The organism is Levilactobacillus sp., from assembly GCF_022646225.1.
Taxonomy (GTDB): domain Bacteria; phylum Bacillota; class Bacilli; order Lactobacillales; family Lactobacillaceae; genus Levilactobacillus; species Levilactobacillus suantsaiihabitans.
Map to the genome: position 1 here is coordinate 287,053 of NZ_JALCJA010000004.1, position 57,671 is coordinate 344,723.

Genomic DNA, 57,671 nt, shown 5'->3' on the forward strand with positions numbered 1-57,671 from the left:
TTAGAAAACGGTCATGAGATTCTCGCTCACGTTTCCGGTAAGATTCGGATGCACTACATTCGGATTCTGCCTGGTGACCGAGTAACTGTTGAAATGTCACCGTATGACTTGTCTAAAGGCCGGATTACTTATCGGTTTAAGTAGCCGCCTGGACAGATGTAGGAGGGATATTCATGAAAGTAAGACCATCAGTTAAGCCAATGTGCGAACACTGCAAGGTTATCAAGCGTAAGGGTCGAGTAATGGTTATTTGCTCAGCCAACCCTAAGCACAAACAACGCCAGGGTAAGTAATTCAATTTATAGGAGGTGCACTTAAATGCCACGTATTGCTGGAGTGGATTTACCACGTGATAAGCGAATCGCTTACGGTTTGACTTACATTTTTGGAATTGGGATCAACACTGCACACAAGATTGTTGCGGATGCTGGTGTCTCAGAAGACGTTCGGGTTCGTGATTTAACCCCTGAACAAGAAGACAAGGTTCGTGTCGAAGTTGACAAGTACAAGGTCGAAGGTGACTTACGTCGTGAAGTTAGCCTGAACATCAAGAACTTGCAAGAAATCGGCTCATACCGCGGTATGCGTCACCGTCGTGGACTGCCTGTTCGCGGCCAACACACCAAAAACAACGCCCGCACTCGGAAGGGTAAAGCCGTTTCGATCGCCGGGAAGAAGAAGTAAGGGAGGTTTATCACTTTATGGCTACTAGAAAAACTAGTCGCAAACGTCGGGTCAAAAAGAACATTGAATCCGGTGTTGCACACATCCATGCTACGTTTAACAACACTTTGGTTATGATCACTGACGTTCAAGGGAACGCTATTGCTTGGTCATCAGCCGGTGCTTTAGGTTTCAAGGGTAGTCGGAAGTCAACGCCATTTGCTGCACAAATGGCCGCTGAAGCCGCTGCCAAGGCATCACAAGAACACGGTGTTAAGTCCGTTGAAGTTGCTGTTAAGGGTCCTGGTTCAGGACGTGAAGCTGCTATTCGGGCAATCCAAGCTGCTGGGATCGAAGTCACGGCTATCCGCGATGTTACCCCAGTTCCTCATAATGGTACTCGTCCTCCAAAGCGCCGTCGGGTCTAACGTGAGCGTTTCATTAATGAGGGCAACCTTCATGATGGGATTGACTTATAGGAGCTCAACGCGGTTTGAAAGGGGTAAACGATAAGAATGATTGAATTTGAAAAGCCTAACATTCATAAAATTGATGAGAGTAACAACTACGGTAAGTTTGTGGTTGAACCGTTGGAACGTGGTTACGGAACAACGCTCGGCAACTCCTTACGGCGGATCTTACTTTCATCATTACCTGGTGCAGCTGTTACCAGCATTCAAATCGACGGGGTTCTGCATGAGTTTTCGACTGTCGAAGGTGTCGTAGAAGACGTCACGCAAATCATCTTAAACGTTAAGAAGATTGCGCTGAAGTTGAACGGTGCTGACGATCAGGAAGAAACGATGGAGATCAACGTTAAGGGACCCGCTCAGATCACCGCTGGTGATATTGTGGCAGGCGCCGACGTTGACGTTTTGAACCCAGATCTGTACATTGCTACAGTTGCTGATGGGGCAACGTTCCACATGCGAATGACTGCAGATAAGGGCCGTGGCTACGTTTCTGCTGACGAGAACAAAGCTCGCAATGCAGAAATGCCAATTGGTGTTTTAGCTGTGGATTCCATTTACACCCCAATCGAACGGGTTAACTACCAAGTAGAGAATGCACGGGTTGGCCAACGGGCTGACTACGATAAATTGACCCTGGATGTTTGGACAAACGGTTCAATTAATCCAAGCGAAGCCATTGCATTGGCTGCAAAGATCTTGACCGAACATCTGGCTATGTTTGTCGACTTGACCGACGAAGCTAAGAATGCGGAAATCATGGTTGAAAAGGAAGAAACGCACAAGGAAAAGATGCTTGAGATGACCATCGAAGAGCTCGACTTGTCCGTTCGTTCTTACAACTGCTTGAAGCGTGCTGGTATCAACACGGTTCAAGAATTGAACAACAAGACCGAAGCAGACATGATGAAGGTTCGTAACTTGGGTCGCAAGTCCCTTGAAGAAGTTAAGGCTAAGTTAGCTGACTTAGGTTTGTCACTTCGGAAGGAAGACTAATTTTAGACACTCAAAGGAGGGTTTCTGGTTATGAGTTACCGTAAATTACAACGGACTAGTTCTCAACGTCGTGCCTTGTTACGCGATTTGACCACTAGTTTAATCTTGAACGGCCGCATCGAAACGACTGAAGCACGCGCTAAGGAAGTTCGCAAGACGGCTGACCAAATGATTACCTTGGGTAAGCAAGGCGACTTACACGCCCGGCGTCAAGCTGCTGCTTTCATCCGTAACGTGGTTGCAGATGTTAAGGAAGACGGCGATGATGTTGTCGTGACTAGCGCATTGCAAAAGGTATTTAGCGAATTAGCACCGAAGTACGCTGATCGTAACGGTGGTTACACGCGTATCTTGAAGACGATGCCTCGTCGCGGTGATGGTGCCGCTATGGCCATCTTGGAATTCGTTGACTAATTTTTAGTTTAGCGATTCGGGAGTGTCCGCGTCCTTAAACGGGGAACAATAGTTACAAATTAATCACTAGAACCATGTGGTATAGAGCGCTACGATGATGGAGGAAATTCTTTCCGAGTCTAGCTTGAATGGGGGCTAACGCCTCAGCGCCGCTGGTTTGTTAGTGATTTTTTTTGTACATTTTTTTCGAACTGCCGCAATTATCCCGGCATTGACCGATTCGGGTAAAGAATCTGGCGGAACGCTTCGGAAATTCACAAAACTTTGCTATAATTAGCGGTGACATTTTACTAGGAGAATCAAAAAACGCTGATGGCAAATAACGCAAATATCATTGAAGTCAAACATCTTTCATATGCCTATGGGGACGACCAGCGCCCGGCCCTAGACGACGTGAGCTTTGATGTCCACGCCGGCGAGTGGTTGGCCATCGTGGGCCATAACGGGAGCGGCAAGTCGACGCTGGCGAAGTCCTTGGACGGGTTACTGCCGTTTACTAAGGGCACGGTCACGGTGGCGGGCGTCACGCTGACCCCCGAGACCGTCTGGGACGTGCGTGAAAAAATCGGCATGATCTTTCAGAACCCGGACAATCAGTTCGTGGGGGCGACGGTTGAAGACGACGTGGCCTTTGGGCTAGAGAACCGCCAAATTCCACGCTCGGAGATGGTCCCGCGGGTCAAGGCCGCGCTGACAGAAGTGGGCATGGCCGCGTTTGCCCAACGCGAACCCAGCTCCCTGTCCGGGGGGCAGAAGCAGCGGGTGGCGCTGGCCGGAATCGTGGCTATTGCCCCAGATATTTTAATCTTGGATGAAGCCACCAGTATGTTGGATCCGCAGGGGCGCCAGGATATGTTAGCGCTGGTGCGGCGCTTGCGGGCCCAACAGGAGTTGACCGTTATCTCGATCACTCACGACATTGACGAGGCCGCCGGTGCCGACCGCATCCTGGTCATTGACGATGGTCGGCTCATCGAAGAGGCTCAACCAGCCGCCATTTTTGCGCGCGGTGAACGGCTGATCGATATGGGCTTAGACGTGCCGTTCCCGGTCAAATTACAGACGGCATTGAAGCAACGGGGAATCACCCCACCCACGACGTACCAAACAATGGCGGAAATGGAGGAATGGCTGTGGCAATCGCTTTCGAACACGTAACCTATACTTATCAAGCGGGCACACCCATGGCCCACACCGCGGTGGAGGACGTTTCCTTCCAGGTGCCGGATCACGGGTATCTGGCCATCATCGGCCACACCGGTAGCGGGAAATCGACACTGATCCAACAGCTCAATGCGTTGTATAAGCCCAGTGCGGGGACGATTCACGTCGGCGACTTTACCGTGACGCCGGAGACGACCAACGCGGCCCTAAAGCCGCTACGGCAACATGTCGGCATGGTCTTTCAGTTTCCCGAAAGTCAGCTGTTTGAGGAGACTATTCGCCAAGACATTGCCTTTGGACCTAAGAATTTTGGCATGAGTGAGGCTGACGCCAACGCGCTGGCCGATGAAATGTTGACGACGGTGGGACTCGACGCCAGCTATGCCGACCGCTCGCCGTTTGAGCTGTCCGGTGGGCAAATGCGGCGGGTCGCCATCGCCGGGGTCTTGGCCATGAAGCCGCAGGTGTTGGTCTTAGACGAACCGACGGCGGGCCTGGATCCCCAAGGACGCCAAGCCATGATGGAACTCTTTGAACGCCTGCACCGTGAGCAGGGGCTGACCATCGTGTTAGTGACCCACCAGATGGAAGACGTCGCTCAGTACGCCGAGCAGGTCGCGGTCATGCGCGAAGGTAAGTTGATCAAGTTCGGCACGCCGACCGACGTTTTTGCCGACCCGGATTGGCTACGAGCCAACCAACTGGACGTGCCCCGGGCCGCCCAATTTGCCCAACAGCTGCGTCAACGCGGGCTCACCTGGGACACCCTGCCGCTGACGGCCGACCAGCTGGCCGACCAAATTGCGGCGCGTTGGCCAGCAAAGGGGGCCGACCATGTCTAAATTCATCTTTGGGCGTTACCTGCCCCTCAACTCGGTAGTCCATCGGTTGGACCCCCGGGCAAAATTAATGTTGAGTTTTTGCTATATCATTTTGGTCTTCTTGGCCAACAATCCACTGAGCTACGCAATCTTGATTGCGCTGACGGTGGGGTCGATCCTGGCTTCCAAAATCAGCCTGGGCTTCTTCTTACGGGGCATTCGGCCGCTACTTTGGCTGATCGTATTCACCGTGGTCTTACAGCTCTTATTTAGCCCCGTGGGCGGTCATACGTACTTTCACTGGGCCTTCATCAACATCAGCCAGTTTGGGGTGATCAACGCCGGGTACATTTTCATTCGGTTCTTGTTGATCATCATGATGTCGACGCTCCTGACGTTGTCGACGCAGCCGTTGGATATTGCCACCGGGCTAGCGTCACTGATGAAGCCGCTGCGGTGGTTGCACGTGCCCGTGGACACGTTGGCGATGATGCTGTCGATTGCGCTACGATTTGTGCCCACGCTGATGGACGAGGCAACCAAGATCATGAACGCCCAGCGTGCTCGCGGCGTCGATTTCGGTGAGGGCGGGCTGTTCAAACAGGCCAAGGCCCTGATCCCGTTGTTGGTGCCACTGTTCATGAGCGCCTTCAACCGGGCCGAGGACCTTTCGACGGCGATGGAAGCCCGCGGTTACCAGGACAGTGAACACCGCAGCCAGTATCGAATCTTGACCTGGCAAAAGCGTGATACGGTGACCTGGATTTTATTTTTGATTGGATTTGCGGCGATTCTCGCTTGTCGTCGTTGGTAGGAGGAACGGAACTGAATGCAACGCTACAAAGTAACTTTTATGTATGATGGAACCGACTTTGCCGGTTTCCAGCGTCAGCCCAATAAACGGACCGTGGAAAGCGTCTTGACCAAGGTCGTCAATAAGATGGCCAAGAACCCGGATCCCGCCATCGTCATCTACGGGTCGGGGCGAACCGACGCAGGCGTCCATGCGCTGGCTCAGGTGGCCCATTTCGACTTTCCCTTCGTCATTCCCGCGGACAACATGCGCAAGGGCTTAAACAGCATGTTACCCATGGATATGGAGGTCTTAAAGGTCGAACTGGTCTCCGCCGATTTCCATGCACGTTATGACGTGTCCGGCAAACGGTACCTGTACCGCATGGACATGGGCGAGTTCCGCAACCCGTTCAAGCGTCACTATACCGGTCAGTGGAAATTCCCGGTTGATCTAGACAAAATCAACGTGGCCTTGAAAGACCTGGTCGGCGAACACGACTATACCAGTTTCGTGGCGTCGGGCGCACAGACCCGGACCTTTGTGCGGACCATTTACGAGGCCACCTGCCACATCGACCACGCTAACAACGAGCTAGTCTTTGAATTTTACGGCAACGGCTTCATGTATAACCAGGTGCGCATCATGGTCGGCGTGCTGGTCGAAATTGGGTCCGGCACGCGGCCAGTGCACGATATTTTACGGTTGTATCAGGTCAAGGATCGCAAACAGGCCCGGCGGACGGTTCCGGCGGCAGGGCTGTATTTAAAACACGTGTATTACCAGGGGGAAGACCCCCAACACCCGACGAAATTGCCGCAACATCAACGGTAATTTTCGGTGATGGGGCAAACAATCATTGACTTTATGGGAAAAACTTTGTATTATGGTTGTTGGTATTGTTTGCCCCACGATAAGCCCCGGAAAGTTTACTTGGTGTCAGACAAACACAGATTTATGGAGGAATTTAACGTGCGTACAACTTATATGGCAAAACCTAACGACATTGACCGCAAATGGTACATTGTCGACGCAACCGACGTGAGTTTAGGTCGGCTTGCTTCAGTCGTTGCTTCTGTATTACGTGGTAAGAACAAGCCAACGTTCACCCCTAACGTGGACACTGGTGACAACGTAATCGTCATCAACGCTGAAAAGATCGCTTTAACTGGTCGTAAGGCCACCGACAAAGTCTACTACCACCATTCTGGTTTCGCTGGTGGCTTGAAGTCACGGACTGCTGGTAACTTCCGGGAACAGAACCCAGAAAAATTGATCGAAACTTCTGTACAAGGTATGCTCCCTAAGAACTCCTTAGGTCACCAAATGGCATTGAAGCTTCACGTGTACGCTGGTGCAGACCACAAGCACGAAGCACAAAAGCCAGAAGTATTAGACATTACTAACCTTATCTAAGGAGGAAAACCAAATTGGCACAAGTTCAATATCGCGGCACTGGCCGTCGTAAAAACTCCTCTGCACGTGTACGTTTAGTACCCGGCTCAGGTAAAATCGTTATGAACAACAAGGCAATCGAAGACTACATCCCATTCGCAAGTATTCGGGAAGTTGTCTTACAACCATTCAACGTTACGGAAACGCTTGGTAACTACGATGCATTAGTTACTGTGCGCGGTGGCGGTTTCTCCGGCCAAGCCGGCGCAACTCGTCACGGGATCGCTCGGGCATTGCTCGAAGTTGACCCAGATTTCCGTGGTCCGCTGAAGCGTGCGGGTCTCTTGACTCGTGACGCCCGGATGAAGGAACGGAAGAAGCCAGGTCTGAAGAAGGCACGTAAGGCTTCACAATTCTCCAAGCGTTAATATTTCGATATTATCTATTGGGAAATCCTCACCAGTTATTTGGTGGGGATTTTTTTGTTTGGGAAAGATTTCTTTAGACTAAAGCAGTGCCAAATCTTTAAAGGCTACTTTGTCAGCAGCCTCCGGAAGGCCATCATGGCCCTGCTGGTGAGGTTGGGATCAATCAGTAGCTTACTTAATGAACAATTCATTAGTTCATTGACTAAGTAGACGCAGACCGTTTTAACCTTTAATGATCTGACGGCGTTGGCCACCAAGCATATTAAGACGACGCACCTGCAAGGAGTGAGTGAAACCATTAATAGTCGGGGTATGAAAGTTATGTTGAAATCCGAACTACAACGGGTCACGAATTACATCAAGAAAGGCCTGGGGTGGCGGTTATTAAGCAATAACAACGATTAAAGTGGGACTCTGTCCAGGTAGAATGCTGATGGGAGTGTTTTTTATAATCCGAACGAAGGCTAAAAAAGTTCGGGAGATGTGACAGAAAAAATGTAATGGGAATGTATTAATTGTGGGCAATGGATTAGACTATAATATGTTGCAGGTGGTTTAATTAGCACTAAGGATTCTTTGACTGAAATTTAAAATAAGTTTAAAATACATTATCATGATTAACTAATTCTGATGGATTTTATTTTGCTAGTTTCAATAGTCTGTAAAAATCTTCAGTAAGTTTAGCAAACAAACTGGCATCATTGGAGGAAGAAATGGATTCAGAACAAACAATTAGTTTGATGCAGATCATGGGGATTCTGCGGAAACATCTCAAAATGATTAGTATTACGACACTAGTGGTTTTTATGGTGGCTTTTTTTGCGACCTTTTTTGTGATGACGCCAAAGTATAGCGGTACGACGGAAATACTGGTTAATCGTAAGCTGTCTTCTACTGATCAAAGCGCCCAATTACAACAGGTCCAAGCGGATGTTCAAATGATTAGTACATATAAGGATATTATTACCAGTCCAACAGTCTTGACCGATGTTAATCGCGCATTAGAGGTTTATCCAGGATACCCGGGGTCGATGGCAGGGATTAAAGATGCTTTGAGCATCAACAATCAAACGAACTCTCAGGTCTTCTCAGTGACGGCTACGGCGACTGACCCTAAGACGGCGGCTGCAATCGCTAATGAAACGGCTAAGGTCTTCAAACAAAAGGTCGTTAAAATGATGAGTATTAATAACGTTTCTATTGTGTCGAAGGCGACGCCTAATTATAATGCCGTGAGTCCAAGAAAAGCCTTGAACTTGTTGATTGGGTTGGTGGCTGGAGTACTCTTGGGGATTGTCTTGGCATTTCTGCGAGAAGTTACCGATCGGACGGTCACTACGGAGTCATTCCTAACTAATGAGTTAGGTCTAAACAGTCTGGGCGTTATTAGTGAGATTGATGCGTCCGATGTGAAAAAACAGATTGGCCACCATCAGACTAAATTTGTTTCTGACGGTCATGGTGGTATTCGTGCGCAGAAGCGCGAACGTGTATAGGAGGTGAGCAAGATGTCATGGTTAAAGCGAAGAAAGCAACGCTTGGATAATACGAGTCTTAAATATGGTGTTGGACTGGTTACCTATACGGATCCAACTGGTCAAATTGCTGAACAGTTCAAAACAGTTCGGACGAACATTCAGTTTTCTTCAGTGGATAGAGATTTACATTCGGTCCTCTTCACTTCGTCGGAACCTTCCGAGGGGAAGTCGACCGTCAGCAATAACATGGCCGTCACCTGGGCCGATCAGGGTTCCAAGGTTGTGTTGGTAGACGCTGATATGAGGCGTCCCACGGTCCATAAATCATTTAACGTCAGTAATCGAGCAGGGTTGACTAACTACTTATCAGGTCGTTTGACCCTAGATGATATTATTCAGCCTACGATTGTTGAAAACTTATCGGTCATTACGAGTGGTCCGGTTCCACCAAATCCGGCGGAGCTCTTAGATAGTGAACACTTTAAGACATTGATGCGTCAACTACAAGCAAAATATGACTTGGTTGTATTGGACTCGCCACCAGTCAATACCGTCACGGATTCACAACTGCTAGCAGCTCAGGTTGATGGCACGATTTTGGTAGTCCCACAGGGGATTGCCGATAAGAATGGTGTGCGTCGAGCTAAACAATTGCTTGAAACTGTTCACGCGAACATTCTGGGGGCCATCATGAACCGAGTCACAGCTACCAAGTCTGAGGGCTACTATGGTGGTAGCTACTATGGTGGTTATTACGGCGGTTATTATGGGACTGATAAAAAGTAATGGGATTGATTGACTTACATTGTCATATTTTACCGGGTGTTGATGACGGGTCTAAGGATATGGAAATGTCTTTGGAGATGTCTCGAGTGGCCGTGAAACAAGGCATCTCGCACATCTTAGTGACGCCACACCATATGGACGGCATGTACCTTAACCACAAGCAAGATGTCATCGCTAAGACGGATGAATTTCAGACGGCGTTAGACGCCGTTGGAATCCCACTAACGGTGTTTCCAGGGCAAGAGGTCCATTTGACCGGTGACCTGTTGAAAGCTTTAGATGCAGACGATATCTTGTTTATGGATGAGGGTGGACGTTACTTACTTCTGGAATTACCGCACAGTGGGATTCCGGAGTATACGGAAGATATGATTTTCGAATTGCAAACCCGCGGGATTACGCCGGTGATTGCCCACCCGGAACGGAATCATGGGTTTCAGAAGGATCCCGATAGATTGTATGATTTTGTCGAAATGGGTTGTCTAACACAACTCACGGATAGCTCTTACCTCGGTGTCTTTGGGGAGAGCGTCAAGACTTTAACAGCTAAGATTATTAACGCTAACTTGGGGTTCGCGTTTGCTTCGGATGCCCATAACTTTAAGGGACGGCGGTTTGTGATGGATTCAGCCTTTAACAAGCTGACTGAACAGGCCGGTGAGCAGTACGCGAAGACATATAATGATAACGCTAAAGCGATTATTAATGGGGATGATATCGCGATGCCAGAGATTAAAAAGATCTCTGCTGTGAAGAAAAAAAGGAGGTTTTGGTTGTTCTGATGGAATATAGCGATAGAAAAATTAAATCCCGAATGATTGATGTTGAACATGAACAGCATCGATACATATATCGAACGGCGAAACGCGTTTTTGATTTTGTAGCTAGTCTGATTGGGCTAGTTATTCTCTCGCCCGTGTTCTTGATGGTGGCAATTGCCATTAAATTGGAGGATCCCAAGGGACCGGTATTTTATTCTCAAGTTCGGTTGGGTAAACAGCAACGGGCTTTTAGAATGTATAAATTCCGGTCTATGGTCGTTGATGCAGATAAGAAACTGAAAAAGCTACTAAAGCATAACGATGTTGAGGGACCCATGTTTAAGATGAAGGAAGACCCACGGGTCACTATAGTTGGCCGATTCATCCGGAAATACAGCATTGATGAATTACCACAATTAGTGAATGTATTGCTGGGCCAGATGAGCTTAGTTGGGCCACGTCCGCCGTTACCACGAGAGGTTGCGGAATATACGGAGTTTGACAAGCAACGTTTGACCGTTATGCCAGGTTGCACTGGACTTTGGCAGGTGACGTTGCGGAATGATGCCAGTTTTGAAGAGATGGTACGTTTAGACTTGAAGTACATTGATCGTCGTGGTTTCTGGTTTGATTTGTATGTGCTGATTCAGACTGTGGCGGTGTTCTTTAAGCCCAACGGGGCTTACTAAAGTTGAAGGAGTATTTTCTTATTATGAGAGAAGTTTTTATTATCGGATCAAAGGGAATCCCGGCTAGGTATGGAGGATTTGAATCTTTTGTAGAACAACTGACTGCTAGAAAGAGTAGTTCTCAGATACATTATAATGTTGCTTGTAGACGAGACTTGTCGGAGAATAAGTCGGACTTTTACGAACATAATGGAGCTTGTTGTTTTAATGTGGATGTTCCAAAAGTTGGTGCGGCAAAGGCAATTATGTATGATGTTCGTGCTTTTAAACAGGCGATGAAAATGATTGAAGAACGTAGTATTAGGCGACCGATAGTGTATGTGTTGGCATGTCGAATTGGCCCTTTTATTCACCAACTTAAGAAAAAGCTGAAAGAAGTTGATGGTTCACTTTTCGTGAATCCTGATGGTCATGAGTGGTTAAGAGCAAAGTGGAGTTGGCCGGTTAGAAGATACTGGAAAATTTCTGAGAAACTAATGGTGAGGTATGCGGATCTATTGATATGTGATAGCCGAAATATTGAGAAATATATTAAAAATGACTATGTTCGGTATTCACCTAAGACTACATTCATTGCCTATGGCTCCGACCCGGTAAATTCTTCTTTAACGACATCTGATAATCAGGTCAAAAGTTGGTTTAAAAAAAATGCTGTTGAATTAAACAATTATTTTTTGATAGTTGGGAGATTTGTTCCTGAAAATAATTACAAAGTTATGATTAGAGAGTTTTTGAATTCAAAGACGCACAAAGATTTAGTCATTATTTCCAATGTTGAGAAGAATAAGTTCTATCAGCAATTAAGTAAAGAAACAGGATTTGAATATGATGATCGAATTAAATTTGTAGGTACTGTGTATGACGTGAACTTACTTAAATTTATTCGAGAAAATGCATTTGCTTATCTTCATGGTCACGAAGTGGGGGGGACAAATCCCTCTTTGCTTGAAGCTTTGTCGTCTACAAAGTTAAATTTACTTTTAGATGTTGGATTCAATCGAGAGGTTGGAAAAACTAGTGCTTTCTATTGGAATAAACAGATTGGCAATCTCGCTTCGCTGATTAGTAAGTGTGAGAACCTGTCAAGTGATGAGATTGAAGACATGGGCATCTTGTCAAGCAGGCAAGTTGAAAAGTATTACGGATGGAAAAAAATCGTGTCTGAGTATGAATTAACTTTTTTGAGGTGATTTAATGAAAATTTTGCACTATACACTAGGGTTTCCGCCGGAACGTAGTGGTGGGCTTGTTCAATATGCTGAGGACATTATGAGTAAGCAGGTATCGCAAGGCGAGCAGGTGTATGCACTATACCCTGGAAAACAAAGAATTTTAAAAAAGGAAATGGAGATTAAGCGGCGTGGAGATTGTGGGGGATTAAAAACATTTGAGTTAATCAATAGCTTTCCGTTGCCAATATTTGGAGGAATCAAGACGCCTTCAGATTTCATGTATGCAGTATCTTCAACTGTTTTTGAGCATTTCTTCAACTTGATTGAGCCGGATGTTATTCATGTACATACATTGATGGGATTACCTAGGGAATTTTTCCAAGTTGCGAAGTCCATGCAAATAAGAATTATTTTTACAACACATGATTATTTTGGATTAGCTCCCGAACCTAACTTCTTTTTCAATTCTAAAAGTTATGATGAAAATAATACAGTGGATAATTGGATTGAAGCATCTAGTCGTGCCTTATCCACAAGAAAACTTAAGTTGTTTCAGAGCAGATACTATCCTTTAATTAGAAGAATTGGTAAAAAGGTATTAAGTAATCGAACTGTTCTCGGCACAATTGACAGAGTTGAGGAAGATAAAATTCACAGGGTTGTAGAATATAGTAAACTAAAAGAATATTATAAAAGAATTTTTAGATTAATAGACTTATTTCACTTTAACAGTGAGTTGTCTCGATCAGTTTATACCAGTCAACTTGGATCAGATATCAATGGGAAAGTAATCAGCATAACTGATAGTGCCTGTCCACAGAATCTTGTTTCCAGACATAATCAGCATAAACCGAGGCGAATTGCATATATAGGACCTGATAAAGCCTACAAAGGCTTCTCCGAGTTTTTAGATGTATCTAGGAGATTGAGAAGAGATAACTTTAGTTTTCATACTTTTGGATATACGCCTCGAGAAAATTTTGTGACGCTAGTCCAGCACGGGAAATATAATATAAGGCGAATAGAACATGTTTATGACTTTATAGACGTTTTAGTCGTGCCAAGTCTTTGGAAAGAAACTTTTGGTTTAATTGTTTTGGAAGGCTTAGCATTTGGTGTGCCGGTGTTAGTAAGTGATAATGTCGGTGCGAAAGACTTGTTGCCAAAGGAAAACGTATTCTCGACAGAAGAAGAACTTTGTTCAATATTAGAAAACAACAGTTATAGAGTTAACTACAATTATAAAATAAAAACATTAGATGAACATGTAAAAGAAATAAAAGGATTATATAATTTAAAGTGGTGATGAATTTGTTTCTTGAAAGAATAATAAGACAGGTAACCGGGAAAAAAGGTTTCGAACTTTCGCAAGATATTCCCCTAACCTATATAATGCGAAAAGGAACGGATTACATTTTTGGATTGGTGAGAGGAAAATTGAGGGGGAGTATGCTTAGACATGGTAGAAAATTGTTCGTGGGAAGAGGAGTTAAGCTGAGAGTTAGGTCAAAAATGCACTTTGGAGACAATGTGCGTTTAGAAAATCATGTTGAGATTGATGCGCTATCGGTCAACGGAGTTTATTTAGATGATCGGGTGAAGTTAGGTTCTAATTCAGTTATTCAATGTACTGGAAGCCTACGTGAAGTTGGACAAGGAATTAAAATTGGTCGGGATACTAGCTTTGCTGAAAATACATTTTTTGGAGCCGCGGGTGGAATTAATATCGGTGATGATGTAATTTCTGGACAAAATGTTAGATTTCATGCCGAAAATCATAATTTTAGTGATTCAAAGTTATTAATTAGAGAACAAGGAGTAACCCAAAAGGGGATTACTATTGGAAATAATGTCTGGATCGGCGCGGGAGCTGTATTTTTAGATGGTTGTTGCGTTGGTAATGGTAGTGTTGTTGCGGCAAATAGCGTTGTTACAGGTATTTTTCATGATGGGGTGGTAGTTGGAGGAGTGCCAGCGAAAGTAATAAAGACGATAGGAGATAACCGCCAAGATGAATCAAATCGATGAAAATAAGAGTAATAAAATATTGTGGATGAGCGTTATCTCCGGAATGAGTATAATTGTATTCTATATCGTTAATTACATGTTTCTTAAGATAGCTTTTAATCCATACGAATTTTCGATGTTTGTATTGATTGCCACAGTGAGTTCATACTCGTATTTTAAAAATATGGATTTTTTAAATCCGTTATTTTATTTTCCAATCTTGTATTTTCTATTATACTGGATTGGAAATTTCAACTTTAATGGTCTTTATCCAAGTATTCCACAGAAAATGTGGGAGCTGTTTTTGTTGGGGATTATAGGGTTCTACGGTGGCTCCATGCTGACCTCAAAAATTGTATTTAAGCGAATGAGATCGTACATGACAATTGAAACAATGTCACAGGGGTCAAAATTAATTTTGAGTTTAATTTTTGTTGTGTGCGTGTTCAGTAAGATGATAATTTTTATTCGAAATGGAATTCCCATGTTGTCCGGAAACATTGATGCATCACGACAATCAGCTGCGGAGGATTTTGGGATACTCAAAGTTATTTCATCAGCATATCCAATACTTTCTGTGTACTTCTTTTATGATTTTATAATGCAGAAGAAAAAGTTTAACAATATAAGATGGTTGAATATTATACTGATGTTAATAGCTGTATTAATGGCGGTTTTAGAAGGTTCACGAATCCTAATTATACAAATGATATTACCAATGTTTTTTATTTGGAATATTAAAGTTAGGAGACTCCATTTACGCCGTGTAGTTTTGTATATATTTTTAATACTTCTTTTTATTGGGGTAAACAAATTTGTACGAAATGTTATTGATGATCCTAACTACTTTAGTTACGTCATGGGAACAAGGCAAAGTGGTCTGTTTGGAAATATTATGTTGAGTAGTTTCACCAGTTTTAGAGTAGGAATTGATTGTTTTAGACAATTGGTCAATCTTGTTCCGCAGGCGGTAGATTATACGCATGGACAAATGTTTTTCAATTCAATTTTAAGTGTATTACCCGGAAAGCAAATTATAATTGGATATTATGTGGCTCAGCTATTAGGTTTGAATTTTGACGGCATTGGAGCAGCAACAACGATTTTAGGCCTTTTTTACTTAGACGGAGGGCCAGTATTAATTCTGTTTGGAATGATGATATTTGGTGCTCTAATAAATGTAAACTATTTGAGGAATATACATACCGGGCAAATTTCTTTAGTAAACTTAGCTAGTATATATATAATTTATTACTCTATATATTGCTTACGAACAAATGTAATGCCAAACATTGATCCTATATTGACAATATTTTATTATATTGTTTTCAGTTACATTATTAAGAAGGTGAAGTAATGCCACATTTTGTTATATCGAATGTTTATTGTTATGAAAATAGAGGGGATGCTGCAATTGTTTTATCAATGATTGAAAATATTAAGCGTAAGTATCCTAGCAGCCATATTGATGTGTTAAGTTTGTGGCCAGAGATAGATGAAGGAAAGTATGGTCAAAATATTGGTGTTTATGCAGCCCCTCTAAAAATCTCAAAAATTAAGAATAAGTATATTAGAGCACTTCGCAACCTCTGTATGTTTGTTCTTAAACTGTTTGGATATGCTCTCGGCATTTTTAATAAATCAGAAAAAATAATACAGAGTGCAGACTTAGTTATAAGCTGTGGTGGTGGATATATGCAATGCAGAGGAGCAAAGCAATTTATCGATGGATTCGTCTATCATGCTGTTCAATTGGAATGTGCACGAAGGTTGAAGAAAAAGTATATTATTTTTGCGCAGACCGTTGGACCATTCTCAGCGTCAATTGCTAAAAGAATGGAACCCATATTTGACAATGCTTTGGCTGTATTGCCCCGTGAAAACATAAGTTATGAGTATACACAGAAGGTATTTCCGAAAGCTAACATTCATTTGACGGCAGATGTCGCTTTTCTATTAACGCCTCAAATGTACGATATTAGAATAGATAAAAGTAGACGAGCTGTTGGTATAACTGTGCGTAGTTGGATATTTCCTGAGTGTGCAGATCGGGAGCAAGCCCAGGAGAATTATATAAGTTCTATTATTGATTTTGTAGATTGTTTAGTGAAATCAAATTTTCAAGTTTTCTTTATGCCACAATGTGTGGGTCCAAGTATAGATAATGATTTGATAATCACAAATATTATATTTAATCGCTTAGTAGAAAAGAAGCATGTGGTGATTTTAGATGAAGACATCAAGCCTGAAGAATTAAAATATGTTTATTCTAAGATGGATTTTTTTGTTGGTACAAGAATGCACTCAAATATCTTTGCTTTAAGTGAGGGGGTTCCGTGTTTGGCAATCTCTTACGATTATAAGACAGATGGGATTATGCAATTGGTAGGAATGAAAGAATATGTTATAAATATTAATGAAATCACAGGATCTGGACTGACTGGACTCTTCAGAAAACTAGTTGATGACAATAATGTTCGAACCATTTTAAAAAACAGGGTACGAATTGTAAAGAGAATCGCTTTATCAAACTTTGAGTATATTTAAATATTTATAGGAAGGAGTATTATTTTGACAAATAAAGTTCATATATTAATCGTGGATGCATTTAGAGAAGCAGGTGGAGAAGAAGAAGTAGCATTCTATATCTATAATTCCCTGCCTAGAAGTGAGTATGATGTCACACTTGCAGGACCGAAGGATTCACCGTATTTTCAAAAAAAGCTACCTAAGCAAAGTGAATTTTTAAATGTCAGCTTATCTGGCAAATTCGACTTTTTATCTATGCTTAAAATTAGAAAGTATGTTAAAGAAAGCAATGTTGACATTGTTAATGTCCATGGCTACATTGCAGGGTATATTGTGAGAATTGCCTGTTGCGGATTGAAGACTAAAGTAGTTTGGACGATGCATGTTAATGTTTTAGATGTTCCTTCAATTGGTAAAGTGAAAAGGATAATTAGAAGTAAGATTGAAGGGGAATTGAATCGATTTTTAACAAATGAAGTTGTCTGTGTTGCTGAAGAATTGAAGCATGTTGTTGAAAAGCAGAGAATACGAACCCCAATATCCGTTGTTTATAACGGAATAGACGTGAGCGCATTTTCTGATACGCATAAAAAAACATCTTTTTATGTTCGACGAGACAATGAGCTGGTTCTGGGGTTTGTCTCAAGACTTTCTACGCAGAAGGGAATAAATTATTTGTTAAAGTTAGCTGTAGTTCTGAGGGAAGAGAAGGTTAACTACAAGATGCTGATAGTCGGTGATGGTGATCAGAAATCCTTCATTGAAAGCTATATTAAAAAAAATCAATTAGAGAAGAATGTAACCTTGTATGGATTTCAAAAAGATGTGAATAATGTCCTTGATTCAATAGACGTGTTGTTGTTACCTTCACTCTTTGAAGGATTTCCTATGATCATTTTGGAAGCACTGTGTTCAAAAACTCCTGTCATTGCAAGCAACGTTAACGGAATTCCTGAAGTTGTTAAAGACAATGAAAATGGTTTTTTAGTCACTCCAAGAGATGTATCTGCTCTTTATAGAGCGGTTTTAAAGTATGTCCAAAGACCAGAATTAATTAAGATTCATGGTGAAAAAGGGCACCAGACTGTAATTGAAAATTACTCGAAAGACATGATGCTTAGTCAATATGAGAAAATTTTTTCAAGTTTAGTTGATGTTAAATAATTTACGATTGTTAAGGGGTTTGTAACTTTTTGGGTAAAAGTAAGTATAAAAAATTAATAGGAAACTCCTTTATTTTTGCAGTTGGCAATTTAGGGAGTAAGTTAATTACAATCATTATGGTGCCGGTCTATACTTTTACGCTGAGTACGCAGGAGTACGGCGCCGTTGATTTAGTACAAACAACAGCTAACTTATTGTTACCAATTATAACTTTGAGTATATTTGATGCGGCTTTTAGGTTTGCTTTAGATGACGGTGTCGATAGTAAGAAAGTATTTACGAATTCCTTTTTTGTCACGATTGTTTGCAGTGCGCTCGGGTTACTCGTCGTTCCTCTGTTTAAAATTGCAGTTGGCGATCTTTATATTTTTTTGTATATAATAGTTGTTCTTCAGAGTTTTCAATCCTTAATGTCGGAATTTGCTAGAGCAATTGGAAAAGTAAAAACGTTTGCGGCAAATGGAATTATTACGACTCTTTTTTTGACGGGTTCAAATATTTTATTTTTAGTGGTATTTCAATATGGTGTGAATGGGTACCTTTGGTCAATTATTATAGCAACAGTAATTTCAATTCTGTTTTTGATATTTAGTTTGCGCGTACAAATGTATATTGATCGTAAATTACTGGAGTGGCAGTTTATTCATAAATTGTTGATTTATAGTATCCCTTTAATACCTAATGCCTTTGCGTGGTGGATTAATAACGCATCAAGTAGGTACTTTATTCTTTATTTCATAGGTGTATCGGCAAACGGATTATACGCAGTAGCTAACAAAATTCCTAGTTTACTTTCAGTTTTAAACTCTATTTTCTTTCAGTCTTGGCAAATGTCGGCAGTTGAAGAATATTCTTCCGAGAACCGAGAAGCTTTTTATTCAAACGTATTTAGAATGTACTTAGAAATGTTGTTTTTAGCAACGGCTGCAATTCTATTTATTGTCAAACCGATGATGTCCCTAGTCGTTTCTAAGCAGTTTTATGTGTCTTGGAAATTAGTGCCTTTTTTGTTGCTTACAGTGGTTTATTCTAGTGTGTCCGGTTTCTTGGGTACAAATTATATTGCTGCAAAAAAAACAACTGGAATTTTTGTAACTACGGTACTGGGTGCAGTTTTAAATATAATGTTTAACATGATTTTCATTCCTCAAATGGGAATTAATGGTGCTGGTTTAAGTTCAATGTTAAGCTTCCTAGTTATATTTGTTATTCGTTATTTTGATACTAAAAAGATAACGAGGATTAAGATTGATAAAAAAAACTTTTTGATGAATCACTTAGTAGTTGGAACTCAGATTGCGGTGATGTTATTAATATCGAATGAGGTGCTAATGTTAGCTTTAAATTGTTGCCTTTTGATACTAACGATATTCATTGATAAAGAAGTGTTGGGCTATATTTTTAAATCCATTATTACACAGATAAAAAGAAGAATTGGAGATTATGAAGAATGAAGGGGATCATTTTAGCGGGGGGATCGGGAACACGACTTTACCCTATAACGCGAGCAGTTTCAAAGCAATTAATACCCATATATGATAAACCAATGATCTATTACCCAATGTCCACATTGATGCTGGCTGGAATTCAAGAAATTTTGATTATATCAACTCCGATTGATACCCCACGATTTGAAAATCTATTTGGTGATGGACAAGATTTAGGATTAAATATTTCGTATAAGATTCAGGACAAGCCGAATGGGCTTGCTGAAGCTTTCATTCTTGGTAAAGACTTTATCGGCGATGACTCTGTTTGCTTGATTTTGGGAGACAATATTTATTATGGTGGTGGTTTGTCGAAATTACTTCAGCAGGCTAGCCAAAAGGAAATAGGAGCAACGGTATTTGGTTACCACGTAAATGATCCAGAGCGATTTGGAGTTGTTGACTTTGACGAACACATGCATGCTAAGTCTATTGTTGAGAAGCCTGAACATCCAGCGAGCAACTATGCTGTTACCGGGATGTACTTCTATGACAATCAGGTTGTAGATATTGCTGAGAATATAAAGCCGTCTGCCCGTGGTGAATTAGAAATTACGGATATTAATAAGACCTATCTCGAAAAGGGCGAACTAGATGTTGAATTAATGGGACGAGGGTTTGCTTGGTTAGATACAGGTACTCACGATTCGTTACAGGAAGCAAGCAGTTTCATTGCTACGGTCCAAAAGCGTCAGAATCTTAAGATAGCTTGCTTAGAGGAAGTTGCGTATCGGATGGGTTATATTGACGCAGATAAAGTTTATGAGTTGGCCCAGCCACTAAAGAAAAATGATTATGGACAGTATTTGCTTAGACTAATTGGGAGGGAATAGCTATGGGAAAATTAAAAGTAACGTCAACAAAATTGCAGGATGTAAAGATTATTGAACCAGCAATTTTTGGTGATAAACGAGGGTTCTTTACAGAGACATACTCTGATCGTGATTTTAAAGAGGCCGGAATCAATTTTAACTTTATTCAAGACAACCAATCCTTGTCCGCAGAGGCTGGCGTTTTACGTGGACTTCATTTTCAACGGGGGAAAGCGGCTCAAACTAAGCTGATTCGGGTTGTTACCGGTGCAGTGTTAGATTTGATTGTCGATGTTCGTGCAGGTTCACCTACATACAAGCAATGGGAAGGTTACATTATTTCTGAAAGCAACCATCGTCAATTGCTAGTTCCTAAGGGCTTCGCGCATGGCTTTGTGACGCTGACGGATAATGTTAACTTTTTGTACAAGTGTGACAACTACTATGATGCTGAAGCTGATGGGGGCTTTTCGTTCAAGACACCGGAATTAGGAATTCAATGGCCAATTGATTTTGACCAAGCGATTACATCCGAAAAAGATGCGAACCAACCAACATTTACTGAATTTGAAAAGAATAATCCGTTTGTTTACGGCGAAATCTAGGGAGGATTAGCATGAAGAACTTAATTGTTACCGGTGGTGCTGGCTTCATCGGTTCTAACTTCGTTCATTACGTTGTTGAGAACCATCCGGAAGTGCATGTTACGGTTTTGGATAAACTAACCTATGCTGGGAACCGGGCTAATCTGGCAGGTTTGCCTGAAGACAGAGTTGAGTTAGTTGTTGGTGATATTTGTGATGCACCGTTGGTCGACAAGTTAGTTCAGAAGGCAGATGCGGTGGTTCACTATGCTGCTGAGAGTCACAACGATAATTCTCTAATTGACCCTTCGCCATTTATTCAGACGAATATCGTGGGAACTTATACGTTAATTCAGGCTTGCCGTAAGTATGATGTACGATTCCATCATGTCTCAACTGATGAGGTCTATGGAGATTTACCTCTTCGTGAGGATCTCCCTGGACATGGAGAGGGTGCTGGTGAGAAGTTCACACCAGACAGTCCCTATCGTCCTAGCAGTCCTTACTCGTCTTCTAAGGCCAGTTCAGACCTCTTAGTTCGGGCTTGGGTTCGTTCCTTTGGCTTGAAAGCGACGATCTCTAATTGTTCAAATAATTATGGTCCGTACCAACATATTGAAAAGTTTATTCCGCGGCAAATCACTAACATTCTGAGTGGTAGTCGTCCTAAGTTGTATGGCTCAGGAAAGAATGTTCGTGATTGGATTCATACGAATGATCATTCGCGAGCTGTCTGGACTATTCTAACAAAGGGTAAGATTGGTGAAACCTACTTGATTGGTGCAGATGGTGAAAAGGATAATAAGACGGTTCTTGAAATTATCTTGAAATTGATGGGTCAGTCAGAAGATGCTTATGATCACGTTAAGGATCGTCCGGGTCATGATTTAAGATACGCAATTGACTCTACTAAGCTTCGTACGGAGTTGGGTTGGCAACCGGAACTTACCGATTTTGAGAAAGGCCTTCAGCATACAATCGATTGGTATCAGCAACACGAAGATTGGTGGAAGGCTGAAAAGGCTGAGGTTGAAGCCAAGTATGCCAAAAATGGTCAATAAAAGATAATTGAGGTTGAGTAAATGAAGATTTTGATAACAGGGGCTAGTGGTCAATTAGGGACTGAATTGCGACATCTATTAGATTCTCGAGGGATAGAGTATTTGGCCATGGATTCGACACAATTGGATATCACTGACGCCAAGGCCGTGGATATTTTTTTTGAGAATGAACGTCCCAGTGTCGTTTATGACTGTGCAGCTTATACGGCAGTTGATGCGGCTGAAGAGGAACCGGGGAAAACGACCAATGGATTAGTTAACGTTGAAGGAACTCGTAATTTGGCAATTGCTTCTGAGCGAGTAAAAGCGACACTGGTCTACATTAGCACGGATTACGTTTTCGATGGTACGAACTCAGAAATGTATTCAGAAGAGGATAGTGCGAATCCTAAAAATCAATATGGTTTAGCCAAGTATCAGGGTGAGCAGCTTGTTCAAAAAATTATGAGTAAGTATTATATCATTCGAACTTCTTGGGTGTTTGGAAAGTATGGTAAGAACTTTGTGTACACCATGCTGAAGTTGGCTGAGACGCATGACGAACTCTCCGTGGTTGATGATCAAGTAGGGCGTCCCACTTGGACGAAGACATTAGCAGATTTCATGACCTATGCTGTTGAAAATCGGATAGAGTATGGAATTTATCAGTTGTCGAATGATAATTCCTGTTCCTGGTTTGAGTTTGCCAGCGAAATCTTGAAGGACAAGCAAGTAACGATCCATCCTGTGGATTCTTCAAAGTTCCCGCAGAAGGCTTACCGGCCAAAGCACTCTGTCATGAGTTTAGAAAAAGCAAAGTCGACGGGCTTTTCCGTAATTTCTTGGCAAGAGGCTCTACGAAAATTTAAGAGTGATTTGTAAAGCTTGAGTTTGACTTTATGCTAGTTATCGTCACTTCATTTGTGGGAAGTAGATAAATATTGAGAGTTAGTGAATATTGAGTAGAAGAATTAATTTTATAGCGGTGGAGGTATTGGTCGATGGTAGGTTGGAGCCATCGAATGCTGTCGAGAATTCAAACAATGGCATGAACAGTTGATGCAGAAAGTGTTGTGAGAATAATCAACAAGAAGTATAATTGTAGATGTTATAGTTATTCCTGTTGAATCTTATTCTTCAACACAGTTCTATGTCTAAGATTGCAATTTGCCACTTAGTTTGAATAAAATTTGTAGAGTTGATCAATTAGTAGATGACTTAGCCAGCGGAGTTCGTTGACAACATCATTAGGTGGACTAGAGGTTACACTGATATGGTTTGTAAATTGTCTTGCTTAACGAGACTTTGTACTGATGCTAGGATGAATTCCGATGAACTAGGTTGTCTGATTAGGGGTTAATTTTTACATAAGGAAAGGTAGTTTTATATGCAAAAGAAGAAGCACACGTTGAGAAATTCAGTGCTCTTAGGAACACTTGTTTTGTTACTTGGAGGTTCGGCCTATGGGATGACCCGTTACAGAAGCATCAAGAATGCTGTTAACAGTTCGTTCGTTCCAACGGCGGCTGCTAAGCAACGTAATGTCGTTAAGCAAGTCAATAAGAAGAAGCCTATTTCCTTATTGGTTATTGGTGCGGATAGTAAGACTAGTGCAGATAGTACAATGCTGATTACATTGAACCCCTCACAAAAGAAGACTACGGTGACAAGTATTCCTCATATGACGGCCACACGTGTTTCCGGCTACACTAAGAAGGCACCTTCTAAGTTTAAGTCAGCTTATGCTTGGGGCGGAACAAAGAGTACGATTAACACGACTCAGAACATGTTAAACGTGCCTGTTGACTTTTATGTTGTGGCTAAGCCTAGTGGCTTGAAGCAAGTTGTTACCAAGGGTGGTGGCGTTACGATTAAGTCTAGCGCTACGTTCTCTAATTACGGTTACAAGTTCAAGAAGGGTGTTAAGACCCATTTGACCGGTAACAAGGTTCTGGCCTATGTTGCTTCTTACAAGGCCGATCCTAAGGGGACCAACGCCGGGAAGCAAGCTCGTCAACAAGCTGTGCTTTCTGCAGTGTTGAAGAAGAATGCAACGTTCAAGACGTTGTTCAACCAACAATTTATCAACTCCTTGGCTGGCGCCGTTAAGACGGACATGAACTTCAACGAGATGTCCAACTTGGTTAAGAACTACCGTGGTGCAACTAAGACGGTTTCTAAGACTGCTCTTCATGGTACGATGAAGAAGTTGAATGGCGCTAACATGAAGGTCATCAAGAAGTCTGAATTACAACGTGTTACGAACAAAGCACGTAAAGGTTTGAGCTTGTCCCACAAGACGACTGGTAAGGCTGCCGTCTTCACGACAAAGCAATTGAACAAAGCGGCTGTTAAGTAATTTTTAGTCGATAATAAAAGGCGAGAATCGAGGGAGGCCCCTCAATTGTAAGCACCTAATAGCTGACCGTCTATGATTGATGGTCACAACACGATAGGATTACCTCATCAAATAAATTGGTGAGGTTTTTATTATGGACAAACCAGATATCGTGCAAGTCAAAATGCCACGTCAGGCTGTTGGAACAGCGCCAGTTGTTCCCAGCCGGGCAGTTCAGCTCAAAGTTGGCAAAAATAAGTCAGTTATTATCTACAATAAGGCCAATGGTTTTATCGTTGACGCAATCTTGTCAATACTGTCAGTTATTTGGTGCTTACTACGGTCTATTATTAGGTGCTTACCGGGGGCCAACGGGTGGCAAAGGTTAACGCCATCCGGCCCGCACGACAGATTGTAGTGGGGATTTTTACTTTTATTTTCTATGGAACCGATACCGCCCAACCACCCAGCCATTTGCCCACCGTATTAGCGAAAAATCGGGTAGAAATGGGTATTGTTTTCCCGTCACAATTGCCTTAAGCTGAAGAGAATAGCTTAATTAGGACTGGAAGACTTATGGAAAAAATTTCGCGTTTTAAATTGTTTGATACACTGTCGAAAAAGATGGTCTGGGGCTTCATCATCCTGATCACGGTGGGGACGATTCTGTTGAGTCTGCCCGCCGCGACCAACGAACCGCAGGGCACCAGCTTCATCAATACCGTCTTTACCGCCACGTCGGCGACCTGTATCACCGGGCTGACGGTGGTCAACACGGCCGAACACTGGTCGTTGTTTGGGCAGATCGTGATTCTGGTGCTTTCTGAAATCGGCGCGCTGGGGTACATGACCTTTGCCGTACTGTTATTTAACATCATCCGGCGTAACTTGGACCTGTCAACGCAGCTGATGGTCAAGGAATCCTTGAACCTGGAGAATCTGAGCGATACCAAGAGCGTCATGAAGTACGTTTTCGGCCTCTCTGCGCTCTTCCAGGTCGGTGGGGCGTGTTTGATTGCAGTCGACTTTATTCCGCGCTACGGCTGGAAATGGGGGCTGTACACGTCGGTCTATCATGCTGTCATGTCATTTTGTAACGCCGGCTTCGATGTCTTCGGCAATAGCCTGATGGGCTTTCAGGATGATTCCTACCTATTGATTGTCACCATCATCCTGATCATCGGCGGGGGCCTGGGCTTTTTGGTCTGGCGCGACCTGTTATTGTATCACGAGCGTAAACGACTCAGTCTGAACTCCAAATTGACGCTGGTCACGACTGGTACCTTGTTTGTGGTCGGCTTCGTCTTGTTGCTGGTCACGGAAAAGGACCTGACGCTATTGCCCAAGGGGACGTCGTGGTTCAACCGGACCGTCAACACGCTGTTCTTGAGCGTGACGCCGCGAACGGCCGGGTTAGTGACTTTGCCGACCAACGACCTGCAGGCGGGGAGTATTTTTTTGCTGATGATCTTAATGTTTGTCGGCGGGACGCCCGGATCCACGGCCGGAGGGATCAAGACCACCACGTTTGGTGTGCTGATGCTCCAAAGCATTGCTCAGATTCGTGGCAAGAAGGACGTCGAATTCAGTCGGCGGCGCTTCAGTCAAAATAATATCAATCGAGCGCTGCTATTGATTTTCTTGGCCAGCGTCGTGATTGTTATCGCCACGCTGATTTTGACCCAAACAGAGCACATCCCCAAAGGCTTTGGTCTGGAATACATCGTCTTTGAGGTGCTATCCGCGTTTGGCACGGTGGGCTTGAGCCTGGGCTTGACGCCGCATCTAACGGTCATCGGCAAGCTGGTCATCATGCTGCTGATGTTCATCGGGCGGGTCGGTATTTTCACGTCGCTGTACTCGCTGTCCAAGCGGCAAACCAAGTTCAACCAGATTCGTTACCCAGAAGAAAATATTCTAATTGGTTAAGGAGTTTTTTAAAATGACGAAAAAGAGTTTTGCGGTGCTGGGACTCGGCCGGTTTGGCCAAAGCGTCGTGCAAACACTAGTGGCCTCTCATCAAGACGTCTTGGCGGTCGACGTCAAGGAAGAGCCCGTCAACGAAATGATGGACATCGCCACGCAGACGTTGATTGCGGATACTCGCGACGAAGACGTCTTGCGCGGGCTCAACATCGACACTTTCGATTACGTGATCGTGGGAATCGGCAACAACATGGAGGCCAGCATCCTGACGACCATGTTGACCAAGGAATTGGGCGCCAAAAAGGTGATTGCCAAGGCTGAAACCAGTGACCACGGCCGCGTGCTGAAACGCGTGGGGGCCGACCAGGTCATCTTCCCTGAACGGGACATGGGTCACAGCATCGTGCGCAAATTGTTGTCGAATCACATTCTGAACTTTATCGACTTGAGCGACGAGTATACGCTGGCCGAGGTGGTCATCACCGATCCCAACTTCGTTAACCAGGATCTGGTCAAACTCGACTTGCGCCGGCGCTTTGACCTGACCGTCATCGCCATTCAACACGACCATGCCATCAACATCTCGCCGCAACCCACGGACATCGTGCAGCTCCATGACGTGTTGACGGTGGTCGGGCCAATCGCCAACGTGGAGAAGCTGGATGCGACGTTGAAGAAGTAAGCTGTTTCATGCGTTAGTCGGTTGAAGAAGCGCGCCGACAGCTGGGTAGTGCGTGATAGCCACTGCTGGGGATGCGTGATCGGATTTAACCATTATAAGAGAGTGTCATCCGCTGATTTCTGATGGGAGAAGCGGATGGCATTTTTAGGCTCAGGCAGTCGATGCCTAGCCAGGAAGGGAAGATGATCTTGGAAGACGACAAAATTATGCAGGCATTTTTGACACTACTAATATCTACCCCTTACGAAAAACTATCAGTGCGGACCATTATGGCGCAGGCCGGGGTGACGCGGACCGTGTTTTACGTTTACTTTGATAACAAAGATGACCTTGCGCGAGAGACTTTGGCGACGCAGTTAGAGGACGTCATCTTACGGGTGAGTCAGGCCTTTACGAGTGCGCGGACCATGGACATGCAAACGACGGCGGAAAGCTTGCGTTTATTGCGGTCGAAGCAAGCAATCATTCGGCGGCTATTTGCCATTCAGCGCAAGCAACTGCATTTACGCGCTGAATTTCAGAATCAGGTCGCCCAGTCTATTTCAGCCCAGGTCCGTCGGTATTGGCCGAACACGCCACCGCGGCAACAAGACTATTTTGCCCAGTTGTTTGCGGCCTCAATGATTGCGACGATTCTCTGGTTCTTTCAGCATCAGGACGTGTCTGAAGCGGACTTGGTTCAGGTGATCAACACCTGTGTTTTTCAAGGACTCGCCCAGCTCTTGACAGATTAGCCAAAGTGTCTACCTTGTTGGCGAAAGACTCGGTACACTTAGGGTATTCTGAATGAGGAGTGATCCTGATGAAATCTCTAGAAAGTGTTTTGAATGTCAAGTATCCGATTATCTGCGGTCCAATGGCGTGGACCTCGATGGCACCATTAGTGGGCGCTGTTAGCAATGCCGGTGGTTTTGGTGTACTGGGGGTGGGGTTTGCCCCAACGGAAGTGGTTGAACGTGAAATTAAAGCCACGCGGCAATTGACCACGAAACCATTTGCCATCAACGTGACGCTCTTTCCCGAGGCGGAAGCCAATCTCGAACGAATTACGGAGATTGCTGCCAAAGAGCAAGTGGGTTACATCTATGCGGATAATTTTGCTGGACTCGTTCATGAATTTACACAGAAATGGTTCGATCGGTGGCATGCTTTGGGGATGACGGTCTTAACCAAGGTCATGACCAGCCAAGAGGCCCAGGTAGCGGATGACTGCGGTGCCGACGTCATTATCGCCAAGGGCTGGGAAGGTGGCGGTCACATTTCTAAAGAAGGCACCTTTGCCCTATTGCCGCAGGTGCGTGCAGTGGTCAAACACGCGGTATTGGTTGCCTCTGGTGGGATTGCCAACGGTCAAGGCTATGCTGCGGCGAGAGTATTTGGCTATGCCGGCATCGAAATGGGGACGGCCTTCATGGTCGCCACTGAGGGAAGCACACATCAGAACGTTAAGGACGCCGTGGTTAAAGCGGTTGATGGTGACGTGACGATGACCGGAGCTGCCACTGGAGCCCCGTGCTGGCAGCTCCAAAATGACTTGTCAGACAAAATGGCGCAAGTCGAACGGGAAAATAAGCCGAGTGTGGCAGCTGAGAAGCTCCAATCCTTAGCGACGAGTTCGCTACGGCAAGCTTCTGAACAAGGCAATGTGACCGACAAGGGGGCCGTGATGGTTGGGCAGATTGCCCCGTTGATCAAGGAGCAAAAGCCGGTCGCCCAGATTTTGGCAGACACGTATCAGGAAGGTGTTCGCATTTTGCGGCAAGTTGCTGATCTGCCGGAATTAGCTGAATAATGAAAAAAAGCACATCTAATGCACCGTTGGCTAACGGTCACTAGGTGTGCTTCTTTATCGTCTGCGTTTTTACAATAAGTGAATTCCGTGAGCTTCACATTGGTCGATCATTTCTTGCGGCCACAGTGCGGCTTGAACCTCGCCGACGTGGGCCTTGCCCAGCAACAGCATGCACAGCCGAGATTGGCCGATGCCGCCGCCGATGGTGTAAGGGACTTCTTCGTTTAAGACCATTTGGTGGTAGGGGAGGCTAGCTCGGTCTTCGGCGTGGGCCAACTTGAGCTGACGCTTCATGGCTGCGGCGTCGACCCGGATGCCCATACTGGAGATTTCGATGGATTGGTCTAATGGTTCGTACCAGAACAAGATGTCCCCGTTCAACGTCCAGTCGTCGTAGTCGGGGGCCCGGCCGTCATGGCGCTTGCCGCTCTTCAAGGCGTCGCCGATCTTCATTAAGAACACACAGCCCAGCTTCTTAGCGATGGCGTTTTCCCGTTCGCGCGGCGTCATCGTTGGGTACATATCTTCCAGTTCTTGGGTCGTGATGAAGTGAATCTCGTCTGGCAGGTGGTGGACGGCTTCAGGGAACTTGTACCAAACCTCGTGTTCCATGTGCTTGATGACCTTGAAAATGGTCCGTACGGTGGCCTTCAGCGTCTCTTCGGTCCGTTCGTCCTTGGCGATGACCTTTTCCCAGTCCCATTGGTCCACGTAAGCGGAGTGGAAGTTGTCGAGGTCCTCGTCCTTACGAATGGCGTTCATGTTGGTGTAAAGACCTTCGTGCATCTTGAAGCCGTACCGCTTTAAGGCCACGCGCTTCCACTTGGCCAGGGAGTGGACGATTTCAATGGTTTCGTCGCCCATGTCGGCCATGGTGAAGGAGACCGGCTTTTCGACCCCGTTCAAGTTGTCGTTCAGTCCGGTCGACTTTTTAACAAACATCGGTGCGGACAGCCGCGACAGATTTAATTGCTTACCAAATTCTTCTTGGAAGGTTTCCCGGATGTAGCGAATCGCGGTCTGGGTCTCCCGCACGGATAATTTTGGATCGTATGATTTTGGAATAATTAAATGCATAAGCACGTTCTCCTTTTGTGGGCCAAATTTTTTAAGATAAAACAAAAAGGTTTTCCATCCCTTGTGAAATCAAGGGACGAAAAACCTTTTCGCGGTACCACCCAAGTTGTCGATCCAGTTGATCGGCCAGCTCAATTAGAGTACAAACATACTCTACCGATGGTAACGTACCGGTTAACGGCTTACCCTAGCGTGACGGTGTCATTTCAGGCAGCAACTAAGAAAGTGTTATTCGGTAAGCTCACGCCCGATTGGGTTTGCACTAAGTCCCAACTCACTGACGGGGTGATCAAACGTACTGGTCTTTCCTGCGTTTTTTATCTTGTGGCATTAATACTAGCACCAATTTTCAAATTGTAAATACGTAAATTAAAATTTGACGAGATTTTTTTGGGCGTGGGGAGGGGCCCTCTATAGTAAAAAAAGTCTGCGTCGCCCGTCAAAAATAAATTTGCCAATGGCGGCTGGCATAAATTAAATTATGAGAGTTTAAGTTTCTCTGTAGGTGAATTGGCGGGTCTAGACCGGTCTGAATAAACACGGTATGCTGGGACTAACTTTAAGAGTAGGGGATGACCAGCATGCATTTTGAAGACTTGTTTACCTTGAACGGCCAGCTGAATGGCGCGGCCCGCACCCTTGAGATGGGGGAGACCGTCACCGACCGCATTCACGTTGAGGAGGCTGCCGATGAACCCAGAAGATGACCAGCTCCGACGGCTGATCCACACATTGCTGATTCAGCTGCGTAATGCGGGCATTCACGTGACGGTGACCCATCACCGCACACCCAGCCTTTACCTGCATTTAGATCACGACGTGTTAAAGGAGATTCGCCTGAGTGACCACCCCATGGGAAAAAAATCGCGGCACCGGGTGGGCTATGACATTCTGATCACCCGCGACCGTCATCGACGCTTTGCGGCCGAGAACCGCTGCTTTCAGTATGGCATCAACAATGCCCTGACCGTGGTGGCTCAGGTGGTGGCCGACCGGGATCGCAAGGTGGCCCAGCTGGGCGGCAGTGCCAGTTACCGCAGCTTGGTGCGGCTGGCGCAAAAACGCCCTCAGTTGCCCAGTAAGCAGGCGGCCTTTGAGAATAAGCTCAGTGCCTTTCTCGACCACGCCCCCGTCAGTGGCGGCCGGCGAGAACGGCCGCGGATTTAACGGCCAACGCTGAACAGGCGACCGGCTAGTTTGGCTAAGCAAAGGATCGGGTAACCTTGACAGAGAACGTTTTCAGCGGATTTTCTATTGACATTTCGGCTAAATGAAATTAGAATATACTAATTAGTTTTAATCGTATTTTAATTAATCGGTCGAAAGGAGGGGATGTCAGTGGGACGACCACGGCAACTCTTTATTAAAAAGCAGGTGCAAACGGACTTGTACCGCAAGACGGGGTTGGAGAAGACCTTGACTGCTTTTAGTTTAACCACCATGGGGATTGGCGCCATCGTTGGGTCGGGGATCTTTATCACGCCCGGCTTGATTGCGGCCAATTACACCGGACCAGGCGTCATGTTATCCTACCTGATTGCCGTGGTCGTCTGTGCCATGGCGGCGCTGTGTTACTCGGAATTCTCCTCAACGATTCCACTGGCAGGGAGTGCCTACACCTACGTGTACGCCGTCTTCGGCGAATTTGCCGCCTGGATTTTGGGTTGGGCGCTGATCTCCGAATATCTCTTTGCGGTCTCATCGGTCGCGGTCAGTTGGTCGTCGTATTTTCAAAACCTACTGGCAGGTTTTGGCATCAAGTTACCCAACTTCTTGCGAGCCGCCTCGGGAACCGCGGGCGTCCACGGGGGTGGCATCGACATCGTGGCGCTGGTCATCACCATGTTGGTGGCCTGGCTGTTATCCAAGGGCATTCGCGAATCCGCGCGCATTAATAACATCATGGTCATCGTCAAGATCTTAGTCATCCTCTTGTTTATCGGCATTGCCATCTTCTACGTGAAGCCGGCGAACTACAACCCGTTTCTGCCGTTTGGGACCAGCGGCATCTTCAAGGGCGCCGCGGTGGCCTTTTACGCCTACATCGGGTTTGACGCCGTGTCTACGGCCAGTGAAGAGGTCAAGAATCCCAAACGTAACATGCCAATCGGCATCATCAGCTCCCTGTTGGTGGCAGCCGTGCTCTACATTAGCTTGTCGGCCGTCTTGGTCGGCGTCGTTCACTACACCAAGCTGGGGGTCGCTGATCCGGTGGCCTTGGCGTTGACGCTGGTCCATCAAAACTGGGCGTCCGGTGTGATCTCCCTGGGGGCCATCGTGGGGATGACGACCGTGCTGATCGTCATGTCCTATGGCGGCACGCGGCTGTTATTTGCCATCAGTCGCGACGGCTTGTTGCCAGCCTCACTGAAGCGCTTGAACCCCAAGACCCACGTGCCGGTTGCCAATACCTGGATCTTTGGTGTGGTCGCCAGTCTTTTTGCGGCCGTGATTCCGATTGATAAGATCGCGGAACTGGTCAACATTGGGACGTTGTCGGCCTTTGCCATGGTGTCGTTGGGCATCGTCTTTTTGCGTCACGATGAACGCTTCAAGAACCTGGATACCTCGTTCAAGGTGCCGTGGTACCCGTATCTGCCAATTGCGTCGTTTCTGGCCTGTGTCTACCTGATGACGCAGCTACAAGCCTTCACCTGGCAAGCCTTTGGCGTCTGGGTCGTCCTCGGGTTGATCGTCTACGTCAGCTACGGCTATCATCACAGCCGGGTGCGCTTGGCTGCATAGTGCGATAACGCTTTCATTTGTGGTAAACTATTCTCAGACTATGTGAGAGGGATGACTGGATGCGTTATTTAGCAAGTCCAAGTTTAGATATTCGGCAAAATTTAGCGATTGAAACCTATCTGATGGAGCACGCCGATTTGACGGAACCCATCTTATACTTCTACGTGAACTCACCGTGCATCATCGTCGGGCGGTATCAAAACGTGCTGGCGGAAATCAACCAGCAGTACGTCAAGGACCACAACATCATCTTGACCCGGCGGACGTCCGGGGGTGGTGCGGTCTACGATGACCTGGGCAACGTCAGCTTTAGCTTCATTACCAAGGATGACGGGGATGCCGTGGGTAATTTTAAACGATTTACCGATCCGGTAATCAAGGCCCTTCACCAAATGGGGGCCACTGGCGCGGCCATGACCGGGCGCAACGACTTGACCATCGATGGCAAGAAGTTCTCCGGCAACGCCATGCACGTGGAAAATGGTCGGATGTTCTCGCACGGGACGTTGATGTACGACGTGGACCAATCACAAATTGCCCACGCCCTGCAGGTGCCAGCGGACAAGCTCGCCACCAAGGGCATCAAGTCCGTGCGCAGTCGGGTCACCAATCTGAAGCCGTACTGTGCGCCGGAGTTTCAGCAGTTGACCATCGAAGAATTCCGCGATACCCTGGCCAAGGAAATCCTCGGGGTCACAGACTTGTCGCAGGCGCATCAGTATAACCTGACCGCTAAAGATCAGGCCGGAGTCAAGGCACTGGCCGACCAATACTTTAACAATTGGGATTGGATCTACGGCAATGACCCAGCCTACTCGTTGACGCGGCGTCGCCATTTTCCAGCCGGAACGGTGGAATTTGACCTGGACGTCGATGGCGGGAAAATCAAGGCCATTCAGATTCACGGCGACTTCTTTGGCCAATTGCCGATTGAGGACGTCACGGCTAAACTAACGGGCGTGACCTATTCACCGGCGGCCATTCAAGCCGTCTTTGACCAGTTGGACGTGCCCAGCTACTTCGGCAAGATTCCGGCCACAGACTTGGTCGACCTGTTGAGCAAGCAACCACAGGCTTAGCTGAAGGTTGAAAGACGAAAATTAGCTGAAACTACTGTTAGCATGCGATTCATGGCGTTAAAAATAGTCGTTTACAGCCACATGATGCGAACTGGCCGCCTACCGTTCGCCAAATATGGGTTGGAACGCTGGGGCGGACGGGCCGAGCCAAAGAACGGTCTCGACACCTCGCTTTGAGCCGAAGCTCACGTCTCAAAGTGGCTTCATGGCCGAAACGTGCGCCAACAGGCAACTGGTTCCGCTTAACACTGCTAGGCAAATAATCCAAACCCGGGATTATCCGCCTAGCACCGTTAATGCTCGCCAGTTAACCGCCTGTCGTCAAACTCTTGTTAAGCGGCTGAACCCATATTTGGCGAACTCTCGGCTACGGTAGTACTTACCAGTAACGGTCGTCTTAACCCCAGATAGTAGCTGCGTTGGCGGCTAGTCTATCATTAACACAGTGTTGCTGATAGACATCACCTTTGCCGGAGGCAGCCAGGGTGGAGCCAGCTGTGTCGATGGTGTTGGCTGAGGTTCTTTCTCAGCCTACAGCACGGGGCGACTTTGGAGACTTACGGGTTTTGTAAGGCTTCAAAGCGAACTGGAAGCCTGCTTCTCAGGCTGGAGGTGTCCCCCAGAGCAGGCGGAATCCTGGCTGATGTAGGCGCCTGGTTTCACCAATTTTAGGTGTCGGAACACCGTCGTTACAGCAATCAGCGCGTTAACTTTACTTGCAACCTTCAGAGGCTTAATTTGACAGCGATGGAAGCGTCACTGGATAGTCGGTGACGCTTTGTTTTTTTCTTAAGGTTGGGCGGAACTTAAGTTGCCTTAAGGCACAACCCCTATAATGGTCATGGTCAAGTCGATTTAAAACAGAAAAATCCGCCAGTCGGCACAGAATCGGCTGGATTGAAAGGGTGGCTATCAAAGCATGGAAATGGAAAAGCGGCAACGGCCGCGTCGAAAAAAACATCCCATCCGCAACCTCCTCATCGTGTTGGTGATCGCGTTACTGGCAGGTGGTACGGCGTATGGCATGCATAAATATCAAAGCATTAAAAAATCCGTCGATAAGACCTATAAGGCGTCCGGCGTGAAAAAATTGCGGAACGTGAACCAGGTCTTGAAGGATAAGCAGCCCGTCTCAATCCTGCTGATGGGGACCGATACCGGGGCGCTGGGGCGGACCTTTGCCGGCCGGACCGATAGTATGATGGTGGTCACCTTAAATCCCACCACGAACAAGACCACGATTACCAGTATTCCGCGGGATACGGCCGTGACCATTCCGGGTTATGAGAGCTACGGCCTTTCTAAGATCAATGCGGCCTACGCTTATGGCAAGTCCAAGACGGCCATCACGACGGTCCAGGACATGTTGAATGTGCCAATTGATTTCTACGCCATCATCAACATGGGGGGCATGGAGAAAATCATCGACGAGGTCGGCGGGGTCGACTTGAAGCCGACACTGTCCTTTAGCTACGGCGGCTACACCTTCAAAAAGGGCGTCTCCACCCACATGAATGGGAAGAAGGCCTTGGCCTACGCCCGGATGCGTGACGATGACCCGCTGGGCGACTACGGCCGCCAGACGCGGCAACGCAAGGTCATCATGGCCTTACTGAACAAGTCCAACTCGGTCACGTCGTTGCTAAATGAATCCTTCATTTCGTCTCTTTCCAAGCAAACGCAAACCGACTTGACCTTCGATGACCTGACGGCACTGGCCACTAACTATCGTAAGGCCACGCACCACATCAAGACCACGCACCTGCAGGGAACCAGTGAAACCATCAACGGTCAAAGCATGGAGGTGGCCTCAAAGTCCGAACTCCAGCGAATCACGAACTACATCCGTAACGCTTTGGGTCTGACGCACAAGTCGACCGGGACGATTGCCCAGTTGGATGCGACGTCATCGACTGCGACGACAACAACGGACAATACCAATACTGGCACGGACACCGGTAATAACGGCGGCCCCGGTGGCGGCTATTAACCTGTAAATAAAGGACCGACGCACTTGATTGGCGGCGGTCCTTTTTGCATAATGAGGGTTAGGAGGGGATCAGATGACCCATTTACTAGTAACCGGGGGTGCCGGCTTCATCGGCGCCAACTTTGTCCATTATGTGGTGGCCCAGCACCCGGAAGTGCAGGTGACGGTGTTGGACAAGCTGACCTATGCCGGCAACCGGGCCAATTTAGCGGGCTTACCGGCCGACCGGGTTCGGTTGGTGGTCGGCGACATTGCGGATGCGCCGCTGGTCAATCAGTTGGTTGCGCACACCGATGCCGTGGTCAACTATGCCGCCGAGAGTCACAACGACCGCTCGCTACAAGACGCGGACCCGTTCATTCAGACCAACATCGTCGGCACCTACACGTTGCTGCAAGCCTGCCGTCAATTTGACGTGCGCTATCACCAAATTTCAACGGATGAGGTGTACGGCGACCTACCGCTGCGGCAAAACGGGGTCGGGGCCAAATTCACGCCGACCTCCCGTTATCAACCCAGCAGTCCGTACTCGGCCTCTAAGGCCAGCGCAGATCTGCTGGTCCAGGCCTGGGTGCGGTCGTTTGGTTTGCGAGCAACCATTTCTAACTGTTCGAACAATTACGGACCGTATCAGTATATTGAAAAATTTATCCCGCGCCAAATCACCAACATTTTGAGTGGCCGGCGCCCGAAACTCTATGGCAACGGGGCCAATGTCCGCGACTGGATTCACGTGAACGACCACGCGCGGGCGGTCTGGGAGATTTTGACGCGCGGCCAGATTGGCGCGACCTACCTGGTGGGGGCAGATGGCGAGCACAGCAATCGGGACGTTTTGGCACTCATTTTAAAGCTGATGGGTCAGCCCGCCGACGCCTTCGATTGGGTCAAAGACCGACCGGGACACGACGTCCGTTACGCCATCGATGCCAGTCGGTTGCGTGATGAATTGGGGTGGCGTCCCGAGGTCACGGACTTTGCGGCCGGATTGCGACAGACCATTGACTGGTACCGGGATCATCCGGAGTGGTGGCAGGGGGCCAAGGCCGCGGTTGAGGCGGCGTATCGTCAGAACGGACAGTAAATTATTTTTTTAATCATCGAAAAACGCGCGTTCGCTAGCGGCTCGCCGGCGGGTTCAGTAAGCTGGTGACAGGACGTTAGGTGGCGTTTATGGTATACTGGGTGAACGCTTCTGACCGCTCCAATTTCTTTAGGAGGGATGGCAGTGGTGTTTTGGTTGACACTCGCGCCTTTATTGGCGCCGGTTGTTTCGGTAGCTACGATTGGCGGTATCGTGATTGCCTTGATCCAGTTACAGGTCGTCTTACGAAATCGACGGATCGATTTGGCTGCCACTAGATTTGATCACACGATTCAGGCTTATGAATTTTACCAAAATAATGTGGCGGAGATTTTAGATAAAACGATTACGCAGTATCAAAGCGAATTACGCCAAGGAAATTATCAGCAATTTAAGAATCAACGACTGGGTAAATCGGTTATTGCCCGCGCAATGCTGATTGCGGATTTTGGCGCGTGTTTTCGGAAGCTTAATCTTCTTGAAAGTTACGTGTACTACGATGAGATTGATAAGTTGCAGCTATACAGTAGCATTGCTGACCATGTTTACCGACTGACACAAATTGACGGGTTTGAAGTCGTTAAGAATTACTACTTGCAGGATAATGTGGTGAACAATTATATTTTTCTTCTAGATGACATTGAGAAGTATGTTACGGAGAGGAGAGCTACCCATGGCAGAAACAGAGAAAAAGATTGACCGTCTAGCATATGACATCGACCCACAACTGCGCGATGAAGTTTTGCGCTATATCAATATGCCTGGTGGGGATGCAGAATTGAAACATGATCTGCAATACCACTCACCAGATGAAGTCGACGCAAAAAATTGGGCACTGATTAAAGACCAGATGATCCACACACGCGTCATCTTTCCGCACCACTAGCAAAAAACGCTCTCGCCAAATCAAATCGGCAAGAGCGTTTTTCTTAACAAAATTTAGTAACCACGACTGACGTCAACTAAGTTCACAGACAATGTGCCATCTGCCTCCCAGCTCTTCAGGTTATCCGTCAGGTAACCGAAGATGGGGCGGATGTTATCGACGTCGAAGCCGGTTTGGTGTGGCGTAATCAAGACGTTCGGGTAGTCCCACAGCTTGGAATCCTTCGGGAGTGGTTCGTGCTCGAAGACATCCAAGGCGGCGTTCAACACGTTTTGGTAGAGCAACGCGTGCATCAAGGCGTTTTCGTCGACGGACTTGCCGCGACCGACGTTGACGAAGATGCGTACGCCGTTGAGTTGATCGAAGTATGCCGTGTTAAAGTAGTGCGTGGTCTCCGCCGTGGCGGGCATGGCATTGATGATGACGTCGGCGTCTTTGACCAACTCGGCGTCATCCTTGAGACTGACCGTGCCTTGGAAGCCCGCAACGCCGTGACCGGAGCGGTTGACGCCAAACGGGTAGTTGCCAAAGCCATTGAGCAGTTCGGCGATGTGTTGGCCGATGCTGCCAGTCCCGTAGATGACCACTTTTTGGTTGGCCAGAGTCGCTAATTCTGTGCGAGCTGGGACCTGCCAGAAATGACCGGCCTGGTTCTTCACCGCGTCATTGAAGTCGCGCAGGAAGTACAGCAGGTAGCCGATCGTGGACTCCGCAATCGCGGCGGAATAGGCGCCACTGGCGTTGGTCACCTGAACGTGGTGGGCTTGGATCCAGTCTAGCGGCAGGTAATCGACCCCGGCGCTAAAGGTTTGAATCCAGCGGACGTGGTTTTGCGGATTTTGCAGCACCGCGGCGCCGTGTTCGCCCCAACCAAAGATGATGTCAATATCAGTCGCCGTTTCCCAGTCACTGGCGGGAACGACCTCAACGCCCAGGGCTGTCAGCTGTGCAATTTGGGCTTGATTGAGAGTTGGAAAGGTGAATAATCTTTCTGTCATGTGAAAAACCTCCTTCGACGGATGTCGTCTCCTATATTTTAGCACGAGTGACCCGTTTCCACCTAGGAATCCCGTTAAATCGGCGAAATCGCTTACATTGACGACACACATTTTCCAAAGTGTCACGACGATTAACAACTTAATTGCACACAAATTTCGAATGTAATCCATTAACTTTCGGTAGATTGACACTGAACCATTGCGTATTGACTTATCACTCGATATAATAGAGTCAAGACAGCAATTATTTATTTACACTAATAACGTTTGGGGAGGTTAGAAAAATGTTAAATCTTGGTCTGGATATCCTAGGCCTAGCGCGATTCCAATTTGGAATGACCACTGTCTTTCACTTCTTCTTCGTTCCATTTTCCATCGGGTTAGCCTTCGTTGTCGCCGTCATGGAAACCATGTATGCGATTAAAGGTGATGAGGATTACAAAAAGATGGCGCAGTTCTGGGGCAAAATGTTCCTGTATAGCTTCGCCGTAGGTGTGGTCACCGGGATTATTCAAGAATTCCAATTCGGGATGAACTGGTCTGAATACTCGCGGTTCATGGGGGATATCTTCGGTGCGCCACTGGCGATCGAAGCTCTGGCCGCGTTCTTCATGGAATCCACGTTCATCGGGATGTGGATGTTCACCTGGGGCCGCTTCAATAAGTGGGTCCACACGCTGTTTATTTGGTTAGTTATGTTCGGGTCTTCACTATCGGCACTGTGGATTTTGGCGGCCAACAGTTTCATGCAGAACCCATTAGGTTACATCATTAATCAACAAACGGGTCACGTTCAAATGGTCAGCTTCGGCGCCGTTTTGAGCAACCCCCAACTGTGGAGTGAATTTCCGCACGTGATTTTCGGTGCGTTTGTGACCGCTTCCTTCGTAGTTGCCGGCTGTGCGGCTTGGCGGTTACTGAAGAAAGATCACGTCACGTTCTACCGGAAGTCCTTGAACGTTGCGTTGGTCATCGGCCTGATCTTCTCGCTGGGCTCTATTGCCAGTGGGGACATTCAAAGTCGCTACCTGATCAACAACCAACCGATGAAGTTTGCCGCGATGGAAGGGCTCTACAAGGACTCGACCAACAAGGGTGAATGGGCGGCGATTGCCGGCTTTGACAACAAGCAACACAAGACCACCTGGTCCGTTGATGTGCCTTACGTCTTGAACCTGTTGAGCTACCACAAGACGACGGGGACCATCAAAGGGATGAACACCATTAACAAGGAATTGCATGCGAAATACGACAAGAAATATGGCAATGATATTAATTATTACGTTCCAACCAAGACCTTGTTCTGGAGCTTCCGGATCATGTCTGGCGCGGGTGCACTGTTTGCCTTGTTAGCGATTGTGGGCTTGTTCTTCAACCGCAAGAAGTCGCAGCTGATCATGAGCCAACGCTGGTTCCTGTACATCTTGGGACTGTGCCTGTGGCTACCATTTATCGTGAACACGGCTGGTTGGTTCATCACTGAATTTGGGCGGTACCCATGGGTTGTCTACGGCTTACTCACGATTGCCGATGCGGTTTCGCCAAATGTTTCCGTTGCGTCGTTACTCACGTCAAACATCATCTACTTCCTGATGTTTGCCGGCATGGGCGTCGTCATGATCGTCTTGTGCCACCGGACGTTGAAGGCCGGACCGGATATTGAAAATACCGATGGGTATGCGGCGGGCGATACTGACCTTGATCCGTACTCAAAGGGGGCGTTCAACCATGACTAACTTACAACTGCTCTGGTTTATTCTGATCGGTGTGCTGTTTAGTGGCTTCTTCTTTCTGGAAGGCTTCGACTTCGGTGTGGGGATGCTCGTGAAGAGTTTCGCCAAAAATGAAGCCGAACGTGACGTGGTGATCCGGTCGATCGGACCTCACTGGGACGGCAACGAAGTGTGGCTGATCACCGCTGGTGGGGCCATGTTTGCCTCCTTCCCGATGTGGTACGCGACGCTGTTTTCCGGGTTCTACCTGGTGCTGTTCCTGATCTTAGCTGCCTTGATTTTCCGGGGCGTGTCGTTTGAATTCAGAGCGAATATGCGCACGGAAAAATGGCGGACCTTCTGGGAATGGGCGTCAACGATTGGTAGTTTCTGTGCGGCATTCTTATTTGGGATGCTGTTCACGGCGATGATTGCCGGGATGCCAATCGACAAGAACGGCGACATGACCGCGCACTTCTTCGATTACGTCAACCTGTTCTCCTTAGTCGGTGGGGTCGCTGTGACCGTCTTATCTCTGGTCCACGGCTTGAACTTCATCCGGCTGAAGACTTCTGGGGCCTTGCGCGAACGGGCATTGGCCTGGAACAAGGTCTTGTACCCCGTGCTCTTTGCGGGGGAAGTCCTGTTTGCCATTCTGCTGTACTTCTCAACCGACTTCTTTGCCAAGAAGCCATTGACGACTACGGCCATTGTGGTGGCACTGGTCATCTTCACTTGCTTGGCTTACTGGGGCGTCTTGGGCAACCACGAATGGCTGTCCTTCATTGGCAGTGGATTATCGCTGATTAGTGTGGTCGTCTTGATCTTCAACGGGTTATTCCCGCGGGTCATGATTGCCAACAATCCGGCTTACTCGTTACTGATCAAGAACTCATCCAGTTCCCCATATACGCTGCACCTGATGACGATCCTGACGTTTAGCATCCTGCCAATCGTGTTGGTCTACTTCATCTGGAGCTACTGGGTCTTCTACAAGCGCTTGGCTTCACCAAAGCAAAACGCCTAAACTGACAAATTTGTTTCGCCAAGTCTCCACGGCTGTTCGGCCGTGGGGACTTTCATTTTGGACCGAACTGAAGGCTGAGCCTAAGGCGATAGTTATTAACCCACACTACCTTAGCCGAGAGTTCGCCAAATATGGGGTCGTCCGCTGAAAAAGAGTGGGCTAGCAGTGTTAATGCTCACCAGTGGCCTGTTGGCACACGTTTCGGCTCAAAGCGAGGTGTCGAGACCCGGCCCGTCTGCTCCATATTTGGCGGCCAGTCACCACCACGTCAGCACAGGTGGCTTGTGACCAATTAAATTGGCAAAAATAAGCTGGAATCACCCTGATTGGTAGCGCTTAGATTCCAGAAAAATGCTATCATAGCAGTATGAGTTATCACTTGTTGTAAGGGGGCATCACTTTGATTGATCAACGTGTTTTTAAATTTCCCGGAGTAAAACCGGCCGCGGCCATCGAAGCAGTACTGACGCTGATTCAAGCCATTATGATTATTATTCAGGCGCAGTACTTATCGGTCGCCATCGTTCAGCTCTGGAAACAACAACCCATTGGCACGATCGTCACCCCGTTGGCGATCTTTGCCGTGGCCTTTTTAGCCCGCCACTTGTTGACGGTCTTAAAGGATTGGCTACTGTACCCGTTCGTGGAGAAGACGACTAAGACGTTGCGGAAGCAATTTATGGCCAAGCTCTTTGACCTGGGGCCCAGCGTGGTGGCCGAAAAGGGGACCGGGAATGTCGTCACCATGGGCCTGGAAGGTATCGACAAGATTCAGACTTACCTGATGATGATCATCGGCAAGGTCCTGGACCTGTCGATCACGCCCTGGTTGGTGCTGATCTACATTGCCTTTATCCAGTGGAAAGAGGCGCTGTTCCTGCTGGCCATTTACCCGTTAATCATTTTGTTCATGATTATTTTGGGGTTAGCAGCGCAGGCCAAGGCCGACCGGCAATACGCCGGCTATCAGCGGCTGTCCAACCACTTTGTCGATACCTTGCGGGGGCTACCGACTTTAAAGCAGCTGGGGTTAAACGAGACCTACGCCGACAACGTGTATCAAGTCAGTGAGGACTACCGCAAGAAGACCATGGCGACGTTGACGATTGCCATGACCTCGACCTTTGCGTTGGACTTTTTCACGACCCTATCCATCGCCATCATCGCCGTGTTCCTGGGCTTTGGCCTGATGGACAACACGATTCAGCTGTTGCCCGCGCTGGTGATTTTGACGCTGGCGCCCGATTACTTTGCGCCGATTCGTAACTTTGCCAATGACTATCACGCCACCTTGAACGGGAAGAATGCCCTGACAGCGGTGCTGGATGTCTTACAGCGGGAGACGCCGACGGACCGGCAACTGTTGCCGACGCGTGAGCCTGTTTGGCAAGCTGATGATTCCCTGGCGCTGGCGCACGTCAACGTCAGTTATGGCGATGCTGCGCCGACGTTGCGCGACATCACGTTTAACGTCCACGGCTTCCAGAAGGTCGGCATTATCGGTGCCTCGGGTTCCGGCAAGTCGACGCTGATCAACACGTTGGGCGGCTTTCTCAGCCCCGCTGACGGGCAAATTAACGTGCGGGGGACCCAGGTGCCGCACCTGGACCAACAGGCTTGGCAACGCAGTTTTGTCTACATTCCGCAGGCGCCTTACCTGTTTCACGCCAGTTTACGCGACAACCTGGCCTTCTATGCGCCTGATGCCAGCGATTCGGCGGTGACTGCCGCAGCGGCCAAGGCCGGCTTGACCGACTGGATTGCGACCTTGCCGGACGGTCTGGCCACGCAGATTGGCGAAGGCGCTCGCGGGGTCAGTGGGGGCCAGGCGCAACGAATCGCGTTGGCCCGGGCCTTTCTGGATGATTCGCGGCGCATCTTGTTATTTGACGAACCGACCGCGCATTTGGACATCGAGACCGAAGTCGAATTGAAACAAACCATGATGCCGGTCTTCAAGGACCACCTGGTCTTCTTTGCGACCCACCGGCTGCACTGGATGAATGAAATGGACTATATCCTGGTCATGGATCACGGCCAAATCGTGGAACAGGGGACGCCGGCGGATCTCCGGCAACAAAACGGCGCCTACGTGCGGTTACGGTCTGAAATGGAAGGAGCGACGACCCGATGAAAGGATTCTTTGCGACATTTAAACATGATCACTGGGTCATGCCGTATTTGCGGCGGTACCGCAAGCTGTTGGCGTTGGTCCTGTTCTTGGGCTTCATGACGTTCTTTTGTGGGGGCGCGCTGATGTTTAACTCCGGCTACCTGATCAGTCGGGCGGCCACGCATCCCTACAACATCCTGATGATCTACGTGCCCATCGTCTTGGCACGGGCCTTTGGGATTGGGCGGCCGGCCTTTCGTTACGCCGAACGCCTGACCAGTCACAACTGGGTCCTGCGCATCGTGTCGGACTTTCGCAAGCGCTTGTATCAAGCCGTGGAAAAGCAGGCCGTGGCCATCCGGCAGACCCACCAGACCGGGGACGTTTTGAGCATCTTGGCCGAGGACATCGACCACATTGAAAACCTGTATCTGCGGACGGTCTTCCCGCTGGTCATTGGCTGGCTGCTGTACCTGTTCGTGGTGATTGGCATTGGGTATTTCAACTGGGCCTTTGGGCTATTGATGCTGATTTTACTGGGCGTTATTGTGATTTTTATGCCGCTGTTATCCGTGGCCGTCAATGGGCGGCGGGAATTTCAGGCGCGGCAGGTCCAACGGCGGTTTTACACGCAATTGACCGATGCCGTCTTGGGGCTGGGCGACTGGTTGATTTCCGGTCGGCGGCAAGCCTTCTTGCAGCAACAAGACCAGCCCATCGACGAGATTGCCACGTTACGGCGCGCTGACCATCATTTTCAGTGGTGGCGTAACTTTGCGATTCAATTCATCTTCGGCGCGGCGGTCGTCTTGATCGTGTGGTGGGCCGGGCTGACCTTTACCCACAATCAGGCGGAAGCCAACTGGGTGGCCGCCTTTGGCCTGGCGCTATTTCCGACCGTGGAACCTTTCTCGGGGATGAGCCAGGGGGTCAGTGAATGGCCAGTCTACCAGGATTCCATCAAACGGGTGAACCGCTTGGATGAACACGAACCCGAACTGCCGGCGCAGACCACGATTGGCGCGCTGGAAGAACTGAAATTAGACCACGTGTCCTTCACGTATCCGGGGGCAAAACGCGAGGTGATCGACGACCTGTCCTTGGACCTACACCCCGGCGAAAAGCTGGCGTTGCTGGGCCCTAGTGGGACGGGGAAGAGCACGTTACTCAAATTGATCTTGGGCGACGAGCAGCCGTCTCGCGGCCAGGTCACGTTAAATGGCGTACCGGTCAGTCAGCTGCAAACGCAACGGGCGCAACTCTTTGGCGTGTTGGACCAGCAACCGTATTTGTTTGACACCACCGTCATGAATAACGTGCGGCTGGGCAATTTGAACGCCACCGACGAAGATGTGCACGCCGCGGTCAAGGCCGTCGAGCTGGACGACTTGGTTGGCCGCCTGCCGCAGGGCTACGATACGGAGGTCCAAGAGGCCGGGAGCCGCTTCTCCGGTGGGGAACGGCAACGGCTATCGCTGGCCCGGATTCTCTTGCAAGACGCGCCCATCATCATCTTGGATGAGCCGACCGTGAGTCTGGATCCCATCACCGAACAACATTTATTGGACACAGTCTTCAGCGTGCTCCACGACAAGACGATCATTTGGGTCACACACCACTTGGCGGGCATCAACCACGTCGATCAGGTCCGCTTCATCGAGGACGGGCACTTCGACATGCAGGGGACGCCAGCTCAGTTGTATCAAGACAATGCACGGTTCCGGTCGTTGTATGATTTGGACCGGGGAAAGTAAGTGAAGTGAGCATCGTGGCACAACAGATTAGACCAGCTGATGCCACAACAAGCGATGAGGTTGTGCGTCAACTCAACACCCAATTTCACTACTTGGCAACAGACGCTCGCCAGCTGGTCCGCAAGTATGCCCAAACTGTCAACATTTGGTACACAGAGTTTGTGAATCAGGAACCACAACACCGAACAATTGACGACGTCGCAGCCGACATTCACCCGCTTGAAACCTATCAGCGTGAATTGTCGTCATATAACTAAGATTAATCGAAAAGGTCCAGTTACCAGCAAAATGCCAAGTAACTGGACCTTTTTAGATGGTCTGTTAAAATGTGAACCTGAAATTTACGCGTTGATTCCTGAAACAGCAGGGCTTTATTCACTGGGATTGGTGAAACTAGGGGTCTGCATCGGTCTAAGGAAGACCTTGTTCTGAAGAACACTGCCGATCTGGATGGGGCCATCTCTGGCTATTCCGACGAATTGACGTCGCGTACCAATATGTCGGAAACAGTTAGTTGTAAAGTTAGCTGCCACTAAGGGTTAAACCGATTGTTATTGGTAAGCACGTTTGTAGCCGGGAGTCCGCCAAATATGGGTTCAGCCGTGGGAGTTCCCTTAGCGACGCGATTCATGTCGCTTAGGGAACTGGCGCCTTTGAGACGCGGGTTTCGGCTCAAAGCGAGGCGCCGAGACCGTCCTTTGGCTCGGCCCGTCCGCCCCAGCGTTCCAACCCATATTTGACGGACGGTAAGGCGGCCAGTACCAGCCATGTTTGAATGGAATCGCTTTTAGGTGTTATCTAGGTCAGTGGTCACGCCGCAACAGCATCGTGGTCAGCTTGGCCAGGTCGTCTTGGACCGGACCCGCGGGCAATTGGGCAATCAGCGCCAATGCCTTGTCCGTGTAGGTGGTTGCCAATTGCCGCGCGGCCCCGACGCCATCATATTGGGCGACCAGTGCTTGCACGGCTTGGATATCGGCGACGGTCATGTCGTGTTTTTTACGCAAGAGGTGGTGGAAGTCACGCTTGGCGTGAGGAATGGCCAAAATCAGTGGCAAGGAATACACGCCCGAGCGCAAGTCCTCCAGCACCGGCTTTTGCGTTTTGGCCGGGTCGCCGGCGTAGTCCAAGATGTCGTCTAACATCTGGTAGGCACAGCCAATGGCGATGCCAATCTGGCGGGTCAAAGCCGTCACGTTGGCTGGGGCCCCAGCCAAGCGGGCGCCGGTGTCGCAACTGAGAGCAAAGAGCTCGGCAGTCTTGCCCGCGACCTCATTGAGATAGGCCGCCACCGTGGTGTCTTCGCGGTAGTTCAGGTCCATTTGATGCAGTTCGCCCTGCAAGATGCGGTGCATGGCGTCGATGTGTTCCTGGACCAAGGCCCGGTCGCGCGTGGCCTTTAGGACCTGGTTGAAGTAGACGGTGAACATGAAATCACCGGCATAAATGGCGTTACGCTGGCCGTATTTCATTTGAATCGTCCGCACGCCGCGGCGGGTCGGGGAGTCATCGATCACGTCGTCGTGGATCAAGGTGCCCACGTGGAGGATTTCCAAGGCCGCGGCGCCTGCCTGTAACTCGGCCGGTGTGCCTTGGTTGCCGAATTTCGTGAATAGGTAAAAATAACCGGGACGCAACAACTTGCCGCCGGATTTTAATAACGCTAATATTTTACTGTGGATGGGTTGATTATCCAACTGAACTTCTTGGAAGAGATAATCCTGTAGCGCATCCAGTTGCGGTTCTACTTGCGGGAATTGCCGCCAAAGTTGTCGATCCATTTCGCACCTCGCTATGTATGTCACATTAAAATTTATCTTACCGACAACTGGAAACGTTGTCAATAAAGGATACTCCCGCAATGCCAGATTGTCGGACGCTCATTTGTGACACTCCCCATTTTAGCACCGATAAGCGCAGGGCGGTGGGGAAATCGGCAGCTGATTAAGTGGCCGGGAAAACTGGCGGGGAATCCACGAACAGTTGAACTGCCAAGGGACATGGGCTATCATCAAATTTAAAGGATACAGAGACTTATTTTCGGGAGGAACCACCATGACTGTCAGTGTTTTTTTAGAACTCGTTGAGATCAAGGCCAAGATTGCCTCGGTGTGGCCATTTCTGCTGGGGATGATCTTCGTCCAGGCTAATTTCCACCACCTGAACTGGGGTGTGTCATTGCTGTTCTTTGTGGCGATGGTCCTCTTCAACATGGCCGTCGACATCAATGACAATTATCAGGATTATACCAAGGCTGGCAATCAGGCTGCGGAGTGGAAGAAGCACACCAATATCATCGGTGTTCACCATTTGGCAGTGAATCGCATCTTTGCTCTGATGGCGAGTTTGGCCACCGTGGCCGGTGTGATTGGCCTGTACTTGGTGTGGCGGACCGGCTGGCCGTTGCTGGCCATGGGCGTCTTTTGCTTTTTAGTCGGCTACCTGTATGCCGGCGGGCCGAAACCGTTATCCGGCACACCCACGGGGGAATTTTTTGCCGGCTTTACCATGGGCTACATGATTATGTTGATCACGGTTTATTTAAATCTTTATCAAACGACCGCGTTCACCGGAGGACTGTTGGTGCGAGTGTTATTGGCATCGGGTATCGCCGTGATGGCCATTGCTGCGTTATTGCTGGCTAATAACATCTGTGACGCCGATGAAGACCTGTCCTTGAACCGGAAGACCATCGTCTATTACCTGGGCAAGCAGCGGGCGTTATGGCTGTTTGCCAGCTTCTACGTGATGGGCTACCTCTCGCTGGTGGTCAGTGTGGCTTTAGGGGATTTGCCGAAATGGTCGCTGCTGGCCCTGCTCAGCATCCCGGTGATTGTCCGTAACGTGCAGGGATTGTTTCGCGTGCAGGTGAAAAAAGAAACGTTCATCCTGGCCGTCCGCAGCCTGGGCGTGCTGGCGTTGGTCACGGTGGTAGCAGAACTGTTGGGATTGTGGTTGGGCTAGGATGTACTAGCAGTTGGGGGCCATCCCCACCTACCTGCGACAGGTTGATGACAATCAGCTACTATCTGGAGTGAAGTCGGACGGTAGGCGGCCAGCTTATGCACCACAGCAACAATGAAGGCCGTTACAGCAGGTTCTTGGCACCAAACAGTTGGTTAAAACATTCCTAAATCTCGCGCCAAGTGGCTGTTTTTTACGGGGCAATCAGGTAGAATGAAAGAAATACTTTTTGGAGGTCAAGCAGAGATGAAACTTTTAGAAGATCGCATTCGCCAAGACGGGACGGTCCTGCCGGGGAACGTATTAAAGGTTGATAACTTTTTAAATCATCAGATTGATCCCCAATTGATGGATCAGATGGGGGCAGAGTTTGCCCGGAAATTTGCGAACATGGGCATCACCAAGGTCTTAACGGTGGAGTCTTCGGGGATTGCGCCCGCCGTGATGGCTGGGTTGCACCTCCACGTGCCAGTGATCTTTGCGCGGAAACACAAGAGTCTGACGTTGACCGATAACCTCTACACGGCCAAGGTCTATTCCTACACCAAGCAGGTCAACAACGATATTTCCATCGACCGGCGTTTCTTGGATGCGAGTGACCGCGTCTTGATCATCGACGACTTCTTGGCCAATGGTCAGGCGGTCCAAGGGTTATTTGACATCGCGGAGACGGCTGGTATCGCCGTTGCCGGGGTCGGGGTCGTGATCGAAAAACGGTTCCAAAAAGGCCATCAACTGGTCGAAGATGCGGGTGTGCCGCTGGTCGCATTGGCCAGCATTGCGTCCTTTGAAGACGGACAAGTAGTTTTCGCCCAAGATTAATTGGGCGCTAGCTTGTTTAATCCGTGATTAAACTTTAGAATGAACTTGAATGGGTTTAAATTGTGATTAATCAAAAATAAGTCAAGCAAGAAAGTAGGGAATGAATTTGGCGAACACGGTCTTATATCCGGGAGATACTGTTGGGGTGATTGGTAGTAGTGCCAACGCCGCGATGTTGGTTACCACGGCGCGAAAGATGGGACTACGCGTCGGGGCATATGGTGCCGACGAAACGAGTGAGGCTTTACAATTAGCAGACTTCAAGGCTGTCGGCACTGCGAAGGACCGCGACAAGCTCCAGCACTTTGCGGAAAGCTGCGCGGCTATCGTGTACGACTCGGACCGGGTTAGCACGGATGTCGTGAAATTTTTGGCGCAGTTCACGCGGATTCCACAAGGTAGCGACATGCTGGAAATCATGCAAGATCGCCTGTTGGAACGGGCCTTCTTTGAACAATTGAACGTCAATATTGCCCCTTACGCCACGATCATCAATCTGGATGACGTGTACCAATCCGTCAATTCTATCGGCTATCCGTGCGTTTTAAAGCCAATTCAAAAGGAATGGTCCCACGGCCGTGAGCTAGTCATCAAGACCCAAACCGACATTGCCAAGGCGGCCGGGTTGTTGGACTGGGGAACCTACATTTTGGAATCTCAAATTGCCTATGACCGGGAATTCTCGATTCTAGTCGCCAGAGATGCGGAAGGCAATCAACAGTCCTTCCCAATTACCGAGGTCCATTCGGTGGATGACCGGCCACAACGCGTCTGGGTGCCGACTGAGGTCGACGACGCCGTGGCCAGTGAAATTCACCGCATTGCCAGTGAAGTGGCTAAGAACGTGTCCTACGTGGGTGTGTTCGAGGTGTCCTTCTACCTGACAGCTAGCGGCGCCATCTACGTGAAGAAAATCGTCCCCGCACCTAGTGAGACGGGGTACGTCTTTGCGGCGGCCGGTACGATCGATGAATTCGCCGAACACATGCGTGCCATCGCCGGGTTACCACTGGCGACGCCGCAATTGTTGACGCCGGCCGTGACCGTGAACTTTACGATCAAGCAGCTGACGGCGATTCGGACCCAGTGGCAGATCAAGCCCAACTGGGACTTCACGTTCTATCACCTGCGCAAGCAAGCCGATGAGGACGTGATGGGTCACGTCACGGTTCAGGGGCCTACGGTGAAGACGCTGTTGGACCAGCTGGATGACACGGCGATTTGGGCGACATCCACGCCAGACGAGCTGACCGACCAAGATTAATTTGGTAATATTTCAAAACGCACTTGATCACCACTACTGGCTGATTGAGTGCGTTTGTCGGTTAAGGCGCAATACCGGGATTTTTATGGAACCGGTGCCGGAAATTTCTTTTAAAATATCGGTGAGAGTTCCAGCAGAACGTATGTTTTTTTGGTATACTATTCTAGACTAATTGACAGAGAGGACTGGGTTCTAGGTGGCAGGAGAAGAATTATTGACTGGCATGAACGATAAGCAAACGGAGGCTGTCCTTCAAACGGAAGGGCCCCTGTTGGTGTTGGCGGGTGCCGGTAGTGGGAAGACCCGGGTGTTAACGCACCGGGTCGCCTACCTGATTGAACACAACAACGTGATGCCGTGGCGCATCTTGGCGATTACCTTTACCAATAAGGCCGCCAAGGAAATGCGCGAGCGGGTCATCAAATTACTGGGACCGGACGGCAGCGACGTGTGGGTCTCCACGTTCCATGCGCTGTGTGTCCGGATCTTACGCCGTGACGCGGATAAATTGGGCTACAACCGGGCCTTTACGATTGCCGATCCCGGTGAACAACGCACGCTGATCAAGCGGGTCTTACGCCAACAGAACTTGGACGTGAAGAAGTTTGACCCCCGCTCGGTGTTAGGCGCCATTTCCAATGCCAAGAACGCCTTACAGACGCCGGCGATGATGCGTGAGGCCGCGGGCAATCCGTTTGAAACAACGGTGGCGACGGTCTATGAAAGCTACCAACGCGAGCTACAGGCCAACCAGGCGATGGACTTCGATGATTTGATCATGTTGACTATCAAACTATTCAAACAAGATGCCGACGTGCTGGGTTACTACCAAGAAAAATTCCAGTACATTCACGTCGACGAATACCAGGATACCAACGATGCCCAATACACGTTGGTCAATCTGCTGGCCAAAAAGCACGGCAACCTGTGTGTCGTCGGGGATGGCGACCAGAGTATCTATGGCTGGCGGGGTGCCAACATGGAAAATATCTTAAACTTTGAACACGATTACCCCAACGCCCACGTGACCCTGCTGGAACAAAACTACCGGTCGACCAAAACGATTTTGAAGGCCGCCAACGACGTGATTCAAAAGAACGTCAATCGGAAGAAAAAGGACCTCTGGACGGACAATCCGGAAGGGGACAAGATTTCGTATTACCGCGGGCAAACTGAAAATGACGAAGCCCATTACGTGGTGGCCAAGATCCAAGAAGAACGCGAACAACATCACCGTGGGTACGGCGACTTTGCCATCCTGTACCGGACCAACGCGCAATCCCGGGTGATCGAAGAAACGCTGGTCAAAGCCAACGTGCCTTACACCATGGTCGGGGGACACAAGTTCTATGATCGTAAGGAAATCCGTGACGTGCTGGCTTATTTGACGTTGGTCGCTAACCCGGCGGACTCCATGAGCTTAGAACGGATCATCAACGAACCCAAGCGTGGCATTGGGGCCACCAGTGTGGAAAAGCTGCGGGAATTTGCGGAAATGAACGACTGGACGGAACTGGAAGCCACGCAAAATATTGCGCTGGCCACGAATCTGGGCGCCCGCATCCGCAACGCCATGGAAAAATTCGGCATGACGCTGAAGGGCATCCAAGACCAAGCGGCCACCATGACCGTGTCTGAGATTACCAATGAGCTGCTGGACAAGACCGGCTATATGGCTGCACTCAAGGCTGTGGCCGCCAAGAACTTGGAAGCCGAGACGCGGATCGAAAACATCCAAGAATTCTTATCCGTGACCCAAAAGTTCGATGACGATTGGGATCAGGCAGATCATGACGAAACAGAAGAACGATTAGTCGAATTTCTGGCTGACTTGGCCTTGGTCTCGGCGCAAGACGACGTCGAGGAAGAACCCGCCGAGGTGACCTTGATGACGCTGCACGCTGCCAAGGGACTGGAATTTCCGGTCATTTTCCTGATGGGTCTAGAAGAGGGCATTTTCCCACTATCGCGGGCGATGCTCGAAGACGACGAGCTGGAAGAAGAACGGCGCTTGGCCTACGTGGGGATCACCCGGGCGCAAGACAAGCTGTATCTGACCAACGCCTATTCCCGGATGCTATACGGGCGGCGGCAAACCAACCCGCAATCGCGGTTTGTGACGGAAATCGATCCGGAGCTGCTGCACTTGGATTACAGTGAAACTAAGTCTGGCTTGACCCCTAGTCGCCGCGACGTGCCGTTTGCGCGGCGAACAGCCAGTGCCGTGGCTAAGCCTTATCATGGCAAGACCGGCCGGGTCAGCGAACCGACAGGCACCGGTGCAGGCCAGGTCAGCTGGGGTGTTGGCGACAAGGCCAGCCACAAGAAGTGGGGCATTGGGACCGTGGTCAAGGTCAACGGGACCGGTGAAGATGCCGAACTGGACATTGCCTTTCCAGAACAGGGGGTTAAGCGGTTATTGGCCGCCTTTGCCCCTATCAAACGAGTTGAAAAGTAGACGCTAACGTGGGAGGAATTTGATGACTGACAAACCCATTAAAACCTTAACCGAGAAACAGGCGGCAGCTGAGGCGGCAACCCTGCGGCCCCAACTGTTGAAGTGGGGCAAACAGTACTACGATGCGGATGCACCAGAAGTGGAAGACGCCACGTACGACCGCGTGTATGCGCGGCTGGTGGCACTAGAAACGGCCTTTCCTGCCATTGTGACGGCTGATTCGCCTACGCAACGGGTCGGGGGCACAACGCGCGGTGACCTGCCCAAGGTGACCCACGAGATTCCGATGTTGTCGTTAGGGGATGTGTTCTCCATCGACGAGCTCAAGGAATTTGACGAGCGCCTGCGCGGTAACGTTGACGAGGACTTTGATTATAACTGTGAATTAAAGATCGACGGCCTGGCAATCTCGTTGCGCTATGAAAACGGCGAATTCGTTCAGGGTTCCACGCGAGGCAACGGGCAGATTGGTGAAGACATTACGGCCAATTTGAAGACCATTGACTCGATTCCCCAAACGCTGAGTCGTCCGCTGACGATCGACGTGCGGGGCGAGTGTTACATGCCGAAGGCTGCCTTCTTGGCGCTCAATGAACGCCGGGAAGCCGCTGGGCAAGCACCATTTGCCAATCCACGGAATGCGGCGGCGGGAAGCCTACGCCAGCTCAACACCCAGGTCACGGCCGACCGGCAGCTGGCGACCTTCATGTACAACATTGCCGATTACGAGCCGTTAAACACGCGGACACAAAGTGGGCTGTTAGATGAACTGGCCGAACTGGGCTTCACGACCAACCCGACGTATCAAGTGGCGCACAACATGACGGACGTAGCGGCCTATATTGATCAGTATCAGGACAAACGCGCTGACCTGCCTTATGGCATTGACGGGATCGTCATCAAGGCCAACCCGTTACCCCTCCAGCGGTCACTGGGGGCCACGGTCAAGGTACCACGGTGGGCGATTGCTTATAAGTTCCCGCCCGAAGAGGTCCAAACCAAGGTCTTAGACATTGAATGGACCGTGGGCCGCACGGGCATCGTGACGCCGACTGCCGTCATGGAACCGGTCGCGTTGGCCGGCAGTACGGTGGCCCGGGCGTCGCTACACAATCCGGACTACCTGACCGCCAAGGATATTCGGCTGGGCGACACGGTCTTGTTGCACAAGGCCGGAGACATCATCCCCGAAATCTCGCAATTCGTGGCGGCCAAACGGCCCGCGGATGCGCAACCGTACCCGATTCCGACCCATTGTCCGTCCTGTGGTGCCGAGTTAGTCCACCTGGATGAAGAAGTGGCCTTGCGCTGCATCAATCCGCGGTGCCCGGCACAATTGGCGGAAGGCATGAATCATTTTGCCTCCCGAAATGCGATGAACATTGCCGGGTTAGGCCCACAGATTGTGGCACAACTCTTTGACCGTAAATTGGTTGATGATGTGGCCAGTTTGTATCGGCTAACGACCGATCAATTATTAACTTTAGATAAATTTGGGGAGAAGTCCGCCCAAAACCTCTTGACAGCGATTGATAATAGTCGCAATAATTCATTAGAACGTTTGCTATTTGGCTTAGGGATTCGTCACGTGGGTGCCAAGGCTGCCCGGTCGATTGCCGCGGAATTTGGTGATATCGGTAGTCTGATGGCCGCCGACAGTGAGCAGATCTCGGCCATTGATACAGTGGGCGGCATTATCGCCGACAGTGTTGTGACCTACTTTGCCAACACGCAGGTCCAAGAACTCATCGACGAACTGCGGGCCGTGGGGGTCAACATGACCTATACCAGTGGTGCCGCAACGCCCGTCGATACTGAGGGCCAATTTGCGGGGCAACGGGTCGTTTTGACCGGTAAGCTGCAGACGCTGACCCGGCCGGAAGCCACGGCTTGGTTGGAACAACACGGTGCCACCGTGACGGGCAGCGTGTCCAAGAAGACGGATCTACTGATTGCTGGTGAAGCCGCCGGTAGCAAACTCACCAAGGCCCAGTCGCTCAACGTTCCCGTGTGGGATGAGGCGCAACTGCAGGCTGCGATGAACGCAACGAAATGATGATTTTAGGAGGAAACAAGTCGTGAAACGGTTACGAACTTTTCTGGCGTTAGCCGCCGTGCCCCTATTTTTGGCCGCGTGTGGTAATTTGGGCAGTTCCAGCATGTCCGGAACTTCCGGGAGCAATAGCCCTGGGAGCACCCAACTGACTGGGCAAAGCAGTGATGGTGATTACGAAGGGGTCATTAAGAGTGGCCACTATCAAACGAGTAAGTCACGTGGGGTCACGAACAGCCAAGATTCCGGTAACACTTACAACCTGAAGAGCTTTGAAAACGGGATGTTGAACGTGTCCAAGAAGGTCTTCTCGACCAAGAAGTACGTCTTCCAAGAAGGTCAGCACTTGACCACGTCCACGGTGCAAAACTGGTTGGACCGTAAGTCGAAGTCCAATCCTACAGGGTTGAACCCCAAGAGCAACGGCTCAACGTCACCGACTAAGCGGAACCCCATTTACATCCAGGCCTTGGAAGAACAAGACTACATGACCCAAAAGAACAACAAGCTGCACCTGGGTGGGGTCACCGTGGGAATCGCGGTCAATTCCGTAGATTACTACAAGAAGACCCAGTATGGTGCCACTTACGAAACCAAGATCACCAAGGCAGCCGGCGAAGCTTACGCCAAGCAGGCGGCCAACACGGTCCTCAAGCGGTTACGGCAAAAGTCCGCACTGAAGGATGTGCCAATCGTGATTGCCATTTACCGGCAAGCCTCGAACGATAGTCTGGTCGGTGGAGACTTCATCGCTTACTCGCAAAATAAGGCGGGCTCGACTAGCGTGGCTAAATGGACGGCGATGGACGAGAAGAATTACGTCTTCCCAATCTCGAGTGGCTCTAGTAGCCCGAACAGCAATGACTCCAGTGCCTTCACTAACTTCAAGACCGAAGTCGAGAACTTCTTCCCGAACTTGAGTGGGGTCACGGCACAGGCCCACTACAACGGCAAGTCATTGACGGGGATGCACGTCAACATTCAGACACAATTCTACAGTCAAACAGAAATCATTAGCTTCACCCAGTACCTCCAGACGGCGGCGCAAAAGTACTTGCCATCCGGGGTACCGATCGACATCACGGTGGCCTCAACGGACGGCACGCAAAGCTTCCTGTCCCGGGCCAGTGGCGCCAAGAAGTTTACCAGTCACGTCTTTAACAGTTACTAAAAGGCATTAAGTGCCAAGAAAAGCGGACGACAGCGGATTCATCACCTGGTTTGTGAGTGACGAGTGCGCGGTCGTCCGCTTTTGGCTAATTGTGGATGTGAATGATTGGTGTGGCTGATAAACGGCTTGCGTAATCGCTGCGTTGATGATAGGGTCAACAGCGGTTGCGAGTTGGACTGTTAGGTGGGGAGACCGCAAATTTCGTGTTCTTCAGAAACCAGCGGTCAATCAAGGTGAAACCGCTGACTGGTTCGTGACCGACCGTGGGGATGAAGTGGCGAGTCATTGTAGTTGAGACTGAGGGAGTCGAGGAAGTGTCCAGTCACTACCGTAGCCGAGAGTGGAACGAAATCTAGGTTCAGCCGGGGAATTTGCCAGTGGGTTTTGCTGGCAAATTGGTGACTTTGAGACAGGGGTCTTCTGGCTCAAAGCAAGGCCCGAGACCGGGGTTTGGCTCGGGTCGTCCTCCCCCAGCGTTCTAACCTAGATTTCGCGCAACGGCAGGCGGACTGAGGAGATGCGCCGCCCTCAGCGTTCCAACTCATTTCTAGCGAACGGTAAGGCGATCAGCACAATCCGTGTGGCCGAGCGTCACTGTCGCAAGAACCGTTGAAGAAAATTAACGCATAATCTTTGGCGGACCGCAGATATATGGTAGAATGGCAATGTATGTTTATTCTTGGCGAAGTCTGGAATAAACGGTGAATTGCGGATAAATTAGAAAGAGGGATAATTGATGGCTAATCGAATTAATCGAGAACAAGTTCAACACGTTGCCGGCCTGGCAAAGCTTGAATTTACGGATGCCGAATTGGACGCCTTTACGCCCCAATTGGACGACATTATCGGTATGTTTGAATCACTGAGTGAAGTGGATACCGATGGTGTTGACGTCACCAGCAACGTTTCCGACCAACTCAACGTGATGCGTGAGGACGTCGCCGATAACTGGGGGCAGAGCTCAGCGCTGTTGCACAACGCGCCAGATGCCGCTCGTGGCTTTATTAAGGTACCTGCCATCATCGATGAAAGCGAGGATAACGACTAAATGAACTATTTTGACAAAGATCTCGCTGGTCTTCATGCTGACCTGGTCGCTAAGAAAATTAGCGCCAAGGAATTAACGCAGGCGACTTTCGATAACATTAAAGCAACCGATCCTCAAATCGATGCTTTCTTAAACTTAAACGAAGAAGCGGCCTTAAACCAAGCCGCGGAAATTGATCAACAAGGGATCAACGCCGATCAACCATTGGCGGGGATTCCAGTGGGGTTGAAGGATAACATTGTGACCAAGGGCTTAACGACCACGGCCGCTTCCAAGATTTTGGAAAACTTCAAGCCAGTCTACGACGCCACGGTGACGGAAAAGTTAGCCAACGCGCAAATGATTACGGTCGGCAAGACCAACCTGGATGAATTTGCCATGGGTGGGTCGACCGAAAATTCAGCCTTTAAGACCACGAAGAACGCTTGGGACCAAACCAAGGTTCCCGGTGGGTCCTCAGGTGGTTCCGCCGCAGCCGTAGCCTCTGGTCAAGTGCCCGTTGCCTTAGGGTCCGATACCGGTGGCTCGATTCGGCAACCAGCAGCCTTTAACGGCATCGTGGGGATCAAGCCCACGTATGGTCGGGTCTCTCGGTGGGGTCTGATTGCCTTTGGCTCTAGTTTGGACCAAATTGGCCCAATGACGCGCAGCGTGAAGGATAACGCGACGGTCTTGAGTGCTATCGCCGGTCATGATGATCACGATTTGACCAGCTCGACGCAGGCCGTTCCTGACTTTGCGGCGGACTTAAATGACGCCACGAGTGTCAAGGGCATGCGCATTGGTTTGCCTAAGGAATTCTTGGCCGAAGGGGTCAACGAAGACGTGAAGGCTGCCATTTTGGCCGCTGCCGACACGTACCGCAAGTTAGGGGCCACGGTGGACGAAGTTTCCCTGCCACACAACAAGTATGGCGTGGCCGCTTACTACATCATTGCCTCATCCGAAGCCTCTTCCAACTTACAACGCTTTGACGGGATCCGTTACGGTTACCGGGCAAAAGACGTGAAGAACCTGGAAGACGTCTACGTGAAG

The 57,671-nt window shown here is 48.7% G+C and carries 56 protein-coding genes (2 of these 56 only partly in view); 53 read left to right on the forward strand and 3 right to left on the reverse strand.

Going from position 1 to position 57,671, the window contains the following annotated elements; genetic code table 11:
* The 32 genes from infA to LKH74_RS08440 all read left to right on the forward strand — a co-directional run.
* Window positions 1–144, forward strand: partial view of a translation initiation factor IF-1 gene (gene infA / locus LKH74_RS08285; RefSeq protein WP_011668477.1) — the 3' portion only. The gene continues 75 nt to the left of window position 1, outside the view; only the last 144 of its 219 coding nucleotides appear in the window; its start codon lies off the left edge, out of view; its stop codon occupies window positions 142–144.
* 29 nt (window positions 145–173) lie between these two features.
* Window positions 174–293, forward strand: coding sequence for a 50S ribosomal protein L36 (gene rpmJ / locus LKH74_RS08290; RefSeq protein ID WP_011668476.1), 120 nt, complete (start codon window positions 174–176; stop codon window positions 291–293).
* A 25-nt stretch (window positions 294–318) separates the two neighbouring features.
* Window positions 319–684, forward strand: coding sequence for a 30S ribosomal protein S13 (rpsM, locus tag LKH74_RS08295; RefSeq protein WP_135367519.1), 366 nt, complete (start codon window positions 319–321; stop codon window positions 682–684).
* A 17-nt stretch (window positions 685–701) separates the two neighbouring features.
* Window positions 702–1,091 (forward strand): 30S ribosomal protein S11, encoded by a 390-nt coding sequence (rpsK, locus tag LKH74_RS08300; RefSeq protein ID WP_125574870.1) that lies wholly within the window; start codon window positions 702–704, stop codon window positions 1,089–1,091.
* A gap of 87 nt (window positions 1,092–1,178) precedes the next feature.
* Window positions 1,179–2,129 carry a DNA-directed RNA polymerase subunit alpha gene (locus tag LKH74_RS08305; RefSeq protein ID WP_135367518.1) on the forward strand — a complete coding sequence of 317 codons (951 nt, stop codon included), beginning with the start codon at window positions 1,179–1,181 and terminating at the stop codon, window positions 2,127–2,129.
* 30 nt (window positions 2,130–2,159) lie between these two features.
* Complete coding sequence (gene rplQ, locus LKH74_RS08310; protein ID WP_020090123.1) at window positions 2,160–2,543, forward strand: 50S ribosomal protein L17; 384 nt, start codon at window positions 2,160–2,162, stop codon at window positions 2,541–2,543.
* Window positions 2,544–2,855: 312 nt separating this feature from the next.
* A complete protein-coding gene (locus LKH74_RS08315; RefSeq protein WP_287708217.1) occupies window positions 2,856–3,701 on the forward strand; it encodes an energy-coupling factor ABC transporter ATP-binding protein in 846 nt (281 codons plus the stop codon).
* Window positions 3,677–4,549 (forward strand): energy-coupling factor ABC transporter ATP-binding protein, encoded by an 873-nt coding sequence (locus LKH74_RS08320; protein WP_287708219.1) that lies wholly within the window; start codon window positions 3,677–3,679, stop codon window positions 4,547–4,549. The genes LKH74_RS08315 and LKH74_RS08320 overlap by 25 nt, the downstream gene beginning before the upstream one ends.
* On the forward strand, window positions 4,542–5,342 hold the full coding sequence (locus tag LKH74_RS08325; RefSeq protein ID WP_287708220.1) for an energy-coupling factor transporter transmembrane component T family protein: 801 nt from the start codon (window positions 4,542–4,544) through the stop codon (window positions 5,340–5,342). Before LKH74_RS08320 ends, LKH74_RS08325 begins: the two co-directional genes overlap by 8 nt.
* Before the next feature lie 15 nt (window positions 5,343–5,357).
* On the forward strand, window positions 5,358–6,155 hold the full coding sequence (gene truA, locus LKH74_RS08330; RefSeq protein WP_287708221.1) for a tRNA pseudouridine(38-40) synthase TruA: 798 nt from the start codon (window positions 5,358–5,360) through the stop codon (window positions 6,153–6,155).
* Between the two features lie 138 nt (window positions 6,156–6,293).
* Window positions 6,294–6,737: a 50S ribosomal protein L13 gene (rplM, locus tag LKH74_RS08335; protein WP_135367513.1), complete on the forward strand. Its 444-nt coding sequence runs from the start codon at window positions 6,294–6,296 to the stop codon at window positions 6,735–6,737.
* 14 nt (window positions 6,738–6,751) lie between these two features.
* Window positions 6,752–7,144, forward strand: a complete 393-nt coding sequence (gene rpsI / locus LKH74_RS08340; protein WP_011668466.1) for a 30S ribosomal protein S9 — start codon at window positions 6,752–6,754, stop codon at window positions 7,142–7,144.
* A 713-nt stretch (window positions 7,145–7,857) separates the two neighbouring features.
* Window positions 7,858–8,640 (forward strand): YveK family protein, encoded by a 783-nt coding sequence (locus LKH74_RS08345; RefSeq protein WP_287708222.1) that lies wholly within the window; start codon window positions 7,858–7,860, stop codon window positions 8,638–8,640.
* 12 nt (window positions 8,641–8,652) lie between these two features.
* Complete coding sequence (locus tag LKH74_RS08350; RefSeq protein WP_179951127.1) at window positions 8,653–9,408, forward strand: CpsD/CapB family tyrosine-protein kinase; 756 nt, start codon at window positions 8,653–8,655, stop codon at window positions 9,406–9,408.
* The gene (locus tag LKH74_RS08355; RefSeq protein WP_287708223.1) at window positions 9,408–10,190 is read left to right on the forward strand and encodes a tyrosine-protein phosphatase; all 783 of its coding nucleotides are present in this window, start codon (window positions 9,408–9,410) and stop codon (window positions 10,188–10,190) included. The genes LKH74_RS08350 and LKH74_RS08355 overlap by 1 nt, the downstream gene beginning before the upstream one ends.
* The gene (locus LKH74_RS08360) at window positions 10,190–10,858 is read left to right on the forward strand and encodes a sugar transferase (RefSeq protein ID WP_287708224.1); all 669 of its coding nucleotides are present in this window, start codon (window positions 10,190–10,192) and stop codon (window positions 10,856–10,858) included. Before LKH74_RS08355 ends, LKH74_RS08360 begins: the two co-directional genes overlap by 1 nt.
* Before the next feature lie 23 nt (window positions 10,859–10,881).
* The gene (gene cps2T / locus LKH74_RS08365; RefSeq protein WP_287708225.1) at window positions 10,882–12,048 is read left to right on the forward strand and encodes a beta 1-4 rhamnosyltransferase Cps2T; all 1,167 of its coding nucleotides are present in this window, start codon (window positions 10,882–10,884) and stop codon (window positions 12,046–12,048) included.
* 4 nt (window positions 12,049–12,052) lie between these two features.
* Complete coding sequence (locus tag LKH74_RS08370; RefSeq protein ID WP_287708226.1) at window positions 12,053–13,336, forward strand: glycosyltransferase; 1,284 nt, start codon at window positions 12,053–12,055, stop codon at window positions 13,334–13,336.
* Window positions 13,336–14,058 (forward strand): acyltransferase, encoded by a 723-nt coding sequence (locus LKH74_RS08375; protein WP_287708295.1) that lies wholly within the window; start codon window positions 13,336–13,338, stop codon window positions 14,056–14,058. The genes LKH74_RS08370 and LKH74_RS08375 overlap by 1 nt, the downstream gene beginning before the upstream one ends.
* Complete coding sequence (locus tag LKH74_RS08380) at window positions 14,042–15,394, forward strand: O-antigen polymerase (protein ID WP_287708227.1); 1,353 nt, start codon at window positions 14,042–14,044, stop codon at window positions 15,392–15,394. Before LKH74_RS08375 ends, LKH74_RS08380 begins: the two co-directional genes overlap by 17 nt.
* Entirely contained in the window at window positions 15,394–16,584 is a 1,191-nt protein-coding gene (locus LKH74_RS08385; protein WP_287708228.1) for a polysaccharide pyruvyl transferase family protein, read from the forward strand. Before LKH74_RS08380 ends, LKH74_RS08385 begins: the two co-directional genes overlap by 1 nt.
* A 24-nt stretch (window positions 16,585–16,608) precedes the next feature.
* The gene (locus LKH74_RS08390) at window positions 16,609–17,730 is read left to right on the forward strand and encodes a glycosyltransferase family 4 protein (RefSeq protein ID WP_287708229.1); all 1,122 of its coding nucleotides are present in this window, start codon (window positions 16,609–16,611) and stop codon (window positions 17,728–17,730) included.
* Between the two features lie 29 nt (window positions 17,731–17,759).
* The gene (locus LKH74_RS08395) at window positions 17,760–19,184 is read left to right on the forward strand and encodes a lipopolysaccharide biosynthesis protein (protein ID WP_287708230.1); all 1,425 of its coding nucleotides are present in this window, start codon (window positions 17,760–17,762) and stop codon (window positions 19,182–19,184) included.
* Window positions 19,181–20,050: a glucose-1-phosphate thymidylyltransferase RfbA gene (gene rfbA / locus LKH74_RS08400; RefSeq protein ID WP_287708231.1), complete on the forward strand. Its 870-nt coding sequence runs from the start codon at window positions 19,181–19,183 to the stop codon at window positions 20,048–20,050. The genes LKH74_RS08395 and rfbA overlap by 4 nt, the downstream gene beginning before the upstream one ends.
* A gap of 2 nt (window positions 20,051–20,052) precedes the next feature.
* A complete protein-coding gene (rfbC, locus tag LKH74_RS08405; protein WP_287708232.1) occupies window positions 20,053–20,634 on the forward strand; it encodes a dTDP-4-dehydrorhamnose 3,5-epimerase in 582 nt (193 codons plus the stop codon).
* A gap of 11 nt (window positions 20,635–20,645) precedes the next feature.
* Window positions 20,646–21,674, forward strand: a complete 1,029-nt coding sequence (rfbB, locus tag LKH74_RS08410; RefSeq protein ID WP_287708233.1) for a dTDP-glucose 4,6-dehydratase — start codon at window positions 20,646–20,648, stop codon at window positions 21,672–21,674.
* A 21-nt stretch (window positions 21,675–21,695) separates the two neighbouring features.
* Entirely contained in the window at window positions 21,696–22,535 is an 840-nt protein-coding gene (gene rfbD / locus LKH74_RS08415) for a dTDP-4-dehydrorhamnose reductase (RefSeq protein WP_287708234.1), read from the forward strand.
* 586 nt (window positions 22,536–23,121) lie between these two features.
* Complete coding sequence (locus tag LKH74_RS08420) at window positions 23,122–24,012, forward strand: LCP family glycopolymer transferase (protein WP_287708235.1); 891 nt, start codon at window positions 23,122–23,124, stop codon at window positions 24,010–24,012.
* 555 nt (window positions 24,013–24,567) lie between these two features.
* Complete coding sequence (locus LKH74_RS08425; protein WP_287708236.1) at window positions 24,568–25,920, forward strand: TrkH family potassium uptake protein; 1,353 nt, start codon at window positions 24,568–24,570, stop codon at window positions 25,918–25,920.
* A gap of 13 nt (window positions 25,921–25,933) precedes the next feature.
* Window positions 25,934–26,599 carry a potassium channel family protein gene (locus LKH74_RS08430; RefSeq protein ID WP_135368185.1) on the forward strand — a complete coding sequence of 222 codons (666 nt, stop codon included), beginning with the start codon at window positions 25,934–25,936 and terminating at the stop codon, window positions 26,597–26,599.
* Between the two features lie 206 nt (window positions 26,600–26,805).
* The gene (locus LKH74_RS08435) at window positions 26,806–27,333 is read left to right on the forward strand and encodes a TetR/AcrR family transcriptional regulator (protein WP_287708296.1); all 528 of its coding nucleotides are present in this window, start codon (window positions 26,806–26,808) and stop codon (window positions 27,331–27,333) included.
* A gap of 68 nt (window positions 27,334–27,401) precedes the next feature.
* Window positions 27,402–28,391, forward strand: coding sequence for an NAD(P)H-dependent flavin oxidoreductase (locus LKH74_RS08440; RefSeq protein WP_287708237.1), 990 nt, complete (start codon window positions 27,402–27,404; stop codon window positions 28,389–28,391).
* Between the two features lie 69 nt (window positions 28,392–28,460).
* Here the strand turns inward: LKH74_RS08440 and asnA are convergent, their stop codons facing one another.
* Entirely contained in the window at window positions 28,461–29,468 is a 1,008-nt protein-coding gene (asnA, locus tag LKH74_RS08445) for an aspartate--ammonia ligase (RefSeq protein ID WP_287708238.1), read from the reverse strand.
* Between the two features lie 581 nt (window positions 29,469–30,049).
* Here asnA and LKH74_RS08450 point away from each other — a divergent pair.
* From LKH74_RS08450 to LKH74_RS08485, 8 genes are all read left to right on the forward strand, one after another.
* On the forward strand, window positions 30,050–30,175 hold the full coding sequence (locus LKH74_RS08450) for a hypothetical protein (protein WP_263854499.1): 126 nt from the start codon (window positions 30,050–30,052) through the stop codon (window positions 30,173–30,175).
* A complete protein-coding gene (locus tag LKH74_RS08455) occupies window positions 30,159–30,635 on the forward strand; it encodes a hypothetical protein (protein WP_287708239.1) in 477 nt (158 codons plus the stop codon). Before LKH74_RS08450 ends, LKH74_RS08455 begins: the two co-directional genes overlap by 17 nt.
* Window positions 30,636–30,806: 171 nt before the next feature.
* On the forward strand, window positions 30,807–32,213 hold the full coding sequence (locus LKH74_RS08460; protein WP_287708240.1) for an APC family permease: 1,407 nt from the start codon (window positions 30,807–30,809) through the stop codon (window positions 32,211–32,213).
* 59 nt (window positions 32,214–32,272) lie between these two features.
* Complete coding sequence (locus tag LKH74_RS08465; RefSeq protein WP_287708241.1) at window positions 32,273–33,292, forward strand: lipoate--protein ligase; 1,020 nt, start codon at window positions 32,273–32,275, stop codon at window positions 33,290–33,292.
* A gap of 919 nt (window positions 33,293–34,211) precedes the next feature.
* Window positions 34,212–35,282: an LCP family protein gene (locus LKH74_RS08470; RefSeq protein WP_287708242.1), complete on the forward strand. Its 1,071-nt coding sequence runs from the start codon at window positions 34,212–34,214 to the stop codon at window positions 35,280–35,282.
* A 73-nt stretch (window positions 35,283–35,355) separates the two neighbouring features.
* Window positions 35,356–36,366, forward strand: a complete 1,011-nt coding sequence (rfbB, locus tag LKH74_RS08475; protein WP_287708243.1) for a dTDP-glucose 4,6-dehydratase — start codon at window positions 35,356–35,358, stop codon at window positions 36,364–36,366.
* A 138-nt stretch (window positions 36,367–36,504) separates the two neighbouring features.
* On the forward strand, window positions 36,505–37,065 hold the full coding sequence (locus LKH74_RS08480; RefSeq protein WP_287708244.1) for a hypothetical protein: 561 nt from the start codon (window positions 36,505–36,507) through the stop codon (window positions 37,063–37,065).
* Window positions 37,040–37,252: a hypothetical protein gene (locus LKH74_RS08485; RefSeq protein ID WP_287708245.1), complete on the forward strand. Its 213-nt coding sequence runs from the start codon at window positions 37,040–37,042 to the stop codon at window positions 37,250–37,252. Before LKH74_RS08480 ends, LKH74_RS08485 begins: the two co-directional genes overlap by 26 nt.
* 53 nt (window positions 37,253–37,305) lie before the next feature.
* Here the strand turns inward: LKH74_RS08485 and LKH74_RS08490 are convergent, their stop codons facing one another.
* The gene (locus tag LKH74_RS08490; protein WP_287708246.1) at window positions 37,306–38,250 is read right to left on the reverse strand and encodes an NAD(P)-dependent oxidoreductase; all 945 of its coding nucleotides are present in this window, start codon (window positions 38,248–38,250) and stop codon (window positions 37,306–37,308) included.
* 284 nt (window positions 38,251–38,534) lie between these two features.
* On the opposite strand from LKH74_RS08490, the gene LKH74_RS08495 reads away from it, so the two are divergent.
* From LKH74_RS08495 to LKH74_RS08515, 5 genes are all read left to right on the forward strand, one after another.
* On the forward strand, window positions 38,535–39,986 hold the full coding sequence (locus LKH74_RS08495) for a cytochrome ubiquinol oxidase subunit I (RefSeq protein WP_287708247.1): 1,452 nt from the start codon (window positions 38,535–38,537) through the stop codon (window positions 39,984–39,986).
* A complete protein-coding gene (gene cydB, locus LKH74_RS08500; RefSeq protein ID WP_135368173.1) occupies window positions 39,979–40,989 on the forward strand; it encodes a cytochrome d ubiquinol oxidase subunit II in 1,011 nt (336 codons plus the stop codon). Before LKH74_RS08495 ends, cydB begins: the two co-directional genes overlap by 8 nt.
* A 400-nt stretch (window positions 40,990–41,389) precedes the next feature.
* Window positions 41,390–43,123: a thiol reductant ABC exporter subunit CydD gene (gene cydD, locus LKH74_RS08505; protein ID WP_287708248.1), complete on the forward strand. Its 1,734-nt coding sequence runs from the start codon at window positions 41,390–41,392 to the stop codon at window positions 43,121–43,123.
* The gene (gene cydC / locus LKH74_RS08510) at window positions 43,120–44,856 is read left to right on the forward strand and encodes a thiol reductant ABC exporter subunit CydC (protein WP_135368171.1); all 1,737 of its coding nucleotides are present in this window, start codon (window positions 43,120–43,122) and stop codon (window positions 44,854–44,856) included. The genes cydD and cydC overlap by 4 nt, the downstream gene beginning before the upstream one ends.
* A gap of 14 nt (window positions 44,857–44,870) precedes the next feature.
* Window positions 44,871–45,113, forward strand: coding sequence for a hypothetical protein (locus LKH74_RS08515; RefSeq protein ID WP_287708249.1), 243 nt, complete (start codon window positions 44,871–44,873; stop codon window positions 45,111–45,113).
* A gap of 546 nt (window positions 45,114–45,659) precedes the next feature.
* Here the strand turns inward: LKH74_RS08515 and LKH74_RS08520 are convergent.
* Entirely contained in the window at window positions 45,660–46,637 is a 978-nt protein-coding gene (locus LKH74_RS08520; RefSeq protein ID WP_287708250.1) for a polyprenyl synthetase family protein, read from the reverse strand.
* A 274-nt stretch (window positions 46,638–46,911) separates the two neighbouring features.
* On the opposite strand from LKH74_RS08520, the gene LKH74_RS08525 reads away from it, so the two are divergent.
* The 8 genes from LKH74_RS08525 to gatA all read left to right on the forward strand — a co-directional run.
* Window positions 46,912–47,820 carry a 1,4-dihydroxy-2-naphthoate polyprenyltransferase gene (locus tag LKH74_RS08525; protein ID WP_287708251.1) on the forward strand — a complete coding sequence of 303 codons (909 nt, stop codon included), beginning with the start codon at window positions 46,912–46,914 and terminating at the stop codon, window positions 47,818–47,820.
* A 246-nt stretch (window positions 47,821–48,066) separates the two neighbouring features.
* The gene (locus LKH74_RS08530) at window positions 48,067–48,642 is read left to right on the forward strand and encodes a xanthine phosphoribosyltransferase (RefSeq protein ID WP_135368167.1); all 576 of its coding nucleotides are present in this window, start codon (window positions 48,067–48,069) and stop codon (window positions 48,640–48,642) included.
* Window positions 48,643–48,742: 100 nt separating this feature from the next.
* A complete protein-coding gene (locus LKH74_RS08535) occupies window positions 48,743–49,906 on the forward strand; it encodes an ATP-grasp domain-containing protein (RefSeq protein WP_287708253.1) in 1,164 nt (387 codons plus the stop codon).
* Window positions 49,907–50,102: 196 nt separating this feature from the next.
* Complete coding sequence (gene pcrA / locus LKH74_RS08540; RefSeq protein ID WP_287708254.1) at window positions 50,103–52,364, forward strand: DNA helicase PcrA; 2,262 nt, start codon at window positions 50,103–50,105, stop codon at window positions 52,362–52,364.
* Between the two features lie 22 nt (window positions 52,365–52,386).
* Window positions 52,387–54,420, forward strand: a complete 2,034-nt coding sequence (ligA, locus tag LKH74_RS08545) for an NAD-dependent DNA ligase LigA (RefSeq protein WP_287708255.1) — start codon at window positions 52,387–52,389, stop codon at window positions 54,418–54,420.
* 22 nt (window positions 54,421–54,442) lie between these two features.
* Complete coding sequence (locus LKH74_RS08550) at window positions 54,443–55,588, forward strand: CamS family sex pheromone protein (RefSeq protein WP_287708256.1); 1,146 nt, start codon at window positions 54,443–54,445, stop codon at window positions 55,586–55,588.
* Between the two features lie 736 nt (window positions 55,589–56,324).
* Window positions 56,325–56,636, forward strand: a complete 312-nt coding sequence (gatC, locus tag LKH74_RS08555) for an Asp-tRNA(Asn)/Glu-tRNA(Gln) amidotransferase subunit GatC (protein WP_125574838.1) — start codon at window positions 56,325–56,327, stop codon at window positions 56,634–56,636.
* Window positions 56,637–57,671: the 5' portion of an Asp-tRNA(Asn)/Glu-tRNA(Gln) amidotransferase subunit GatA gene (gene gatA, locus LKH74_RS08560; protein ID WP_287708257.1), read on the forward strand. 435 nt of this gene lie beyond the right edge of the window; the window shows 1,035 of its 1,470 coding nt (coding positions 1–1,035); its start codon is at window positions 56,637–56,639; its stop codon lies beyond the right edge, outside the window.

What these genes read in the sequence shown, in the direction of transcription:
- LKH74_RS08370 (WP_287708226.1), top strand. Translation starts at nt 12,053, where the DNA reads ATGAAAATTTTGCACTATACACTAGGGTTTCCGCCGGAACGTAGTGGT.
- LKH74_RS08495 (WP_287708247.1), top strand. Translation starts at nt 38,535, where the DNA reads ATGTTAAATCTTGGTCTGGATATCCTAGGCCTAGCGCGATTCCAATTT.
- rpsK (WP_125574870.1), top strand. Translation starts at nt 702, where the DNA reads ATGGCTACTAGAAAAACTAGTCGCAAACGTCGGGTCAAAAAGAACATT.
- LKH74_RS08455 (WP_287708239.1), top strand. Translation starts at nt 30,159, where the DNA reads ATGAACCCAGAAGATGACCAGCTCCGACGGCTGATCCACACATTGCTG.
- LKH74_RS08385 (WP_287708228.1), top strand. Translation starts at nt 15,394, where the DNA reads ATGCCACATTTTGTTATATCGAATGTTTATTGTTATGAAAATAGAGGG.
- LKH74_RS08375 (WP_287708295.1), top strand. Translation starts at nt 13,336, where the DNA reads ATGAATTTGTTTCTTGAAAGAATAATAAGACAGGTAACCGGGAAAAAA.
- LKH74_RS08360 (WP_287708224.1), top strand. Translation starts at nt 10,190, where the DNA reads ATGGAATATAGCGATAGAAAAATTAAATCCCGAATGATTGATGTTGAA.
- LKH74_RS08440 (WP_287708237.1), top strand. Translation starts at nt 27,402, where the DNA reads ATGAAATCTCTAGAAAGTGTTTTGAATGTCAAGTATCCGATTATCTGC.
- LKH74_RS08490 (WP_287708246.1), bottom strand. Translation starts at nt 38,250, where the DNA reads ATGACAGAAAGATTATTCACCTTTCCAACTCTCAATCAAGCCCAAATT.
- rplQ (WP_020090123.1), top strand. Translation starts at nt 2,160, where the DNA reads ATGAGTTACCGTAAATTACAACGGACTAGTTCTCAACGTCGTGCCTTG.
- LKH74_RS08305 (WP_135367518.1), top strand. Translation starts at nt 1,179, where the DNA reads ATGATTGAATTTGAAAAGCCTAACATTCATAAAATTGATGAGAGTAAC.
- cydB (WP_135368173.1), top strand. Translation starts at nt 39,979, where the DNA reads ATGACTAACTTACAACTGCTCTGGTTTATTCTGATCGGTGTGCTGTTT.
- LKH74_RS08380 (WP_287708227.1), top strand. Translation starts at nt 14,042, where the DNA reads ATGAATCAAATCGATGAAAATAAGAGTAATAAAATATTGTGGATGAGC.
- LKH74_RS08325 (WP_287708220.1), top strand. Translation starts at nt 4,542, where the DNA reads ATGTCTAAATTCATCTTTGGGCGTTACCTGCCCCTCAACTCGGTAGTC.
- rfbA (WP_287708231.1), top strand. Translation starts at nt 19,181, where the DNA reads ATGAAGGGGATCATTTTAGCGGGGGGATCGGGAACACGACTTTACCCT.
- LKH74_RS08450 (WP_263854499.1), top strand. Translation starts at nt 30,050, where the DNA reads ATGCATTTTGAAGACTTGTTTACCTTGAACGGCCAGCTGAATGGCGCG.
- LKH74_RS08435 (WP_287708296.1), top strand. Translation starts at nt 26,806, where the DNA reads ATGCAGGCATTTTTGACACTACTAATATCTACCCCTTACGAAAAACTA.
- rpsM (WP_135367519.1), top strand. Translation starts at nt 319, where the DNA reads ATGCCACGTATTGCTGGAGTGGATTTACCACGTGATAAGCGAATCGCT.
- LKH74_RS08480 (WP_287708244.1), top strand. Translation starts at nt 36,505, where the DNA reads ATGGCAGTGGTGTTTTGGTTGACACTCGCGCCTTTATTGGCGCCGGTT.
- rpmJ (WP_011668476.1), top strand. Translation starts at nt 174, where the DNA reads ATGAAAGTAAGACCATCAGTTAAGCCAATGTGCGAACACTGCAAGGTT.
- LKH74_RS08425 (WP_287708236.1), top strand. Translation starts at nt 24,568, where the DNA reads ATGGAAAAAATTTCGCGTTTTAAATTGTTTGATACACTGTCGAAAAAG.
- LKH74_RS08535 (WP_287708253.1), top strand. Translation starts at nt 48,743, where the DNA reads ATGAATTTGGCGAACACGGTCTTATATCCGGGAGATACTGTTGGGGTG.
- gatC (WP_125574838.1), top strand. Translation starts at nt 56,325, where the DNA reads ATGGCTAATCGAATTAATCGAGAACAAGTTCAACACGTTGCCGGCCTG.
- LKH74_RS08485 (WP_287708245.1), top strand. Translation starts at nt 37,040, where the DNA reads ATGGCAGAAACAGAGAAAAAGATTGACCGTCTAGCATATGACATCGAC.
- ligA (WP_287708255.1), top strand. Translation starts at nt 52,387, where the DNA reads ATGACTGACAAACCCATTAAAACCTTAACCGAGAAACAGGCGGCAGCT.
- rfbD (WP_287708234.1), top strand. Translation starts at nt 21,696, where the DNA reads ATGAAGATTTTGATAACAGGGGCTAGTGGTCAATTAGGGACTGAATTG.
- cydC (WP_135368171.1), top strand. Translation starts at nt 43,120, where the DNA reads ATGAAAGGATTCTTTGCGACATTTAAACATGATCACTGGGTCATGCCG.
- LKH74_RS08315 (WP_287708217.1), top strand. Translation starts at nt 2,856, where the DNA reads ATGGCAAATAACGCAAATATCATTGAAGTCAAACATCTTTCATATGCC.
- LKH74_RS08465 (WP_287708241.1), top strand. Translation starts at nt 32,273, where the DNA reads ATGCGTTATTTAGCAAGTCCAAGTTTAGATATTCGGCAAAATTTAGCG.
- LKH74_RS08355 (WP_287708223.1), top strand. Translation starts at nt 9,408, where the DNA reads ATGGGATTGATTGACTTACATTGTCATATTTTACCGGGTGTTGATGAC.
- LKH74_RS08430 (WP_135368185.1), top strand. Translation starts at nt 25,934, where the DNA reads ATGACGAAAAAGAGTTTTGCGGTGCTGGGACTCGGCCGGTTTGGCCAA.
- rfbB (WP_287708233.1), top strand. Translation starts at nt 20,646, where the DNA reads ATGAAGAACTTAATTGTTACCGGTGGTGCTGGCTTCATCGGTTCTAAC.
- LKH74_RS08470 (WP_287708242.1), top strand. Translation starts at nt 34,212, where the DNA reads ATGGAAATGGAAAAGCGGCAACGGCCGCGTCGAAAAAAACATCCCATC.
- LKH74_RS08420 (WP_287708235.1), top strand. Translation starts at nt 23,122, where the DNA reads ATGACCCGTTACAGAAGCATCAAGAATGCTGTTAACAGTTCGTTCGTT.
- rfbC (WP_287708232.1), top strand. Translation starts at nt 20,053, where the DNA reads ATGGGAAAATTAAAAGTAACGTCAACAAAATTGCAGGATGTAAAGATT.
- LKH74_RS08350 (WP_179951127.1), top strand. Translation starts at nt 8,653, where the DNA reads ATGTCATGGTTAAAGCGAAGAAAGCAACGCTTGGATAATACGAGTCTT.
- cps2T (WP_287708225.1), top strand. Translation starts at nt 10,882, where the DNA reads ATGAGAGAAGTTTTTATTATCGGATCAAAGGGAATCCCGGCTAGGTAT.
- LKH74_RS08520 (WP_287708250.1), bottom strand. Translation starts at nt 46,637, where the DNA reads ATGGATCGACAACTTTGGCGGCAATTCCCGCAAGTAGAACCGCAACTG.
- rfbB (WP_287708243.1), top strand. Translation starts at nt 35,356, where the DNA reads ATGACCCATTTACTAGTAACCGGGGGTGCCGGCTTCATCGGCGCCAAC.
- asnA (WP_287708238.1), bottom strand. Translation starts at nt 29,468, where the DNA reads ATGCATTTAATTATTCCAAAATCATACGATCCAAAATTATCCGTGCGG.
- truA (WP_287708221.1), top strand. Translation starts at nt 5,358, where the DNA reads ATGCAACGCTACAAAGTAACTTTTATGTATGATGGAACCGACTTTGCC.
- LKH74_RS08530 (WP_135368167.1), top strand. Translation starts at nt 48,067, where the DNA reads ATGAAACTTTTAGAAGATCGCATTCGCCAAGACGGGACGGTCCTGCCG.
- LKH74_RS08345 (WP_287708222.1), top strand. Translation starts at nt 7,858, where the DNA reads ATGGATTCAGAACAAACAATTAGTTTGATGCAGATCATGGGGATTCTG.
- LKH74_RS08525 (WP_287708251.1), top strand. Translation starts at nt 46,912, where the DNA reads ATGACTGTCAGTGTTTTTTTAGAACTCGTTGAGATCAAGGCCAAGATT.